Below are 57,093 nucleotides of genomic sequence, written 5' to 3'. Positions count from 1 at the left end.
CGCCGGCGGCTGGGCACCGGCCTCTTCCTGCTGTTGCTGCCGCTCCCCCTGGCGCTTGTGCATCCACCAGGCGCCGGCGGCGGACAGGGCGCCGAGCAGCAGAAAGGCAAAATGGGGCATGCCCGGCACCAGCCCCATGGCGATGAGAATGCCGGCGGCAATGGCCAGCGAGCGCGGGTTGTCAAAAAGCTGACCCAGCATGGCCTGGCCCATGTCTTCCCGGGTGTTTTGCCGCGTCACGATAATGGCGGCGGCGATGGACAGCAGCAGCGAGGGGATCTGCGCCACCAGGCCGTCCCCTATGGTGAGCAGGGTATAAACCCGGGCGGCGTCGCCGAAGCTCAGCCCATGCTGGGCCATGCCGATGAGAAAGCCGCCGAGAATGTTGATAAACAGGATCATGATGCCGGCGATGGCGTCGCCCTTGACAAACTTGGAGGCACCGTCCATGGAGCCGTAGAAGTCGGCTTCCTGAGTGACTTCGTCCCGGCGGGTGCGGGCCTCGTCCTGGTTGATAAGCCCCGCGTTAAGGTCGGCGTCGATGGCCATCTGCTTGCCGGGCATGGCGTCCAGGGTAAAGCGGGCGCTCACTTCGGAGATCCGGCCGGCCCCCTTGGTGACCACCACGAAGTTGATGATCATCAAGATCAGAAACACGATGAGACCGACCGCATAGTTGCCACCGATCACCACCGAGCCAAAAGCCTCGATCACGTTACCGGCGGCATTGCCCCCTTCGTGGCCTTCCAGCAGCACCACCCGGGTAGACGCCACGTTGAGCGCCAGCCTGAGCAGGGTGGCCACCAGCAGCACGGTGGGAAAGGCGGCAAAGTCGAGGGGGCGCTGGGTGTATACCGCCACCAGCAGCACCACCAGCGCCAGGGCAATATTGAAGGAGAACAGCACGTCCAGCATCAGGGGCGGAATGGGCAACACCACCATGGCCAGCGCCGCCAGCACCAGCAGCGGCGTACCCATGCCCTTGTTCACCCACCGGGACCACTGTTTTGCCTGTGAAAGCCTTGCCCTTAACTCCATGACACTCGCGGAAAATCAAAAATCATGGTCGGGGGAATGCAAGAAATGAGCCAATCATCCTGGAGAATGGGCCATGCTAATCCCTTAATATTTTTACACCCGGTACTCATCGGGGATGGGCAAGTCGTCCTTGAGCGGCAGCGGCTTGTTGCCCTGGCCCTTGCGCCAGGCGTTCAGCTGGAACACATAGGCCAGCACCTGGGCCACGGCCACGAACAGGCCGTCGGGAATTTCCCGATCCAGCCTGGTCGAGAAGTACACCGCCCGGGCCAGGGCCGGCGACGAGATCACCGGCACCTGGTATTCCCGGGCCACTTCCCGAATCTTGAGCGCGATTTCGTCCAGCCCCTTGGCCACCACCACGGGAGCGGCGCCGGGCTTGTCCTTGTCGTAACGCAGGGCCACCGAGAAGTGGGTCGGGTTCACCACCACCACGTCGGCGGTAGGTACTTCGGCCATCATGCGGCGGTTGGCCATTTCCTGCTGCAGCCGGCGAATACGGCTTTTCACCTCAGGCTTGCCCTCGGTATTCTTGTATTCGTCCTTGATTTCCTGCAGGGTCATCTTGAGCTGGCGAGTGTGGTTCCATACCTGAAAGGGCACGTCGATGGCCACAATGGGCAGCAGTGCCAGACACAGCCCCAGCCCCATCCACAGCAGCAGTTCCAGCGCGTCCTTCATCGCCAGGTTCAGGGTTTCGCCGCTCAGACGCAGAATGTGATCGAACTGCCCCCACAGCAGCCAGACCGCAATGGTGGCGATAAACACCACCTTGGCGATGGACTTCAGCAACTCCACCAGCGCCTGCACCCCGAACATGCGCTTGAGGCCGTTCATGGGACTGAGGCGACTGAATTTTGGCATCATCGCCTGGGTGCTGAAGTTAAAACCGCCCAACAGGCTGTTACCCACCAGGGCCGCCACCAGCACCACGGCAAACATGCCCAGCAGCGGCCACATCAGGCCGCCAATGGCCTCGGCCAGCGCCGGCATCATGGCGGCCGGGTCAAAAATGGCCGCCCGCTCCAGCCGGAAACTTTGCTCAAACACCCTGGACAGGGCCGCCCCCAGTGAATCGCCCAGCATCAGCAGGGCGGCGGCCGCGCTGAGCAGCACCGCCGCCGTGCCCAGCTCCTTGGAGCGGGGGATCTGGCCTTTTTCCCGCGCCTGCCGAAGTCGCTGCTCCGTGGGCTGTTCCGTTCTTTCCTGACCATCCGACTCTGCCATGTCAGCCTCCTTCGCAGGTCAGTCTCAGGCTGTCGCACATCACCTGTTGCAGGCGCAGCCACTGATTTTCAAAGTGATCCATAAAGCCGCCCAGGGTCAGCCACATGATGAACAGGCCACACACCATGCTGATGGCAAATCCCACGCTGAAGATGTTGAGCTGGGGCGCGGCCCGGGTCATGACGCCAAAACTGAAATTGATCAGCAGCATGGCCACAATGGCCGACAGTGACATGGCCACCGCCGCCTGAAACAGCAGGGTGAGCAGGCCGGCCAGGTGTTGCCAGTCGCCCACGGAAAAACCGCTGGCCGACACCGGCACCGAGCTGAAGCTGAGCACGATGGCCTCGATCATCACCAGGTGACCGTCGAGGCCGAGAAACAGCAGCGTGCCCAGCATCAGATACAACTGGCCCACCACGGGGGCCGACTGGCCGTTCAGCGGATCCACCATGGAGGCAAATCCCAGGCTGGTCTGCATGGCGATGATCTGGCCGGCGGTCACGAAGGTTTGCAGCAAAAACTGGGACAGCAGGCCAATCACGGCGCCTATCAGCACCTGCTGAAGGGTGATCAGAAAGCCCTGCACCGAAAACAGCTCCACCGCCGGCATGGCCGGCAGCACTGGCGCCACCGCAATGGTAATGGCCACCGCCAGCAGCAGCCGGGTGTAGACAGGCGTCAGCTGGGCGCCGAACATCACCATGGTCATCATCAGTCCGGCAATGCGAAACAGCGGCCAGAGGTAGGACGCCAGCCATTGCATCAGCTCGGCGGTGGTGTAGTTCACCCCTAGCCCACCACCTGGGGGATCTGGCTCGCCAGCTCGTGAAAATAGTCGATCAGCATGCCAAAGCCCCAGTGGGCCCCCACCGCCAGGGCCCCCAGGGTGACCAGCAGCCGGGGCAGAAAGCTCAGGGTCTGCTCGTTGATGGAAGTGGCGGCCTGAAAGATGGACACCAGCAGGCCCACCGCCAGGCTCGGAAAAATCACCGCCGACACCAGTACCGTGACCAGCCAGAGGGCGCTGCGGAACAGATCGACGAAGGTTTCCGGGCTCATTACGGGGCTCCCAGTCCAAAGCTGGTGGCGAGCGTGCCCATGATCAGGTTCCAGCCGTCCACCAGCACAAACAGCATCAGCTTGAACGGCAGCGAGATCAGCATGGGCGAGAGCATCATCATGCCCATGGCCATCAGAATGCTGGCCACCACCAGATCGATCACCAGAAACGGCAGAAACAGCATAAAGCCGATCTGAAAGGCGGTTTTGAGCTCACTGGTCACAAAGGCCGGGATCAGCACCCGCAGGGGCACCTCGGCCTCATTCTCTACCTGCACGTTGGCGATATTGAGAAAGGTATCCAGATCCTTGACCCGGGTCTGAGCCAGCATAAAGTCGCGAATGGGCAGCTCGGCCCGGGACAGGGCTTCCTTTGACCCTATGTCTTCCGCCAGATAGGGCTGCAGTGCCTCGGCGTTCACCCGGTCCAGCACCGGCGCCATGATAAAGAACGACAGAAACAGGCTGATGCCGATCAGCACCTGGTTGGACGGGCTCTGCTGCAGGCCGAGTGCCTGCCGCAAAATGGACAGCACCACGATAATGCGGGTAAAGGAGGTCATCATGATGACCACCGCCGGCAAAAACGACAGCGCCGTCATCAGCGCCAGCACCTGCAGGGTGAGGCTGTATTCCTGGCTGCCGTCCGGGTTGGTGGTGACGGTCACCGCCGACATGCCCTGCTGGGCCAGGGCCGGCATGGCCAGCAACAACAGCAGCGGCAGCAAGTAACTGATACGGCTCACCCGTTATCCCTTTTCATGTACATCTGCTCCCAAACCATCACTTGCTGAAATGGCACTTAAAGTTAAGTCTCTGTCATACCGGGCCTGACCCGGTATCTTTTGCACAAAGCTCCTGACTTTCGTCAGGATGACGGCTCAGTAAAGCTTCTGAGTAACGACTGGCTCTCGGGCACTTCCAGCGGCTGCTCCAGCTTGCCCAGACGGTTGATGTTCTGAGGAGTAATGCCGAGCAGCCACTGCTCCTCGCCCACCTGCACCACCACCAGCTTTTCCTTGTGGCCCAGGGCCAGGCTGGTGATCACCCGCAACTGACGATTGCCGCCCAGGGCCGGCAGTTTCAGCCGCCGCAGCCCCCAGCCCAGCGCCAGCAGCAGGCCGATCACCAAGGCCGACGACACGGCCCAGGACCCCCACTGGATCTCCGGTCCGCCCTGGGCACAAGCTGGTGCCGTCATCATTAAACAAAACAGGGTAGCTGGCACTTTAGTTGGCAGGGCCAGTGCAACAGGCCGTGAAGACCCGGCCGTGTGCGGGCTTGCGCCGGCCAAAGCGGCGCCTACGGCAGCACGCATTAAACGCCGACATGCATTAATGATGGGGCCTGCGCATCTCATTTCAGCTTTTTAATCCGTTCGGTCTGGCTGATCACGTCGGTCAGGCGAATACCGAACTTGTCGTTCACCACCACCACCTCGCCGTGGGCGATCAGGGTGCCGTTGACCATCACGTCCAGCGGCTCCCCCGCCAGCCGGTCCAGCTCCACCACGGATCCCTGGTTCAGCTGCAGCAGGTTGCGAATGCTGATCTGGCTCTTGCCCACTTCCATGGAAATGGTCACCGGAATATCCAGAATGGTGTCGAGCTTGCGCCGCTCCTCCTGGGTAATGGGCGCCTGGCCGTCGGCACTGAAATCGTCCAGTTCGGCGGGTTTCACCCCCCCTTCCTGCTCCGCCATGGCCTCGCCCCAGATATCATCCAGCTCGCTTTGATCGTTCTGCTCGCTCATTATGCGTCCTCAATGGTTCTTTCCAGTTCTTCCAGCTCGGCTTCGCCATCAATGCGCACGCCGCGGCGGGTCACTTCATGCAACTCGGTCTTGACGGTTTCCGGCCGCTTGATCTTTTCGGTAATGCGAATGGCCATTTTCTCCCCCGCGCGGCCCAGCTGGGCGCGAAAGGTGGGCAGCTCTTCCACCGACACCAGCAGGTGCTCGGGCATATCGACGGGAATAATATCACCGGCCTTCCAGTTCATGAGCTCGCCCAGGCTGACCTGCTTTTCCAGCAGCCGGGTGGTCATTTCCACTTCCACGTCGAGAATTTCATCGCGCAGGGCCTTGCCCCAGCGCAGATCATTTTCGCCCTTGTCGCTCTGCACACCGGCATCCAGCAGCTCGCGAATGGGCTCCAGCATGCCGTAGGGCAGGGTCACGTGAAAGTCGCCGCCGCCGCCGTCGAGATCGATGTGAAAGGAGCTCACCACCACCACCTCGGTGGGGCTCACTATGTTGGCCATGGTGGGGTTTACCTCGGAGTCGAGGTACTCGAATTCCACGTCCATCACCGGCGCCCAGGCTTCCTTGTAATCCTCAAACACCAGCTTCAGCAACAGCTGGATCACCCGGCGTTCGGTGGGGGTGAACTCCCGGCCCTCAATCTTGGCGTGACGGCCGTCGCCCCCAAAAAAGTTGTCCACCAGAATGAACACCAGCCGGGCCTCCATGGTCACCAGGCCAATGCCCTTGAGGGGGCGAAAGCGCACCATGTTGAGACTGGTGGGCAAAAACAGCGAGTGCACGTACTCGCCGTATTTGATGACCTGCACCCCGTTAATGGAGACCTCGGCGGTGCGGCGCATCATGTTGAACAGGCTGATGCGCATATGACGGGCAAAACGCTCGTTCACCATTTCCAGGGTCGGCATGCGACCCCGAACGATACGATCCTGCGAAGAGAAGTCAAAGGAGGCAATACCATCTTCGGTACCGGCATCCTCTTCTTCGATGTCGTCCACCCCGTGCAGCAGGGCATCGATTTCATCCTGGGATAACAGATCGCTCACGACTCACCTATTGCATCACTATGCTGGTAAACAACACTTTCTCGAACAACCGCTTTTCCAGCACCTCGGCAGAAGCATGATTCAGCTCGCTCAGGGCTTCTTCCCGCAAGGCCTGCTTGCTTGCCGCAGAGGAATAGTTATCGGCGCTCTGGCGGCTGAACACATCCAGCAACGTACTTTCAAGCAGGGGAAGGTGTTTCTGCGCAAGATTGGCGTTGGTATCCCCCCGCACCATCAGCTGGGCCTCTATCTGCACCAGCCGGTCCCGGCTACCTCCGGACACACTGAACACAAAAGGCTGAGACAGACTCACATATCTGGCCGAGCGTTCGGCCTCATTTTCTTCAACCGTCCCGGGCCCCGATGAGAAGGGCATCAAAAACCAGGCGATTCCGCCAGCACCGGCTACCAGCACTACCAGCAGTACAATCAGCACCGGTTTGCGCTTGTACCATGACACCTTGGGAATGGTAAGGTTATCCGCCATTGTTGTTTATTCCTTGTTGTTTCACCGCATTTAAGCAAAATAATCAATCAGGCCGCGGTCTTCCGAACGGGCAGAAAAACCGGATACCGGCTGCCAGCTTTCTTCTTCCGGCACGCCACTCGCGGCCGTTGTGCCGGCCCCTCTCTGCCCCGGCTCCCTGTTTTCGGCATTGCCGCCCTGCCCGGTAAAACCGCCCACCTGCCCCTGCCCCAGCTGTATGCCCTGCTGCCCCAGCATGTCTCTTAACCTGGGCATGGCCTGCTCCAGCATCTCCCGGGCCTGGGGGTGGTGAGCCAGAAACTGAATGCTGGCTTCCCCCTGCTCCACCCTGATGTGGATCCGTAAGCCCCCCAGCTCGGATGGGCTCAACTGAATATCAGCCTGCTGCATATTCTGATTAACCAGCACTTGCACCTGCTGAGCCATCTGGCGGGCGTTCTGCTCCGGCGCCCCCTGATGCAAAGACAGTGTCCGTTCCCCCGTCAGCGACTGCGCTCGCTCATTAAGCGGAATTCCCTGATCCCGCCCCTGCAACGGCAAGACACCCTCAGGCTGATTGGGCAGCGCCGAGTCATCCGCACTGTAAGAACCGTTTTCAACCGTTTTCAACAAGAATCCCGCCTCACCGGCCGCCTGCTCTGGCTGCAGCATGCTTGCCTGGTCACTGAGCCGACTGCCGGCTTCGCTGGTCGGATCGCTGTGAGTTGGTTCGCTGAATTTGGCTTCAGTGGCGGCCGGCTCGGGCTTGTTGCTTTGATGCAAGCCGGTTTGCCAGCGCTGACCATGCCTGATCTGGGCCAGCCAGTCAGGCTCAGCGTCATCCTGAAGCTTCGGCACAGCACTGTCTTGCTCCCCCTGACCATGAGCCGCATCGGGAAGCACAATTGCCAGCACCTCGGATGTTCTGGTCTCAGGGGCCGTCGTTACCACCAAAGGAGCCTCTTCCTGCTCATCCTCGTTCAAACGCAAGTCTTCCGCATCCTGCAATGGAGTCAGCTCTTTGAGCGGCAACTGCTTGCCCCCCTCCTCACTCTGCGGCAATGGCTCCCCATTTTCAGCATCAGCGTCTGTCGGCAAGGCCGGCGTCTCGGCCTGTTTCTCCGCTTTGCCTGATGAAGGGGCAGTCTTTGCCTGCTCGGTCTGCGCCATCACCTTGTCAAAGTCGGTGTCTGCACCGGCCTTGCCGGCTCGCCCGCTTCCACTTTCGTTTACAGCCGTCTTGGGGCCGGCCATTCCGGTCATCAATATGGTCATGCCTGCACCTTGTTCAAACTCGGACAAACAGGCCAGCTGTTCCGCGAACTGCACAGTGGCCGGACACCTTAAAATAAAGCAAGTTATGTACCAGTTTTATAGAACATCCATAAAGCACAAGCCCATCGAACTTCACGGAAACAACGGCAAACTACAGCGGCTTCTGGTGAAAACGGTAAATGGCGAGGTTGTCGAGCATCTTCTGCTCCTGACGGGCGGCTTCCTGCTGCTTGCGCTCGCTTTCTCGGGCCATCAGCTTTTCAATGGCCTGTTTGCGGGCACGCACCGCCAGCCAGGCGTCACGGCTATGGGCAAGCTGCTCCCGGGCCTGCTGCAGGCCCTGCTGCTGCTGTTGCCGGGCCATTTCCAGCTTGTCGATAAAGCCGCGAAAATGCCCGAACTGGTGGGCTTCCAGCCCGTTTTGGCCGCGCTGCTGAAAGGTCTGCACATACTGTCGCTGATACTGGCTCAGGGTCTGTTGCTGCTGCTCCATCTGCTGCAACTGCAGTTGCGCGCCACCAAGCTCCGCCGCCGCCTTGCGCTCTTCACCATCCAGCTGCTCCAGCAGCAGGGTCAGCGCCCTGCTCATCAGCCGGCCCTCATCAGCGGCATGGCCACCATATGCAGCTCGTTAAGGCAGGTTTCAAGATCAAACACCTCGGTCATGCCCTGGGTCAGAAAGCGCTCCAGCCGGGGGCGAATGGTAATGGCCATGTCCAGCCTAGGATCGGCGCCGCTCTTGTAGGCCCCCAGGTTGATCAGATCGTGATTCTGCTGATAGAGGGCATAGGCCTGCTTCAGTGCCCGGGCCTGTTGCTGGTGCTCGGGAGTGGTAACCGCCGTCATCACCCGGCTGATGGACTTCTCGATATCGATGGCCGGGTAGTGGCCGCTGTCGGCCAGCTGCCGCGACAGCACAATATGGCCGTCGAGAATGGCCCGGGCGGCATCGGCAATGGGATCCTGCAGATCATCACCCTCGGTGAGCACGGTAAAAAAGGCGGTAATGCTGCCCTGCCCGTCACCACCGTTGCCGGCCCGCTCCACCAGCGCCGGCAATTTGGCGAACACCGAAGGCGGATAGCCCTTGCTGGCCGGTGGCTCACCCACCGCCAGCGCGATTTCCCGCTGGGCCTGGGCATAGCGGGTGAGCGAGTCCATCAGCAGCAACACATTCAGCCCCTGATCCCGGTAATACTCCGCCAGGGTCAGGGCGGTTTCACAACCCTTCAGCCGCATCAGCGGAGAGGCGTCGGCGGGGGCCGCCACCACCACGGAGCGGGCCCGGCCCTGGTCGCCCAGGATCACGTCGATAAACTCCTTCACCTCCCGGCCGCGCTCGCCAATCAGCCCCACCACCACCACGTCGGCCCTGGCGCCCCGGGTCATCATGCCGAGCAGCACACTCTTGCCCACCCCCGAGCCGGCAAACAACCCCATGCGCTGGCCCTGGCCCACGGTCAGCACCGAATTGATGGCACGCACCCCCACGTCCATCGGCGTCTCGATGGGCCTGCGCGCCATGGGGTTAATGGGGCGGGACACGAAATCGGCGGTGGTGGCGGTGTTGATGGGGCCCAGGCCGTCCAGAGGCTGGCCAATGCCGTTGATCACCCGGCCCAGCAGTGCCATGCCCACGGGCACGCCGGCACCATTGCCCGCCGGCGTGACTCTGGCCCCGGGGATCACGCCTTTCAGGGACTCGCTCGGCATAAGGTAGAGCTTGTTGTCGGCAAAGCCGACCACTTCCGCGTCCATTTCCCCGAACTGGGTCTGCACCTTACACTGGCTGCCCACGGCGGCGGTGCAGCCCACCGCCTCCAGCGTGAGCCCCACCACCCGGGTGAGTTTGCCGCTGGCGGCCATGGACGGGGTCAGGCCGGCGGTCTGGTAAGCACAAAGACGCTCAGCCAGCGTCATGGAAACGGCTCCAGTTGGCCTTGATAAAATTGGCCATCAACTCATCGATACGGCCGGCCAGACTGACATCCAGCTGCGACATGGCAGTGGTGAGCCTGAGCTCGCCCCGTTCCAGCCCGGGCTCAACCACAAACTCCCAGCCCCGTTTGGCCCGGGCTTCGTCGTTATAGTGCTCGGCCAGCATCGCCATGTCGTCGGCATGCAGATAAAAGGTAAGCGGACCGTCATGGCGGGGCAGCGCCTGCAGCGCCTCCTGCACCGTGGCCAGCAACAGTTTGGGCGAGGCGCTGACCTCGGCCTTCAGCAGATTGCGGGCCAGCTCCATGGCCAGGGTGACCAGGCTTTGCTCCACGGTATGGTCCACTTGCGCCAGCGGCGCCTGCAGCCGCTCGACAAGGGCATTCAGTTGCTCCAGCCGCTGCCGGATCTGCTCACGGCCTTCCGCCAGCCCCTGCTCCAGCCCCTGCTGCAGGCCGGCCTCGTGGCCTTCCTGCATGCCCTGCAGCCGGCCCTGCTCGCGGCCTTCGGCCAGGCCCTGCTCCTTGCCCTCGGCATGGCCTTCCTCAAAGGCGGCCTGACGAATGGCTTCCAGCGCCTCGGCAGTAAGGGGCTCGGACGCGGCTTCCTCGCCGGGCTCGGCGGCTTCAGCCTCGGGTTCGTGCTCGGTACGCAGATGCAGCGCCACGCGTTCTTCCCGGGGCGCACGGGCCACTTCCATCTCGGGCCATTGCCAGGCATTCAGGCCCGCCGGTACCCTATCCTCGGGGTTGTAGCCTTTTTTAATGCTCACAGGTAGTCATCCCCGCCACCCTTGGCCAGCATCATCTCGCCGCTGTCGGCCAGGCGCCGGGCGGCCGCCAGAATATCCCGCTGGGCCCCTTCCACATCGCTGACCCGCACCGGGCCCATGGCCTCCAGGTCTTCCTGCAGCATTTCCGCCGCCCGCTTCGACATGTTGCGGAAAAATTTCTCCTTGAGCTGATCGTCGGCGCCCTTGAGTGCCCGCTGCAGCAGCTCCGGGTTAACCTCGCGCAGCAGCACCTGAATGCCCCGGTCGTCCACGTCGATCAGGTTTTCGAACACGAACATCAGATCCTGAATCTTCATGCTCATTTCTTCATCCTGGTCGCGAATGGACTCCATCAGCGCCCCTTCCACGGCGGTGTCGAGGTAGTTCATGATGTCGGCGGCGGTCTTCAGCCCCCCCATCTTGGCCGCCTTGGCGTTGCTCTTGCCGGCAAACTGCTTTTCCATGATGTCGTTCAGTTCCTGCAGCGCCGCCGGCTGCACTTCTTCCAGCTCGGCGATGCGCATGATCAGATCCAGCCGCATGGGCTCGGGAAACTGCTGCAATATGGCCGCCGCCTGATCGGCGTCGAGGTACGACAGCACTATGGTCTGAATTTGCGGGTGCTCGTTGTGAATAATGCCGGCCACCTGACGGGCATCCATCCACTTGAGCGAGTCGAGGCCACGAGAGCCGGCACCGGCCGAAATCTGGTTGACCAGCCGGCCCGCCTTGTCTTCCCCCAGGGCCGCCACCAGGGCATTGCGCACAAAGTCCTGGCTGCCCACGCCAATCTTGGTAAAGCGCTGAATATCCTCAATAAACAGCCGGTGCACGGCACTCACCCGATCCGGACCAAAGTCATTCATCGCGGCCATTTTCATGCCCAGGCGCTGCACCTGCTTGGGATCCAGATGGCGAAAGATCTGGGCGGCGTCCTCTTCCCGCAGGCTCAGCATCAGCAATGCGGCCTTTTCGGTGCCCGTCATGCGCGACAGCATCTCCCGCTGCGCGTCGGTAATCACCAGCTCCTGTTGATCACTCATCGCTTTGTACCCAGTCTTTAATCACCTGCGCCGCCAGATCCGGCTCGTTGGCCACCAGCGCCCGTACCGCCGACAGCAGATCTTCATCCTTGTTGAGGTTGGGCAGCCTGAGCTGTCCGTCCCGAATGCCAAACATGCCGTCTTCCAGCTCCGCCTGCTGGGCCAGCATGTCCAGCTCGTCACTGCCCGCCAGGGCGCTCTGACCATCGAGCCCCAGTTCGTCGGGCTTTTCATCGATGTTGAGCAGGCGTTTCATCATGGGACGCACCAGCGCCAGCAGTAGTACCACCAGCACCAGCACGGCGCCGAGAATGCGGGCCAGCCGCCAGAACCAGGCCTGCTCATAAAAGGGAATATCGGCCACGGTGTCGAGATCGGGGCGGTTGAATGACATGCTGACCACCTCGATGGCATCGCCCCGGCTCACATCAAAGCCCAGCCCGCCTTTGAGCAATCGCTCGATGCGGGCCAGCTCGGCGGCGTCGAGCGGCACCCGCTCCAGACTGCCGTCGGCCTGCGTCACCGTCTTGTAGTCCACCGCCACCGACACCGTGAGCCGGCGAATGTCGCCCACGGCGCTTTCGGTGTGGCTGATGGTGGTGTCGAGCTCAAAGTTGCGGGTAGCCTCGCGCCGGCTGCGCTCGGTCCCGGTTTTTTCCGAAGCCTCGCCGGCCTGCTCGGGAATATCGCTGTCCACCGGAGGCTGGTTGGTGAGCGCACCGGGAATACCGATGGCACCGCGACCGGAGGTGTTGTCTTCCATCACCATTTCCGAGCGGATTGCCGGCATGTCGGGGTTATAGGTTTTCACCGTTTGCTGACGACGGCGAAAATCGAGGCGCAGATCCACCTCGGCGGTGTAATTGCCCAGCCCCAGCACCGGGCTGAGAATGGCGTCAATCTTCTGGCGGTATTCCTCTTCCTGCTTTTGCTGCAGTTCAAACTCACGCCGGTTACGGGCGGCCAGGGGATCCTGAGAGCCGGAGTTGAGCAGGCGGCCGTTCTGATCGGTCACCGTTACCCGGCCCGGGGTGAGATCCGGCACCGCCGACGCCACCGTATCCACAATGGCATCCACTTCTTCCTGACGCAGGCTGGTGCCCCGGCGCAGGTTCAGCACCACGGTAGCGCTGGGCTTGCGCTTGTCGCGCACAAACACATTTTCCCGGGGAATGGCCAGCAGCACCTGAGCCCGGGACACACTGTTATATTGTTCAATCACCCGGGCCAGCTGGCGCTCCCGGCTGAGGTTAAGACGTTCGCGCTCCAGCCGCTGGCTGATGCCAAAGCCGGGATCGGACAGCAGAATGCTGTCGCCCTCGGGCGGCGCCTGGGTCAGGCCGGAACGACGCAGGCCGAGCTGAATGTCGGCATATTGATCGGCGCGCACCAGCACGCTGTTGCCGTCGATTTTGTATTCTATTTTCTGAGCATCGAGAAAGTCGAGGGTTTCAATCAGTTCCTGATTGTTGTATACCCCCAGCGGCCGCATTTCCGGCTCCTTGCCCCACAGCAGCACAAACACCGCCATGGCCAGACAAATGGCCAGGGCCAGCACAATCACTATCTGGCGCAGCACATCGGCATTGCCCAGCAGGGCAAAGGGCGTGCTCTTGCGCTCCTGCGCCTCCATGGCGGCGCCGCCGTTATTGGCAGGAAGCGTGCTCTTGTCGGTTTCCGCCAGCGGATTGTCAGCCACCCGTCAGCTCCTTACACCGGCATGTTCATGATGGTCTTGTAGGCATCCACCAGCTTGTTGCGTACCTGCACGGTGGCCTCAAAGGCGATGCTCGACTTCTGGGCCGAGATCATCACCTGCTCCAGGCCCACCGACTCGTCGCCCAGCTCAAAGCGGGTGCGCAGCTCGTTGGTGGTTTGCTGCAGACCATTGACCTTGTTTACGGCCTGGCCCAGCAATTCGGCAAAGTCCTGACGAGGGCCGGTGCCCTGCACCGGGGCCAGGTTTTGGGCCTCGCCCTGCATTGACTGCATCTCGGCCAGCAGCGCGGCGGCTTTAATCTCCATCAATTTGGCTCCTCAATCAGTAAACACTCATGCGAACACGCATCTTAATGCAAAGGCCGGGCCAGTTCATCTTTTCAGCGTCAGGCGGGTACCTTTATCCCCGCTTCGCGCATGCGCGCCAGCTTGTAACGCAGGGTGCGCGGACTGATGCCCAGCCGCTCCGCCACTTCACGCCGGCTGCCGCCGCTGTTGTGCAGCGCCTGCAGAATAATGCGGTGCTCCTGGTTTTCCAGCGCTTCTCCCAGCTCCGCAGCGGTGGCGGCCGGCACCGGCACGGAAACCGGGCTGCCGTCGTCCAGCAAAATGTCGCCGGCCGTTATCTCGGTGCCGGCGGCCAGGATCAGCGCCCGCTGCATCACGTTATCCAGCTCGCGCACATTGCCCGGCCAGTGCCAGCCCTGCAACCGGAATTCGGCCTCGGCAGACAACACCACACCATGCCGGCCCTGCGCCCGAGCGTGGCAGTTCAGCAGAAAGCGGGCCAGGGGCAGAATGTCGGCGGGGCGATCGGCCAGGGACGGCCACGCCAGCGGAAACACATTCAGCCGGTAGTAGAGATCTTCCCTGAAACTGCCTTCACTGACCGCCTGACGCAGATCCCGGTTGCTGGTGGCCAGCACCCGCACGTTCAGCCTCAGGGTTTTGCGTCCGCCCAGCCGCTCCACTTCCTGCTCCTGCAGCACCCGCAGCAGCTTGGCCTGAAGCGCCACGTCCATTTCGGTGATCTCGTCCAGCAACAGGGTACCTTCCTGGGCCAGCTCGAACTTGCCGGCACAGGCCTGCACCGCGCCGGTAAAGGCGCCCTTTTCATAGCCGAACAGGGTGGCTTCCAGCATGTTGTCGGGAATGGCCGCGCAGTTGATGGCCACAAAAGGTTTGTCGGCCCGGCTTGAACGGCGGTGAATGAAGCGCGCCAGCACTTCCTTGCCGGTGCCGCTGGGACCCGAGATCATCACGCTGGCATCGGTGGCCGCCACTCTGGCCGCCAGTTGCAGCAACTGGCGGCTGGCGGCGTCTTCGGCAATGGGATCTTCATGGCTGTGCAGCGCCGGACGCACATAACGGCGCACTCGCTCCAGCAGGGCATCGGGGGTAAAGGGCTTGGCCAGATAATCCACGGCACCGGCACGCATGGCGGCCACCGCCCCCGCCACCTGAGCGTGGGCGGTGATCACCAGCACCGGCAGCCCGGGCAGGCGCTCGCCTATCCAGCCGAGCAGCTCCAGGCCATTCATGCCGGCCATTTGCACGTCGGTGATCACCATACGCACCGGCGCCTGTTGCAGATAAATCATGGCGTCTTCGGCACTGACCACACAGGTGCACTCAAGGCCGGCCAGCTCCAGGGTATCCTGCAGCGCCTGCTGCAGACCGGTGTCGTCTTCCACAACCAGAATATCGGTGTTCATCATGCCTCCTTGTTGGCCGCCAGTGGCAACCACAGGCTGAAACAACTGCCTCGCCCCGGTGCCGAGCTGACCTCCACCCTGCCCTGATGGGCGCGCAACACCGAGGCCACCGCCGCCAGCCCAAGCCCCGAGCCCTGGCTGCGGGTGGTGAAAAAGGGCGTGAAGATCTGCTTTTGCAGAGCCTCATCCATGCCCTTGCCATTGTCGGCAAGGCGGATAAGAGCCCAGTCTCCTTCGCGCCCGGCAACCAGGGTCAACGCATCGGCACCGGCCTCGACGGCGTTTTCCAGCAGGTTGAGCACTATACCCTGCAGGCTGTTGCCGTTGCCCAGCACCTCGAGCCCGGGCTCCACCCGGCACTCAAGACTGGCCTTGCCTGCCAGCAGGGGCGCCGCCGCCTCGACGGCGGCATTCAGCAGGGTGTTCACACACAGCGGCTCGGCCAGGGCCGCCTGATCGGGCCGGGCATAGAGCAGAATGTCGCTTATTTGACGCTCAATATCGCCGAGCCTGTCCATCAGCCGCTGCTGAAAGCGCTGACGTTGTGAAAGATCCAGCCCGGGGCTGGCCAGATTGGCGCCGTACAGCATGGCCGCCGACAAGGGCGTGCGGATCTGATGCGCCAGGGTGGCCGCCATGCGCCCCAGGGCCGCCAGCCGCTCGGCGTGGCCCTGCTGCTCGGCCCAGGCCCGGGTGGGAGTAAAATCGGTCAGTTGCACCAGCTGACCGGGCAGGCCGGGCAGATGGGAAATGGCCAGCTGCACCCTGCGGCCGTCGTGCAGCGACACCTGCAGGCCATCATCGGGCCTGGGCGCAAAGGCCCGGGCGATCACGTCAAGCCAGGGAGTATTGAGCAAAGGCTCGCCCAGCAGCGCCCGGGCGGCGGCGTTGGCCCGGCTGACCACGCCCTGGCCATCCACCCACAGCAGGCCACCGGGCAGGGTGTGAAGCACCTCTTCAAGACGTGCCGGGCCCAGCAGGGCAAGCCAGGAGGCATGGGGGGCGGATTGAGTGGGTGTGAATGTGCTCATGGCAGCGATGATTCAAAATGCGTGCCACTCGCAAATTGTTCAATCGCGCCCGATGCCGTATTTTTTCATTTTCTCCACCAGAGTGGTGCGGCGCATGCCCAGATGCTCGGCGGCCCGGGCCACCACGCCGTCGTGGGCGTCCAGCGCCCTGCCAATCATCTCCACCTCGATATTGGCCAGCATTTCCTTGAGGTTAACGCCTTCGGCGGTGATGTCGGGAATGTGCAGTTCGCCATTGAGCACCGGTACTTCGTCTTCCGGTTCAAAGTCAAAGAAGGTGGTGCCTGCGTCGTCGAACTCAACGGGTTCGTCGGAAAAAATGGATGCCAGCGCCGCCTGCTCGTCCATGTCATCAAAGGACTCGGGCACATGGTCACCCCGGTATTTTTCCGGCAAATCGGCCGGCTGCACCTGCTGTCCGGGGCACAGGATCATCATGCGCTCCACCAGGTTCGACAGTTCGCGCACGTTACCGGGCCAGCGGTAGCCCTGCAGGGTTTGAATGGCCGCCGGCGAAAAGTCGAGATCCACCTTGTGCTCGTTGCGGTGGCGTGCCACCAGCTCCCTCAGCAGCAGGGCAATGTCGTCGCGGCGCTCGCGCAGCGGCGGGGCGGTAATGGGAAACACGTTCAGCCGGTAGTAGAGATCTTCGCGAAAACGCTGCTCCTGGATCATGGCTTCCAGATCCCGGTGGGTGGCGGCAATGATGCGCACATTGGCCTTGATGGGACGGGTGCCCCCCACCCGCTCAAAGCTGCGCTCCTGCAACACCCGCAGCAGCTTTACCTGCATGGGCAGGGGCATGTCGCCGATTTCATCCAGAAACAGAGTGCCGCCATCGGCCAGTTCAAAACGGCCCTTGCGCGCCGACACCGCGCCGGTAAAGGCGCCCTTTTCGTGACCGAACAGCTCGCTTTCCAGCAAATCCGCCGGAATGGCGCCGCAGTTAATGGGCACAAAGGGACCTTTCGCCTGCTGCGACAGCAAATGAATGGCGCGGGCGATCACTTCCTTGCCGGTGCCGGACTCCCCCAGCAGCAGCACATTAGCCTGCTTGTCGGCCACCTGCTGGATCAGCCCCTTAACCGACTGCATGGCCGTGCTTTCTCCCACCAGCAGCTCTTTCAGGCACTGCTCATGCTGCAGGCTTTGCGCCGCCGGGCGCCACTGCTCGGCCTGCCCCAGCAGGCGGGTAAGTTCGTCGTAGGTCAGTTCACTCAGGGTGCCCAGCAAATTGGGCGCCGAGCTGCGAAGGGGCTGCAGACTGATAAACACATGATGCGCAAACTGCTCTGGCAGTTCGTGCAAGGGTGCGTTAATGTCGCCCAGCAATACCGTTATGGTATGAGCCTGCTCCTGCAGCCAGGCCAGATCACTGGCACGGCTGCCACTGCGCCACTCGACCTGCATAAAAGAGAGAATAGCTTCCAGCCTTGTTCGACGTTCCTGGTCGTGATCCATGATCAGAATGCGGCCGCTAAAGCTCATAATGGAGAATTTCCTCGTTAGTCTTTTCAAGAGTAAGCGTCTCTCGCACATTCATTCCTGCAGAAACGAGAGCATTACACCATAGCAGTTTCAAACGAGCCTTTCATTTCAAGGCAAGACGACATTCTGACATGGGTGTCAAAAGTTGGCGAACGAAAAAGACGGATTCTCGGCGTGGAATTGATCAGAATCAATTAAAGAACAATCATTGAGCAATCAATGATTAAATGGCGAGCGGTTGTGGCATATTTCTGACGTTTGTAACTATTTTCGTGCTTTGAACGCGGCGGTGATAACGGGCGGCCTGCGGCCGCCCCATGGGCTCAGGCCGGTACTTCCTGCTGTTCGGCCGGAATGGCATCCCAGGCGGCTTTGATTTCCCGCAGCACACCAGCGGCGTTCTCCAGCCGGACTGCACTGTTTTCGCTGTTGGCCAGCATCAGCTCGCGGGCGGCAAAATCGTAGAGATTGTCGAGGTTGGCGGCAATGTCACCACCAGCTTCCACATCCAGCGCCGCCTGCAGCTCGGCCACAATGGCCAGGGCCGCGCCGATCAGCTCGCCCTTTTGAGCGGGCTGATTTTGCTCCATGGCGCTCCGAGCCCGGGCCAGCCGCTCCAGGGCACCGGCCAGCAGCATTTGCACCATTTTATAGGGGCTGGCCACGTCCTTCTGGCTGGTGACCGCCACCGATTTATAGGCTTTAAGTGAGCCACGCATCGCTTACTCCTGATGTTTGATTTTTTGATAGGCCCCCACCGAACGGCGGCCCTTTTGCATGCCAGCCAGTTGCTCGGCCAGCCGTTGACGAGTGTGTTCGGCCTGCTGTTTAAGCTGCTCGGAACGCGCCATTAATGCATTGACCTGCCCGGGGCTGAGCATTTCCTGCTCCAGCAGCAGCGCCAGCAGGCGTGCCCGCTCGGCCAGCAGTTCCTGCAGCTGTTCGCCATCCAGCTGCTCCGGCGCGCCAAAGCGAGCCAGCAGCCCGGCATCCAGGGTTTCCAGTTGTTCGGTAAGACTCATTTCTTGCTGCCATAAAAGTCGGGCATGTTTTCAAAGGCGCTGATCACCGAGCTGAGCTGCTGGTTCATTTGCGACACCACCATGTCCATGGCGGAAAACTGCTTGTACACCCGCGCCTCGTACTGCTCCATGTATTCGTCGAACGACGCCTTCTCTTTTTCCAGCTTTTTCATTTGCTGGCTGAGCGTTTCACCCTTTTGAGTGATGACCCCTTCCTTGCCCACAAAATCGTCGGCCAGGCCCTTTAACTGACCGGTAAGGCCCTTGTCGCCAGCAAGAAGCAGACCAACCTGTTCAAAGTTGTCATCCAGCTGTTGCTGCAACTGCTCGCTGTCCAGCTCCAGGCTGCCGTCCTTGTTGGTGGTAATGCCCAGATCCGCCAGGCTCTGCACCGGCGGTTGGGCGCCTGCCAGCGGGGCGCTCATCATGCGCCTTAACTGCGACATTAAATTGCGGGTGCTGGTGTCGCCATTCAGCGGCGACGCCTTACCGGCATCGGCGTCGTAACTGGTGAGCGAGCCCACCGTGCTGGCCACCTTGTTAAAGGCATCCACCAGGCTCTTGATGTTGGTTTCCACCGCCTTTTTGTCGTAACCAATGGTCAGCCGGGTGTCGGGCTTTTCGGTGGTATTGGCCTTGTCCAGGGTCAGGGTCACGCCGGCGATGGCGTCTTTTATTTCGTTGCTCTGGCTGGTAACCCGGGCGCCGTCTATGGTGAGCTCGGCGTTTTTGGCCGCCTGCACCTCGGTGAGCTTGCCGTCCGCATCCAGCAGTTGCGACAGGCCGCCCGGGGTGCCTTCGCTGACGGTGAGGCCAATCTGGTGGTCGGTGCCGGTTTTTTCGGAAAACAGCACCAGCCGCGAGCCGGCGTCATCGGTCACCACAGTGGCCTTTACGCCCTTGTTGTTCTCGGCGCTGTTGATAGCCTGGGCAATGCCGGACAGGGTGCTTTGGTCTTTTTCCACCGTCACGGCAAAGGACTGATCTCCCACGCTGATGTTGAGGCTGCCCTCGCCCAGCTTGGTGCTTTTGTCGATGGCCTGGCTGCCCGCCTTGTGGGCCTGTGCCAGTTGCTCCACCACCAGGGTATAGCTGCCGGCCACGGCATTTTTGCCGGCTTTGGCGGAAACAAAGCCGCTTTCACTGAAGCTGGTGGAGCGTTTCTGAAAGGCGTCGTTACCCTCCAGCTTGCCGAGGGCGGTTTTAAAGCCGTCGAGCGCGCCGGTAAGGGAGCCATAGGCCGAGAGCTTAACGTTAATGTCGGCCGCCCGCTTGTTAAGCAGTTGCTCCTTGGGGCCGCGCTCGGCGTTGACGGTGGCATCCACAAAGCTCTGAATGGGAAAACCCGAGCCCACCCCGGGCAGTTTGAGATCACCCATGTTGCGTCTCCTTTCTGGCGCGTGTCGTTATCGGCGCGCGTGTTTGTCAGGCTCGGGTGTCGATCAGCCCGCCGCTGGCCTCGGCCAGGCGGGTAATCACATCCAGCAGCTCTTCGCTGGGAATTTGCCGTATCACTTCGCCCTGATCGTCCAGCACGGTGACCACATTGCGGCCCGAGTCTTCATCCACCCGAAACTGCAGGCTGCGGTTAAAGCTGCCGATAAACTCCTGCATCTGCCCGGCCATATCTTTCAACTGCTCGGCAGAGAGATTGGCCTCACCGGCCTCGGCGCCGGCCTGCACCGCCTGCCTGGTTTGCGTGGCCTCGGCCTGGGCCGGGGTTAACGGGGCCGGCGCCTGGCGCGGCTGGGTACTTACCTCGGCGGCGGTTTGCTGCCGGTTGGTGGGGGCTGGAATGTCCATACCATGGCTCCTTGATAAGCGCGCTGGGCCGTGATGAGCCTTGAGCGCGGTAAGACCATAAAGCAAAACCCACATCATGACCATTTTGCTTTAGGGTCTGAATGAACGACAACAAACTGCACAAAAGGGGCGTTGCCGCCCCTTGTAAACATACGATAGTGCCTTGCTTCCTTAACCCAGCAGCGACAGCGCCGCCTGGGGCAGCTGCTTGGCTTGGGCCAGAATGGAGGTGCCGGCCTGCTGCAGGATCTGCTGCTTGGTCAGGTTGACGGTTTCCTGGGCAAAGTCCACATCCATAATGCGGCTCATACCGGCGGCGGCGTTTTCCTGAATGCTGGCCAGGTTGTTGATAGTGCTGTTCATGCGGTTCTGGAAGGCACCCAGGCTGGCGCGCTGATCGTCGATGGAGGCCAGGGCCTTGTCCAGAATTTCAACGGCCTCGTTGGCGCCTTCGGCGGTGCTGAGATCAATGCTGGCCACCGACTTGAAGGTGGTGCCTTCGGCCAAGGCCATGGTGCCAGAGTCCAAGTCGCTTTCGGTGGCCCCCACCGCCACACTGGCAATACCGTCATCCAGCTTGGCGTTGCTGAAATCAATTACAAAGTCGGATGCCGGACGTCCATTAGTGGTTTCTACAGTGCCAGATTTGGTTCCGTTACCTACAAAAGTCTGACCAGCTACTGTAATGCCATCGGTCGCTTCTGTGGCAGTTAGATCTACTTTAACCTCAAAGTTACTGCCATCGGCAGCACCGGTCAGCATAATCTTGCCATTATCGCTGGCGGTAGCGGTAATATCCTTACCGGCATCTTTCATCACGCTGTTAATAGCATCAGCTAGGTTAGCTGCAGAAGTTATTTTCTCATCAACCAGCACATCAGTGCCATCAATGGTCAATGTCATTGAGTCCCCAGCTTCCAATGCCTGGAAACCACTTAACTCCATGGTCGCCTGCCCCATGGTATCCAGGCCCTGAATGCCGTCAGTGGAGACTTCGGTGCCGGCTGTGGTGGCGCCCGTTGCGTAAGTGCTTCCATTCAGATCAAATGCATTACCTGCACCAGTGACATCGGTGACTGCTGCATTAACCTGGGAGCCATCTTCTTTTCCGATAAGAGAGAAACCTGCAGTGATATCTTCTGTGGTATTCGCTGTATCGTACTTGATGGTGTAGCCGGCTTTGTCTGCAGCTTCTTCAATTTGTTGTTTCCATGCCAGCTTTTCGTTAGCCGTTGCTACCGCTGCAGCTTTATCCAGGGTTAACGTATAGCCATCTATTTCCAGGTCGATATCGCCAGTAGCACCGCCTGCGGCAAAAGCACCCAAATCAACCGCCATTGATGCCTGGGTAGTACTAGCCGGAATACCATTGGTGGATTTTTCGGTCGTCGCAGAAATACCACCAGCAGCACCAACGTAGGCATTACCATTTACAACTGCCTGTGTATTCGATGAAGTTGAGGCAGAACTCACCTCAATCGATATTTGTGAACCATCCTCAGGCCCGGTAAAGGTAAATTCACCATCTTTTTCAGTGACACCATAACCTGCATTAGCTGTTGCGGTCTCAATGGCACTCTTAAAGGTGGCAGCATCATTTTCTGCATTGCCGGTACCAGTAAGGTTTACTGTTTGCTGTGAGCTTCCGGTACCAATTTTAAGGGTTAATGTATCACCTGAATTAACCTTGATATTATCCAGCTTCATGGTGGCCTGCACAGGCTCCGCAGAACCTTCACCGCCGCTGACCTTCACATCACTCAGGCCGGAAATGCTATTGATTTTTTCCTGCACATCCTTGGCGGACATGCCGGCATTCAGGGCAATGTTATGGGTCTTGTCGCCCACCTTCACCAGCACCTGGCCGGCGCCGCTTTCGGTGCCACCGGCCACCTTGGTGGTGAGATCAGCGGTTTTGTCAAAGCTCTGGAACTTGCGGCCAATGGCGGAAGCGGAAATATCCGACAGGCCCAGGCTCTGGGATTCGTTGGCGTTGGCGCCAATCTGGAACGACTTGGTGCCAAAGGCGCCGTTCAGCAGTTTCTGGCCACCAAAAGAGGTGGAGTCGGCGATACGGGTGAGTTCCGACTGCAGCTGGCCGATTTCCTTCTGAATGGAGGCGCGGTCTTCATCGGAGTTGGAGCCGTTGGCGGACTGCAGCGCCAGATCCCGCATGCGCTGCAGAATATTGGTGGATTCCTGCATGGCGCCTTCGGCGGTTTGCGCCATGGAGATGCCGTCGCTGGCGTTTTTCATCGCCACACCCAGACCTTTGATCTGGGAGTTCAGGCGGTTGGAGATTTGCAGGCCGGCGGCATCGTCCTTGGCGGAGTTGATGCGGCTGCCGGAAGACAACCGCTCCATGGAGGTGGCCAGGGCACTGCTGGATTTGTTGAGGTTGCGCTGGGCGGTGAGGGCCGAAACGTTGGAATTAACTGTAATCGCCATAATCGAATCTCCGTGATGAGTTCTGTTCCGGCGCTCTGCCGGCGTTGCTTGTTCAGGCTATCGGCGAAGGGTTAAGCTTCTTTAGTGCTTTTTTGCACTTTTTCTTTGCCTTTTCTTCGCATACTGCGCGCCTGCTGATCTGGCTATCGGCTTCATTTGGCAAAGCTTTAGGCATTTTGTGAGGATGGGAGGGAGGGGGGAACGGGAAGACGGGAAGACGGGAAGACGGGAAGACGGGAAGACGTAAGATGCCGGACAATACAGCTTATGTCTTCCGTTTCCTGCCGGCTGAAGCGGCGGTTACAGCAAGTCCAGGTTGCCGCTGTGCGGCAAAATGCGGGCAAGCTGCCCGCACTCCATATCCATTCCTCGCTTCCCCCCTCACGCCTTTCGTCTTCCGTCTCCCCGTTTCATACTCCATGCTGTTCCAGCAGTGCAATCAGCCCGTCTTCATCCATAATGGTCACACCCAGCTCCTGGGCCTTGGTGAGCTTGGAGCCGGCGGCTTCGCCGGCCACCAGCACGCTGGTCTTGGCGGAGACGGAGCCGGCCACCTTGGCGCCCAAGGCCTGCAGCGCGGCCTTGGCCTCGTTGCGCGGCATGCGGCTTAAGGTGCCGGTCAGCACAAAGGTCTGACCCGCCAGCGGCTGGGCATCGGCCCTGGGGGCTTCCATCGCCGGCCAGGTCAGGCCGCAGCCGCCTTCGTCACGGGGTTTGACCAGGGCATCCACCACTTCCCGGTTGTGGGGCTGGCGAAAGAAGTAGTAGATGTGCTTGGCCACGATCTCGCCCACATCAGGCACTTCAATCAGTTTTTCCACCTCGGCGTTCATTACCGCGTCCAGCTCCAGAAAATGCCGGGCCAGGTTGTTGGCGGTGGCCTCACCCACCTCGCGAATGCCCAAAGCATAGAGAAAACGGGGCAGCGTGGTGGTACGGGCCTTGTCCAAGGCCGCCAGCAGCTTGATGGCCGACTTCTCCCCCATGCGTTCCAGCCCCATCAAGGTGTTTTGGGAAAGATGAAACAAGTCTGCCGGGGTCTTGACCAGTTCCTGATCCACCAGCTGTTCCACCAGTTTGGTGCCCAGCCCTTCGATGTCCAGCGCCTTGCGCGAGGCGAAGTGGCGCAGCGCCTCCTTGCGCTGGGCGGCACAAATCAGCCCCCCGGTGCAGCGGGCCACGGCTTCGCCTTCAATGCGCTCTATGTCGGAATCACACACCGGACAGCGTTCGGGAAATACAATGGCTTGTGCAGACTCGGGGCGGCGTTCGGTGACTACGCCCACCACCTGGGGGATCACATCGCCGGCGCGACGAATGATCACAGTGTCGCCCACCATCACCCCCAACCGGGCAATTTCATCGGCGTTGTGCAGGGTGGCGTTGGATACGGTGACCCCGGCCACCGCCACCGGCCTGAGCTTGGCCACCGGGGTGATGGCGCCGGTGCGCCCCACCTGAAACTCCACGTTCAGCAGCTCGGTCAGCTCTTCCTGAGCAGGAAACTTGTGGGCGGTGGCCCAGCGCGGCGCCCGGGCCACAAAGCCCAGTTGTGCCTGCAGCGCCAGCTCATCCACCTTGTACACCACGCCGTCGATTTCGTAGGGCAACCGATCCCGGCGCGCCAGAATATCGTCGTGATAAGCCTGACAGCCTTCCCGTCCACTCACCCGTTTTACCTCCGGGCTCACCGGCAGGCCCCAGCTTTTGAGGGTTTGCAGCACATCAAAGTGGCGCTCGCCCAGGGGCTCGCCCTCTACAAAACCCACGCCGTAGCAGTAAAAGGCCAGAGGCCGGCTGGCGGTAATGCGGGAGTCGAGCTGGCGCAGGCTGCCGGCGGCGGCGTTGCGCGGGTTGGCGAACACCTTGCCGCCTTCGGCCCGGGCGCGCTCGTTCATGCGTTCAAAGCCGGATTTGGGCATATAGACCTCGCCACGCACTTCCAGCCGCGCGGGCCAGCCTTCGCCGCGCAGCATGAGCGGCACGGCACGAATGGTGCGCACGTTTTCGGTAATGCCCTCGCCGGTGCTGCCGTCGCCCCGGGTGGCGGCCTGCACCAGCCGGCCCTGCTCATACACCAGACTTACCGCCAGGCCGTCGAGCTTGGGCTCGCAGCAAAATGCCAGCGGCTCGGTGCGGCCCAGACGGTCGAGAATGCGCTTTTCAAAAGCGGCCAGCTCCTCTTCGCTGAACACGTTGTCCAGTGACAGCATGGGCAGGGCATGCTGCACCTCGGGAAACGCCGCAACCGGCGCGCCGCCTACCCTCTGGCTGGGAGAAGCCGCGTCCTGCCATTCGGGATGCTCGCTTTCAAGCGCCAGCAGCTCGCGCATGCAGCGGTCGTACTCCGCGTCGGGCACGGTGGGTGCGTCTTCCACGTAATATTGATGGTTCCAGGTGTTGAGTTGCTGGCGCAGGGCGAGCAGGCGGGCGTGGGCGTCGTTCATGAATGGGTTCCGCTTAAACAAAAAGTGCGGCCGGCGCCGCACTTTGACTTGCACATGTGTGGGGGTTACTCGGCCTGACTGTCGTAGTCGCGCAGCTGCTCACGACAGTGGGCCAGATAGTCGGGGCTGATGGGCGAACGCTCCACATCAAACAGCAGGGCGTCCAGCTCTTCCGCCAGGTTTTCGGCGGTCTGCACCATCAGGTTGAACTGGTTCTTGGCCATGCCCGGAGGCGGCAGCTGCATGAAAATGGACACACCCGGTGTGCTGAAGCTGCTCATGGCCTCGGGATTGAAGGTACCGGGCTTGACCATGTTGATCAGGCTGAACAGCACACTGCCCTGCCCGGCCGGCGTCTGGTGATGATGGAATATGTCCATCTCGCCAAAATGAAAGCCGTTGACGGTAAGTGCGCGCATCAGGGCGGCGCCCTCAATCTGCTGGTTGGGCCGGGCCATCAGGTTGATCACATACACATCCTGCCAGGTGCGCGGCACCTCGCGCAGGGCCGGCTCGGGCCTGGGTTGCGGTGCGGGCTCGGCCACCGGAGCGGCTTGGGCCACCACCTCGGGCTGGCTTTCCGGCGCGGGCGCCGCCGCGGGCTCCGGCTCGCGCTCCGCCGCCCCCCGGGGGCTGACAGGCTCAACATGGGCAAACGGGCGCTCCGGCTCGTCAAACAGCGGGTCAAACTCGTCTTCCGGCACCTGCTCCGTTGCCTGCACGGCCGGGGCCGGTCTGGCGGGCTGCGGCTTGAGTGCAGGGCGGGCAGGCTGAATTTCGTCTTCGTCGTCATCCAGGGCGGAAAAGCGGGGCTCGGCGCGCCGGCTGTCGGCCACGGGCTCGGCCGCCTTGCGGCCACTGACCACCCGCACCCGGCCAATGCCGTCCTGATCAAAATCGTTATTCGCGGCCGGCTCCGACGCCACCTTGCCCATGGGTTTGTTGCGCATGGAAGGCTGGCGCTCCTTCTTGCTGGTCCACAGTCCATGGATCAGCAGGGCGGCAATGGCCATGGCGCCCAGAATAATCAAGATAATTCGCAAGTCCTGCATTATCGTTTCTCTGTTTTGTTTGCCGGCCGAGCCGCTGGCACCGGCGCAATCCATAGGGGTTATCCCGAATACTGCGACAAGGGTATGTTTACCATTCGGGTTTGACAAGAGTCTGGCGGGCACTGGTGACACAAAATCATGCGCTTTGCCCGCTCAGGCCCCTTCTTGCCGGGCAAATGCCCTGCGACAGCCGGTTTCGCGCGACGGTAGCGGTCGGGCAAGGGCTTATTTAGAATGTGCGCTTCGTTTCAGGAAATGAGGGTGTCATGTCTGCCAGTTATCACAGCGCCAGCGGGCCGCAATATCTGATGAAGGGGTTGTCGCTTATCAGCGAGCGGGACTTGCGTCCCTTTGTGCTGGTGCCGCTGCTTATCAACCTGCTGCTGTTTGGGGGCGCCTTCTATTATCTGTTTACCCGGCTGGAGCTGCTGTTCGCCTGGCTGGCAGGGCAGACCCCAGACTACCTGCACTGGCTTGGCTACCTGCTGTGGCCGCTGGCGCTGGTGAGCATAGCGGTGGTGTTTTCGTTTGTGTTCACCGGCTTTGCCAACATGCTGGCGGCGCCCTTCAACGGCCTGCTGGCGGAGCGGGTCGAGCTCAAGCTCACCGGCACCCCGGTGCCCGACAGCGGCTGGCTGGATTTAATCAAGGATACCCCGCGCATGCTCGGCCGGGAGTGGCGCAAGCTGGCCTATTATCTGCCCCGGGCGCTGGGCTGCCTGCTGCTGTTTCTGGTGCCGGTGGTGGGTCAGACCCTGGCGCCCCTGGTGTGGTTTGCCTTCAGCGCCTGGATGATGGCCATTCAGTATTGCGATTACCCGTTCGACAACCACAAGATCGACTTCACCCTCATGCAGCGGGAGCTGGGCACCAAGCGCCGGCTGACCTGGGGCTTTGGCGCCAGCGTCACCCTCTGCTCCAGCCTGCCCTTTATCAACCTGCTGGTCATGCCGGTGGCCGTGTGCGGCGCCACCGCGCTGTGGGTGGATCACTTTTACCAGCTGCGCACCGGGCCCGTGTCCAGGTGAACAAAATTGGAGCCGGGGTAATAGCCCACCCCGCCCACCGCCAGCTTGCGGGCGGCCTGGCGCAGATGGGCCAGCTCAACACCGGGCATGCGCAAGTCAATGGCCTGCCCCTTCATGTGATAGCTTTTCTTGGCCACCCCCGAGCTGTTGCGGCGCAGCATGGCGTTGGTGGCCGGTGAGCGGTAACCGGAGATGATCTGAATTTCGCCCTGTTTGCCCAGACGGTGCTGCAGCAAAAACAGCTGATCAAACAGTTTCGGGTCGATGCGATACACCTCATTGCTGCGAAAATCGCGCATCACCCGGTTGAACGACGCCAGGCCCTCATCCAGATACTGGCCTTCCTCCCAGAAGCTGGCGCTGACCTTTTCACCGGTATGCAGGTTATGCAGGCTGAGCTTGCGCACCGGCGCCGACAAACTGGCCTCGGCCGGCTTCGGCATCAGGGCGGCGGCGCCCAGCCCTCCCAGTCCCAGCAGAAAACGACGACGACCCAGATGGCGTTTCAGCATACAACCTCCACGAAACGGTAAACCACTGAAAAGCCGGGTCACCGCGGAGTGATTCCGGCCTTGTTCAAAGCTAAAAGTGAGCGAAAGCTAACCCGGAACAAGCCGGTGGATCAACAACCATTGGTTATAAGGACCCGCTCGAGTATTAGCCTGTTTGTTCAGCTTTGCCGGTGCAGTGCTGCAAAGGGATCCGCCAGATCCTTGTCGAAGTCGTAGATATCGTCGCGAAACCGGGGCAGGCCATCGGCTCCCAGCCAGCCGCGCCAGTACACCATAAACACCGGCAGCGGCTCGCTCACCGGAAGCCACTTGGTGCGCTTGGCCGCCTTGAGTGCCGCCAGCCGCTCAGGACTCCAGGTAGTGCTCAGCAACCACAACGCCAGTTGCTCGGCATTGGCCACCCGCACGCAGCCGGAGCTGAGCGCCCGGCTGTCACGGGCAAACAGCCCCCGGGAGGGGGTGTCGTGCAGATAAATGGCGTCGTTGTTGGGCAGGTGGAACTTCCAGGCCCCCAGGGCGTTGTTGCTGCCGGGTTTTTGCCGCAGACGAAACGGAAAGCGGTTCTCCATGTAAAGCACGTATTGCCACTCTTCCGTGGGCACCACCCGGCCGGCACTGTCGATCACCTCAAAGCCCTCGCGGGCAATGTAACCCGGATCCCGGTACAGCCGGGGCACTATGTCCTTGGTCATAATGGAGCGGGGCACATTCCAGGGCGGGTTGACCACCACGTTGGTAATGGCGCTGTGCATAATGGGCGTGCGCCGGCTGTCGCGGCCCACGATCACCTCGCTCTCCAGCACCTGTACCCTGTCCTGATACAGCCGCAAACGGTATTCGGGAATGTTCACCAGCAGGTAGGACGCCGGCAGGCTGTCGCCGATCAGGGTGCGCAACATGCTGCGCATCAGCAACTGGGCCCGGCGCCGGGGCGGCAGATCGAGCCAGCCATAAGTGTGGGGGCCAACCACGCCGTCCACCGTCAGGCCATGACGATGCTGAAAGGCCGCCACCGCCGCAGCCAGGGTCTGGTCGAACAGGGCGGGATCGTCAGGCTCGGTGCCGGCGTCCATGTCGCCCAGCTGCTGCAGCCGCCGGCGCAAACTGACCACCGCCTCGCCACGCTGCCCCGGCCTGAGGGTGGCGCCGGCTATGGCGGGCCAGGGCGCGTCGGCCAGGGCCAGCAGCCGGGCCAGTTGCGCCTTGAGGGCGGGGTAATCGCCATAGCCGGGCATCAGCTCGCGCACCAGCGCCAGCCGGTCGTCGCCGCTCACGGCGGCGGCAAGCCGTGACCGCTCCTCGTCGGTGGAAACCAGCGACAATTTGCCGGTGTTCAGGTACTGGCGCTGTTCAAAGTCCAGGGTGGCCCACTGGCGCCAGAAGGCGGCCAGCCCCAGCCACAACTGATCGTCTGCCGCTTCGGAGGCGGTGTCGGCCGACACCGCCAGCTGCCAGCGCCGGGTCAGCTCCGGGTGCACGTCGGCCAGGGCCAGCTCCAGCCCCAGCTGGTGCAGTTGCAGGCGAGCCTGGGGAACTTGCTGCCAGCCGGCGGCCAGGGTGGCAAAGCTCAGCAGCCACAGGCCCCACAACCAGCTTATGACAAGGGTTCTTTTCATCAGCGCGGTTCCGAATATTCCGTTATGTATCATGACCGGACAAACCGGCCATGCTGTGATTTTTTTATGACTGTAAGACAAGGCCGCGTTCAAAAACACCGGTAATGGCGAAAAACAAACCGTGACCCGAGTCACAGGGTTTCAGGCGGCAATCAGGTAATGGGGTTTAAGGAATATGATTTTATCATTTAATAACATATTGTTATAACAAATCGTCACTTCTCATTCCCGCAGGAAGGATTAAGCTAACACTGTATTCCATCTTTCATGTTTATTTACATCAGGGACAGCCACAATGAGCAAGATTTTTGAAGACAACTCTCTCACCATTGGCCGCACACCTCTGGTCAAGCTGAACCGGGTCACCAAGGGCCGCGTGTTTGCCAAGGTGGAAAGCCGCAACCCCAGCTTCAGTGTCAAGTGCCGCATTGGCGCCAACATGATCTGGGATGCCGAAAAGCGTGGCGAGCTGGTGGCCGGCAAGGAGCTTATTGAGCCCACCAGCGGCAACACCGGCATTGCCCTGGCCTTTGTGGCGGCGTCCCGTGGCTATCCCATCACCCTGACCATGCCCAATACCATGAGCCTGGAACGTCGCCAGCTGCTCAAGGCCCTGGGCGCCAACCTGGTACTGACCGACGGCGCCAAGGGCATGAAGGGGGCCATTGAAAAGGCGATGGAACTGAAAGAAGCCGAGCCGGAAAAATACGTGCTGCTGCAGCAGTTCAACAACCCGGCCAACCCGGAGATCCACGAAAAGACCACCGGCCCCGAAATCTGGGAAGACACCGACGGCGAGGTGGACGTGTTTGTAGCCGGGGTGGGCACCGGCGGCACCCTGACCGGCGTGTCCCGCTACATCAAGCACACTCAGGGCAAGGCCATCACCACCGTGGCGGTGGAGCCGGTGGAGTCGCCGGTGATCAGCCAGGCCCTGGCCGGTGAGGAAATCAAGCCCGGCCCGCATAAAATTCAGGGCATTGGCGCCGGCTTTATTCCCGGCAACCTGGATCTGTCTCTGATCGACCGGGTGGAGCAGATCAGCAGCGAGGAAGCCATCGACATGGCCCGTCGCCTGATGAAGGACGAAGGCATTCTGGCCGGCATCAGCTCCGGCGCCGCCGTGGTGGCCGCCAACCGCATTGCCGCGCTGCCCGAGTTTGCCGACAAGAACATTGTCGTGATCCTGCCGAGCTCCGGTGAACGTTACCTGAGTACCGCCCTGTTCCAGGGCATCTTTACCGAGCAGGAGCTGCAACAGTAATCCGCAGCCACCAAAAGGCGCCGCAAGGCGCCTTTTTTGATGGTGATATCCCCCGCGCCATGGCTGTTTACCTGCTTTCACGCCGTGCTATCATCATCAACTGAATCCTTCAGGAGCTGAGACGATGGGTCTGTTCGATAAACTGAAAAAAATGGTGTCAGACGATACCAATGAAGCCAACCTCATAGAAGTGTTCGCGCCCCTGTCCGGTGAAATCGTGCCCCTTGAAGAAGTACCGGACGTGGTGTTTGCCGAAAAAATCGTGGGCGACGGCATCGCCATCAAGCCCAGCGGCAATAAAATGGTGGCTCCCTGCGACGGCACCATCGGCAAGATTTTTGAAACCAACCACGCCTTTTCCATTGAATCCGACTCCGGCCTGGAGCTGTTCGTGCATTTCGGCATCGACACCGTCGAGCTCAAGGGCGAAGGCTTTACCCGCGTGGCCCAGGAAGGCCAGCAGGTGAAAAAGGGCGATACCGTGCTGGAATTCGATCTGGCCCTGCTGGAGCAAAAGGCCAAGTCCACTCTTACTCCCATCGTCATTTCCAATATGGACGAGGTCAAGGAGCTCATCCGGCAAAGCGGCATCGTCACCGCCGCCGACGACGTGATCCTGCGGGTGAAGAAGTAACCACCATGTTCACCTGGCTGAAAAATCTGTTTGCTTCCTCCGCCCCCGCCGGCACCCGCTTTGAGCCGGTGGAATACAAGGGCTTTTACATCATTCCCGAGCCGGGGGCCGAGGGCGGCCAGTTCCGGCTGCAGGGGCGCATCGTGCACCACCGGCAGGACGCGCCACGGGAATACCGGCTGATCCGCGCCGATCTGCTGCCCACGGCCGAGCAGGCCGCCGAGCTGATGGTCAGCAAAGCCAGGCGGCTGATCGATGAAAACGGTGAGCGCCTGTTTGACTGACTGGCCCGGCTTTCGCCGGTGTCTGCTTCACCTTGGCGAACGCCGCCTGCTGGTGCTGGCCGGCAGCGCAGACTGGACCCAGGCCCGGGCACAGCGGCTGCTGGCCGGTGATCCGGCCTCAACCACCCTCTGGCTGGGCGATGCCCCGGCCGATGTCAGCCACTGCCCCATGGGCAAATATCACACCGCACTGGGGCGGGAATACCGCAATCTGGTGTTTAACGCCTACAGCGGCCTGCACCCCGATGCCCTGGGCGCCGCCGGGGGGGCCCTGGCCGCCGGCGGTGTGCTGCTGCTGCTGTGCCCGCCCCTGGAGCACTGGCCCACCTTTGCGGATCCGGATCTGCGCCGTTACGTGGCCCTGCCGGAGCAGGCCGAGGGGCTGACCAGCCCGTTTGTTGCGCGGCTCGTGTCGCTGCTGCGCACCGATCCTCACGTCCTGCTCTGGCAGCAGGGCGAGACATTTTTACCGCCGCCGGTGCCGTCCGGCCCACCGTGGCGGCTGCGCGCCGACGCCCGCGGGTGTCTGAACGGCCAGCAGCGCCATGCCCTGGCCCGGTTGCTGCACAGCGCCCGTACTCACCGCCCTCTGGTGCTGACCGCCGACCGGGGCCGGGGCAAGTCCAGCCTGCTGGGGCTGACGGCGGAGCGGCTGCTGGGCGCCGGCAAACGGGTACTGCTCACCGCCCCCAGCCCGGGAGCCGCCGCTCAGGTCCAGGCCCGCTGCAACCGCCCCCTGCCCTTTGTCGCACCCGATGCCCTGCTGGCACAGCGTCCTCGGGCCGATGTGCTGCTGGTGGATGAAGCCGCCGCCATTCCGGTGCCCATGCTGCTGACCCTGGCCCGCCGCTACTGCTGTCTGTTCGCCAGCACCGAGCACGGTTATGAGGGCACCGGCCTGGGCTTTGCCCTCAAGTTTCAGCCGGCGCTGGCGGCGCTTTATCCCGGTTTTTTCAAGGTGCACATCGACACCCCGGCCCGCTGGAGCCCCGACGATCCGCTTGAACCCCTGCTGTTCCGGCTGCTGGCCCTCAATGCCGATGCTCCCACGCCGCCTGCCACCGGCACGCTGCGCATGGCCTGGGTTGAGCGTGCCCGTCTGCTGGCGGACGACGTTTTGCTGCAACAGGTGTTCGGCCTGCTTACCCTGGCCCATTACCAGACCCGCCCCGGCGATCTGCGCCAGTTGCTGGACGCCCCCGGGGTGTCACTGGCGCTGGCATGGCGCCGGGACGTGCCGGTGGCGGCGGCCCTGCTGCTGCGGGAAGGCGAGCTGGACGCTGTCCTGGCCGAGCACATATGGCGGGGCCAGCGCCGCCCCCGCGGGCATTTGCTGCCCCAGTCGCTGGCCTTTCATGGTGGCCTGGGCGAGGCCTGCGGGCTGGGTTATCAGCGCATCATGCGCATTGTGGTGCATCCGGCCTGCCAGCAGGCGGGCATTGGCTCGCAACTGCTGGGCTGGCTCAAGCAAGAGCTCAGCACCGACTTTCTTGGCACCAGCTTTGGCGCCAGCGCCGAGCTGCTGGCCTTCTGGCATGGCAACGGTTTTCGGCTGGTGCGCATGGGGCAGGCCGCCGATGCCGTCAGCGGCCTGCCTGCGGCCATGATGCTGTGGCCGGCCAGCGACCGGGCCAGGGCCCTGCTGCCCCTGTGGCAAAGGCTGTTCAGCGCCGACCTGGCTTCGGAAGGGCGCCCCGCCCCCAACGGCCTGCCCCTGCCTGCGCCGCTGGTTGATGACGGGCGGGACCGGCAACGGGCCCGCGACTTTGCCTGTTACCACCGGGATCTGTATGCCGACCGGCCGGCCTTGCGCCGTTTTGTGGAACGCCATCCGCCGCAGCGGCCTCTCACCGGGCAGCAACAGACGCTGGTGCAGGCGGCGCTGGTGCAAGGGGCGGAGCCGGCGCAACTGGCCAGGGAGCTCGGCTATGCCGGGCAGAAAAGCGTGGTCTCGGCGCTGCGCCAGGCCGTGGCCTGTTACTTTTAATTTCAACTGAAACATTAACTCATTATGCTATTGACCTGAATGGGGCTAATCTTCAACTGACGGTTTTCACCCACCTGCTTTTTACTCGGGAGCGGCATAGATGGAACTACTTACCTCACTGTTAACTTCAATCAACGGCGTTGTCTGGGGCGTGCCCATGCTGGTGGGCATTCTCGGCCTGGGCCTGTACCTGCAACTGGGTCTGGGACTGATGCCCATTCGCAAGCTGGGCACCGGTTTTAAACTGCTGTTCAGCAAAACCGAAGCCGGCGCCGGCGAAATTTCTCCCTTCAACGCCCTGATGACGGCCCTGTCGGCCACCATTGGTACCGGTAACATTGCCGGTGTGGCTACCGCCATCTTCTTCGGTGGCCCGGGCGCCCTGTTCTGGATGTGGATGACCGCCCTGGTGGGCATGGCCACCAAATACGCCGAAGCGGTATGCGCGGTGAAATACCGGGAAACCGACAAACTGGGCAACCATGTAGGTGGCCCCATGTACTACATTCGCAACGGCCTCGGCTCAAAGTGGGCCTGGCTGGGGGTGGCCTTTGCCATTTTCGGCGGTTTTGCCGGCTTTGGCATTGGCAATACCGTGCAGGCCAACTCGGTGGCCGACGCCCTCGACTCTTCCTTTGGCATTTCCCACATCACCACCGGCGTGGTGCTGATGGTGCTGGTGGGGCTGGTGCTGATCGGAGGCATTCGCTGGATCTCGGAAGTAGCGGGCAAACTGGTGCCACTGATGACGGTCTCCTACTTCGCCGCCGGTATCGCGGTGCTGGCCGTTAACCTGGACGCCGTGCCCGCCGCCGTTGCCCTGATCATTGAGCATGCCTTTACCCCCATCGCCGCTCAGGGCGGCTTTGCCGGCGCCGCCGTGTGGGCCGCCATTCGCTTTGGGGTGGCCCGAGGCGTGTTTTCCAACGAAGCGGGCCTGGGCAGCGCGCCCATCGCCCACGCCGCCGCCAAAACCGACAACCCGGTGCGCCAGGGCCTGATTGCCATGCTCGGCACCTTTATCGATACCATTATCGTCTGCTCCATTACCGGCCTGGCCATTATCGTGACCGGCAGCTGGACCAGCGGTGAAGCCGGCGCCTCGCTCACCACCCTGGCCTTCTCCCTGGCCATTCCCGGCGGGGAATACATTGTTTCGGTGGCGCTGGCGATTTTTGCCTTTACCACCATTCTGGGCTGGAGCTTCTACGGCGAGAAGTGTGTGCAGTTCCTGTTCGGGGTCAAGGCCATTGTGCCCTTTCGCATTGCCTGGGTGCTGGCCCTGCCCATTGGCGCCACCCAGTCGCTGGAGTTTATCTGGCTGCTGGCCGACACCCTGAATGCGATGATGGCCATCCCCAACCTGATCGCCCTGGCGCTGCTGAGCCCGGTGGTGTTCCGCCTGACCAGGGAGTACTTTTCCCGGCAGAAAACAGACTGATTGCTCAGGCACGTATTCAGCCGAAGGGCACCGATGAACGGTGCCCTTTTTTATTGCCGGAGTCCCGGTACCTTCACGGAAAAAACACCCGTCATGTCCGCGAAGACGGAGACGTAATTAGAAGTGTGAGAGAGGCAAAGAGAATGCCGGCAATCCTCTTTGTTCGTTAGTGCAGGCTGTTATACTGGCACCAGCTTGTATTCAGGACGCCTTTTAATGCATTCACATCCTCATTATTCCCAAAGCGCCATCGATAAACTCGTTCGCGGCTACCCGCTGCTGAACCCGCTGATGGCATTGAAACCGGTCACCTGGTTCAACCCGGAGCGTCAGCCGCTGGAGCGGGCACTGGCGGGGGTCGGCCTGACCGCCGACGATGTGGCCGACGCCGCCGAACGGCTGGGTCGCTTCGCCGCCTGGTTTCGGGCCGTGTTTCCCGATACCCGCGCGCTTGACGGCATTATTGAGTCCCCGCTGCAGGCCATTCCCGCCATGCAGCAAGCGCTGGATCGGCGCCATGGCCAGCCCCTGGCCGGCACCCTGCTGCTGAAACGGGACGATCTGCTGCCGGTGTCCGGCTCCATCAAGGCCCGGGGCGGCATTTACGAGGTGCTGCACCATGCCGAAAAACTGGCGCTCAAGGCCGGACTGCTGCACCTGAACGACGACTACGCCCGGCTCGACAGCGACGCATTTCGCGATTTCTTTGGCCGTTACTCGGTGGCCGTGGGCTCCACCGGCAACCTGGGCCTGTCCATCGGCATTATCAGCGCCAGACTGGGCTTTAAGGTCAGCGTGCACATGTCGGCGGATGCCCGGGAGTGGAAAAAGGCGCTGCTGCGCCGCCACGGTGTGAAGGTGGTGGAGTACCAGAGCGATTACTCGGTGGCGGTGGCCGAAGGCCGGGCCGAGGCCCTGAGCGATCCTTACTGCCATTTTGTGGATGACGAAAACTCGGTGCAGCTGTTTCTCGGTTACGCCGTGGCCGGCCAGCGGCTGAAAGCCCAGCTGGAGCAGCAGGGCATTCGCGTGGACCGGGAACATCCGCTGTTCGTTTACCTGCCCTGCGGGGTGGGAGGCGGTCCCGGCGGCGTGGCCTTTGGCCTGAAACTGGCCTTTGGCGATGCGGTGCACTGCGTGTTTGCCGAGCCCACCCACTCCCCCTGCATGCTGCTGGGCGTCTACACCGGCCTGCACGACGCCATTGCGGTGCAGGACCTGGGCATTGACAACCGCACCGCCGCCGACGGCCTGGCGGTGGGCCGGCCTTCCGGTTTTGTGGGCCGGGTGATGGCGCCGCTGCTGGACGGCTTTTACACCCTGCCCGATGAACAGATGCTGAGCCTGCTCGGCCTGCTGGCGCAAGAGGAAGGCATTCGTCTCGAGCCCTCGGCCCTGGCCGGCATGCCCGGCCCGTGGCGGGTGGAAAGCGAAGACCAGGGCTACCGGGAGCGCATGGGACTGACCCCGGCGCGGCTGGCCCGGGCCCACCACCTGGTGTGGTCCACCGGCGGCGGCATGGTCCCCGAAGAGGAAATGGCGAAATATTTAGAAGCGGGCACCACCAGGGAATGATGTTGCCGTCATACCGGCCCTCGAGCCGGTATCTTTTAACAAGCCTCTGAGCCGCCTGCAATGGACTCCGGGGCAAGCCCGGAGCGACGACTCCCCGGCTTCAGCAACCTCCCTGACGCCTCAGAACCAGCCGTCATTCAGCTCGTCCTTGCAGCGCCAGTACTGCTCGGCATAGCGTCTGGCGCGGCTTTCCACCTTGCGTGACACCCCCAGCAGCCAGCGTTTTTTCAGGTGGCTGCCGCGGCGGTAACCGGTCCAGCCTTCGTGGTAATTGAGATACTGGCCGTAGGCGTCCCATTTCGAGATGCCGTTCAGCCGGCTGGTCTTGCTCATGTACCAGCCCATAAAATCGATGGCGTCGTCAAAGTCGTCCCGGTCGGCCCAGCCGCTGCCGGTCTCGCGCCGGTAATCGGCCCAGGTTTCGTCCTTGGCCTGGGCGTAGCCGTAGGCGCTCGATGCCCGGCCATAGGGAATAAACAGAAACCAGCGCATGGGCGGCCGGGCGTCGTGCCGAAAACTGCTCTCCTGAAACATCATGGCCATGGTCACGTGCACCGGCGCGCCCCATTTTTTCCGGGTGTCTTCGGCAGCCTCGTGCCAGTCGGGATATTGCTCAAAAATGGCACAGAGGTTGTCGGGGTTCCTGGGCGGCTTGGTGGCACAGCCGGCCAGTGTCGCCACCAGGGCAAGGGCGGCAAAATGAAAGGGTTTTGGCATGAGAACATCCTGTTTCAAACAGGTTTCAAATAGTGCCTTTACCGCTCGGACTTTTCCACTCATCCCTTGGCCAAAAGTTATTTAATCACTCCTGATGCATAACTATCTTTTGTCAGGCTTTCGGTCAGGCAGTAGAATGCGGAACGGCTATGATTCTGGCACTCGATCCACGCAACAAGGGACTCCTGATGCGCTTTTACTTTCCCATCGTCATCATCGACGAAGACTTTCGCTCCGAAAACACCAGTGGCTCCGGCATTCGCGAGCTGGCCTCGGCCATTGAAAAGGCCGGCATGGACGTGGTGGGCTACACCAGTTACGGTGATCTGACCTCATTTGCCCAGCAGCAAAGCCGGGCCGCCGGCTTTGTGTTGTCCATCGACGACGAGGAGCTGGCCGGCAGCCGGGAAGAAGCGCATTCGGTGCTGGAGCAGTTGCGCGGCTTTGTGGAACAAATTCGCCACCGCAACCCGGACATTCCTATTTACCTTTATGGTGAAACCCGCACCGCCCGCCACATTCCCAACGCCATTCTGCGGGAGCTGCACGGCTTTATTCACATGCACGAAGACACCCCCGACTTCGTGGCCCGGCACATCATTCGCGAGGCCAAAAGCTACCTCGACTCGCTGGCGCCGCCGTTCTTTCGCGCCCTCACCCACTATGCCCAGGACGGCTCCTACTCCTGGCACTGCCCGGGGCATTCCGGCGGCGTGGCCTTTCTGAAATCGCCGGTGGGTCGCATGTTCCACCAGTTCTTTGGCGAAAACATGCTGCGCGCCGACGTGTGCAACTCGGTGGACGAGCTGGGCCAGTTGCTGGATCACACCGGCCCGGTGGCCGCCTCCGAGCGCAATGCCGCCCGCATTTTCAACGCCGATCACCTGTTTTTTGTGACCAACGGCACCTCCACCTCCAACAAGATCGTGTGGAACTCCACCGTGGCGCCGGGCGACATTGTGGTAGTGGACCGCAACTGCCACAAGTCGATTCTGCACGCCATCATGATGACCGGCGCCGTGCCTGTGTTCCTGATGCCGACCCGCAACCACTACGGCATTATCGGCCCGATCCCGCGCAGCGAGTTCGAGCCCGCCCGCATTCGCCAGAAGATGGAAGCCAACCCCTTCTGCCGGGAAATTCTGGCGAAAAACCCGAACATCAAGCCCCGGGTGCTCACCATTACCCAGTCCACCTACGACGGCATCCTCTACAACGTCGAGGAGATCAAGGGCCTGCTCGACGGCGAAATTGAAACCCTGCACTTCGACGAAGCCTGGCTGCCCCACGCCGCCTTTCACGACTTCTACGGCGACTATCACGCCATTGGCGAGGGCCGGCCCCGCTGTGAGGACTCCATGGTGTTTGCCACCCAGTCCACCCACAAGCTGCTGGCAGGCCTGTCCCAGGCGTCGCAGATCCTGGTGCAGGACGGTGAAAAGACCCGGCTCGACCGCCATGTGTTCAACGAAGCCTACCTGATGCACACCTCCACCAGCCCGCAATACGCCATTATCGCTTCATGCGACGTGGCCGCGGCCATGATGGAAGAGCCGGGCGGCACCGCCCTGGTGGAAGAATCCCTGGCTGAGGCGCTGGAGTTCCGCCGCGCCATGCGCAAGGTGGACGACGAATACGGCATCGACTGGTGGTTCAAGGTGTGGGGGCCGGACGATCTGACCGATCACGGCCTGGATGAGCGGGACGCCTGGATGCTGCGCTCGGAAGACAGCTGGCACGGCTTTGGCGACATCGAGCCCGGCTTTAACCTGCTGGATCCGATCAAGGCCACCATTCTTACCCCCGGCCTCAACATGAAGGGCCAGTTTGCCGAGTCGGGCATTCCGGCGGTGGTGGTGACCAAATACCTGGCCGAGCACGGCATCGTGATCGAGAAAACCGGGCTCTATTCCTTCTTTATCATGTTTACCATCGGCATCACCAAGGGCCGCTGGAACACCATGGTGACCGAGCTGCAGCAGTTCAAGGACGATTACGACAACAACGTGCCGCTGTGGAAGATTTTGCCGGAGTTTGTGCAAAGCCAACCCCAGTACGAGCGGGTGGGCCTGCGGGATCTGTGCGATCAGATCCACGCCGTGTACAAGGAAAACGACGTGGCCCGGCTGACCACGGAAATGTACCTGTCGGATCTGGTGCCGGCCATGAAACCGGCAGACGCCTTTGCCAGAATGGCCCACAAGGACATTGAGCGGGTACCGCTGGACGAGCTGGCCGGCCGCACCACGGCGGTGATGGTGGCCCCCTACCCGCCCGGTATTCCGCTGCTGATCCCCGGTGAAGTGTTCAACGACACCATCATCAGCTACCTGCGCTTTGCCCGGGCGTTCAACCAGCGCTTCCCCGGCTTTGAAACCTACATTCACGGCCTGGTGGCGGAAGAACAGCAGAGCGAAACCCGCTACTTTGTGGACTGCGTGGCGCAATAAAGCAACAGGGCCGGCAAACGCCGGCCCTTGTTCATTTCAGCTGCCGCTGATTTATATCAGATGTAATTAAACAGGCTCATGCCCTGCAGTTTGCCAAACATGGTCTGGCTGGCCTGCAGTGCCACCATGCTCTGGCCCAGCTCACCGGTGGCCTTGGCATAATCGAGATCTTCCATACCGCTGCGCACCTTTTCCAGGGTCAGGGCCATGTCTTCATGTCCGTTTCTCTGGTTTTCCAGCCGCAGCAGCCGGTTGCCGGTATCGGCACGCACTCGGGTAAAGTGGGCTGAAGTTGCATCCAGCTCGTCCAGCACTTCATTGAGCTCGCTCTGGCCACTGGCGGAGTTGTTGTCTTGTTCCAGCCAGTTCAGGGCACGATTCAAACTGTCAAATACACTCAGTTGATCCTGGCCGGTACCCTTTTGTACGTCAGAAGACAGTGTAATGGTATCGCCTGGTTTGGCTTCACCTTTAATAGTGATATTTAATCCCAACGCATCTATTTTACTTCCCGGCGTATAAGGAGCAGGTGGAACCTGAGGGGCCGGTGGGAGCGGAGATGCTGGAAAATCATTACCATTACCGTCACTGATTCTAAATGCTATCCCACCGGGATTATTGGAATCATCTTCAAACACAATAGTGTAATTTGGGGCATCATTAAAACTTGCTCTGTTATCAGGATCAATCGACGCCTTTTCGACCCTCAGACTGTCTGCTCGAATTTGCTCTTTCAGATCATAAGATGCCAGAAAGTCTCCTCTGGGATTGGGAATTTGACCAAACACCAGACGCCCGTCGTGACTGGTGGCCACTCGCACCGAGGCCCCAATCTGCATTTCACGCTGGCCACCATCGCCTCCATAACTCACCTGCCCGTCTGGCTGCATGACAAAGGGCGCCTTGTCGCTCTGAAAGCCACCAAAAATATACTGCCCGAACTCATCCTGGCTGTTGGCCAGGTTCAACAACTCACCCATATTGTTTTTCAGTTGCATCGCCAGGGCATCGCGCTCGGCCTGGGTGTTGGCACCGTTGTTGGCCTTCAACAAGAGTTCGCGACTTTGCTGCAGCAGGGTTTCCCCCGTGGTCAGGGCTGACTCTTCCCGGCGCAGGCGATTTTCAGCCAGATCGATATTGCGGCCATACTGCTCGATGTTTTTCAGCTCTTGCCGGTAATTGACAATGCCGTTCATGGCCACGGGATCATCCGCCGCCGTCTGTACACGAATACCGGAAGACAGTTTGTCCAGCTGCTCACTGATTTGAGCCGTTTTGCCGGTAATGTTATTAAGTTGAGTTTGATAAAACCCGGAACTGGAAATGCGCATCATGGCTCCTTAACGGATCTGCAACAGGGTATTCATGGCTTCACTGGCCACCGTCACCACACGGGCCGACGCCATGTAGGCCTGCTGAAAACGCAGCAGGTTGCTTGCTTCTTCATCCAGGTTGACTCCTGTTATTGACTGCTCACGATCAAGCGACTGACTGTAAACCGCCGCCGCGGTTTCGGCACGAATCCGCTGGTTATAGGTTTGCGTACCCACACTCACCACCGACTGATTAAGCCCCTGAGCCAGGCTAGTGTTTCCCCTGTCCAGCCATTTGCCGGATTTGATATTGGCCAGGGCCACCGCATTAGTATTGTTGCCGGTACCGGCGGCATGCTCTATTTCAAAGCGATCATAAGCTTTGGGCAAGCCGTTCACTTTCACACTGAGCCCTTCCACCGTGATCACCGGGTTACTGGCATCAAAAGCGGCTGTCACACTTTGTGGATCACCACTCGCATTCACAAAGTCGACAGTGTAGTTACCGGCATCATCAAAACTGACCGTCCAGGGGGATCCCTTCTGTGGTATGCGAGTCTGGTCAGCTATGGTGATCTCCAGAGAGACGGCGCCACTGTTATCACTGCCCGGGCTGACGTGCACCGAGCCGGAGGCCGCAATCTGCCGGCCATCGGTCAGGTTTACACCCAGCTCGCCGGCACCACTGCGGGTGGGCCGCAATTGCATGATGTCGCCGGCCGTCAGTGAGCCGGCCGGATTTTCCGTCAGCTTCAGGCTGATGCCATGGTTGCTGTCCAGGCTGGTATTGAGCTCATCAATACCGGCATAGCTTTCCACTTTGCCGGTATTCAGGTTGGTCAGCTCGTAACCGCTGCCGGTGTATTTAAGGCTGAACTCATCACCGCTCAATTTGCCCACATCTGTGATGCTGACCTCGCCACCGACATTGCTGTTGGTGCCAAGAAAGCGGTTGCTGCGGGCCTGCGGGCTGTTGATGTCGTTAAAAAAGTTCTGCCCTGGCTGACCATCCAGATCCACTCCCTGAGACTGTACCCGATTGAACACATCGGCAATGGCTACTGCCACCTTGCCAATTTCACTCAGGCTTCGGGGCAGCACCTGGTTCCGGTATTTCAATACGGCTCCCAGCTCACCACCCAGATCGTTGCCGTTCACGCTTGTAGCCAGGGCTGGATTATCGGGGTTAACCAGATACAGCTCTCGTTCCCGTGGATCTGCTTGTCCCGGGCGGCTTTGCAGCTGGTAGGCACGATTACCGCTGACCAGCGGCTCACGGCCGCCCAGCAGCACAGATACCATGCCGGTTTTCTCATCTTTCAGCGTGGTTATCTTGACCTCTGATGACAGTTGATGGATGAGCTTGTCGCGCTGGTCCAGCAGATCATTGGGAATACCGGTTTGCCCTGCCTGCTGAATTTCCTGATTAAGCCTGGCCAGGGCCGATGTCATCTTGTTAATCGAGTTACTTCTGGTGTCAATTTCACTGCTGGCCGTGGCCATTTCCTGAGAGAAAAAGTCGTGTAAACGATTGTACTGACCAGCCAGATCTTCCGCTCTCGACAAGGCAATATCCCGGTTTCCCAGATCCCCCGGGTTATCGACAATGGCATTGAGCGCTCCATACAATTCGTCCATTCCCCCGGTAATGGCCTTGCTCAGGTTGGTCAGGCCCTGATCAAGATGGGATAAACGCTGGTGAAGGGCGCTGGCACCGGCCTGCTCGGTATTATTGACCAGCAGATCCTTGAAAGCATATTCCTGGTAAAGACGGGTAACACTGGACACCTGGGCGCCGGTGCCAATGTACATGCCTCCTTCGCGCATGGCATGAGCGGTGCCCTGCTCAACCCGCTGGCGGTGGTAGCCTTCGGTGTTCACGTTGGCAATGTTGTGGCCGGTGGTGGCCAGCTGGGCCTGAGCCGCCAGCAGCCCGCTTACCCCGGTTTGGTACATATCAACAGCCATGGTGTGTCCTTATGCTTGTGAGGCCAGCCGGTTGACGGTGTCGAGCACCGCCGCAAGCTTGCTGGCATAGTTCGGGTCGGTGGCATAGCCCGCCTGTTGCAGGGCCTGAAAATACTGCCGGGGGGAGCCGGTTTGCTGCAAGGCGTCACCGTAACGGGGGTTGTCGTTCAGAAACTGCACATAATCGTTAAAGCTGTCGTTAAAGGAGGCATAGGTTCTGAACGGTGCCTTTACCTGCACGGCAATGCCCTGCTCGTATTCCAGGGTACTGACCCAGGTTTTCTGCGCTTTCCAGCTTTTATCGGCCTTGATGCCAAAAAGATTATGGCTGGACTCGCCATTTTTTCTGCCGATGATTTTTTTGCCCCAGCCGGTTTCCAGCGCCGCCTGAGCCAGCATGGCTTTGGGGTCCAGCCCCAGCCGCTCGCTTGCGGCGGTGGCCGCGGGCAGCAACCGGCGCACGAACTCTTCCGGTGAGTCAAAGGTCTGCCCGGCGGCCAGGGTCACGGCATGATCCTGTGTATTTTGCGCCGCCTTCAGCGGCGGTCCGGCTTTTGCTCCCGGCTCGGCCGCGCTGGTATTTTCCTCGGGCGGACGCACCACCTTGCCCTGAATGCGGCGTACATTCTCGAGGGGGAAGTGGCGAGCTTCCGGAGCCGCAGCGGCGTCTTCACCGCCGCCCAGCTGGCGCACAATCAAGTCCGCCAGCCCCAGGCTGCCCTGCCGGCTGAGCTCGCTGCTCATCTGCTGATCGTGCATATCCTGATAAAACTGGGTGTAGCGACTGTTCATGGGGCTGTCGGCTTCAAACACCTTGTTGGCATCGCGCATCGACTTGAACAGCTGCTGGGTGAACAGGCTTTCAAACTGGCGAGCGGCCGCATCCAGCGCCTCGCCCCTGTCTCTGGCAAAGCCCTGCTGGCGCAGCCTGTCCAGCCCCTGAATATCGTTGGCCAGCAGGCTGTTCTGAACATTATCGATATTTTTCATGCGCTGCCTCCGCCCACTCCGGTTAAAGACGTTAAATAATCACCAGTTCACCCTGAATGGCGCCCGCCTGACGCAGGGCCTCGAGAATGGCCACCAGATCGCCGGGAGCCACGCCCACCTGGTTCACCGCCCGCACCAGATCGTCCAGGGTGGTGCCGGTGTCCAGCTTGAACATGCGACCGTCCTGCTGCTGTACATTGATGGTGGAGTTGGGCACCACCACGGTATCGCCTCCGGCCAGGGCATTGGGCTGGGATACCTGAGGGTTTTCATTGATGGTGATGATGAGCCCGCCATGAGTAATGGCCGCCGGCTTGAGCCGCACCTGCTGGCCAATCACCACGGTGCCGGTGCGGGAGTTGATGATGATCTTGGCCGCTTCGTCGGCCACGTCCACGGTCAGGTTTTCCAGGGTCGACAGAAAACTGACGCGCTGGCCGGTATCCCGGGGCGCATACACGGTCACCGAGGTGGCATCCAGCGCCTGGGCACTGTCGGGGCCAATCAGCTCGTTAATCGCCTCCGCCATGCGTTTGGCGGTGGTAAAGTCGGGCCGGTGCAGGTTAAAGGTGATGGTATCGCCCCGGGCGAAGGAGCTGGGCACTTCCCGCTCCACCATGGCGCCACCGGGAATGCGGCCCACGGTGGGCGTGTTGATCATGATGGAGGAGCCGTCGGTCCCCTCGGCGCCCAGCCCGCCCACCACCAGGCTGCCCTGGGCCAGGGCGTATACCCGGCCGTCCACCCCTTTCAGAAAGGTCTGCAGCAGGGTGCCGCCGCGCAGGCTCTTGGCCTCGCCAATGGCCGACACGGTAATGTCGATGGTCTGGCCCGGCTTGGCAAAGGGCGGCAGCTCGGCATGCACCGCCACCGGTGCCACGTCGTTCATCTTGGGGCGCAGGTTTTCCGGCACGGTAATGCCGAAATTGGTGAGCATGGTGCGAAAGGTCTGCTGGGCAAAGGCGTTATTGCGCTCGCCGGTGCCGGGCAGGCCCACCACCAGGCCATAACCCACCAGCTGGTTGGCGCGCACCCCGGCCACCGAGCTGATGTCCTTGATCCGCGCCGCCTGAGCCGGCAGTGCCAGCAGGCCGGCAAGCAACACACCGAAAATGAGCTTCATGCCGTTACTCCTAGAAGGGGAACCAGGGACTGTTGAAGAACTTGGCCAGCCAGCCGCGGGACTGGGTGTTGGCGAAGTCGCCGGTGCCGCCGTAGTAGATGCGGGCGTTGGCCACCCGGGTGGACTCCACCCGGTTGTCGGCACTGATGTCCTGGGGGCGGATCATGCCGCTGATGCGCACATATTCCTCACCGGTGTTGAGCATCAGCCACTTCTCCCCCTGCACCATGAGGTTGCCGTTGGGCAGTACCCGCGCCACGCTCACGGTAATGCTGCCCTGCAGGCTGTTGCTCTGGTTGGTGTTAGCCTGGCCGTCAAACTCGTTGTTGCTCGACATGCTGGCGGTCACCGGATAGCCGGCCACATTGATGGCCTGACCACCTATGTTGAGGGGATTGATGTTCAGGCTGCCGTCCTTGGCCTGCTGGGTGGTGGCCCGCTTCTGGGCCCGGGTCGACTCGGCCAGATCCACGGTAATGATGTCTCCGACACGATGCGCCTTGATGTCGGAATACAGGCTGTTGGCGTAGTTGTCCTGAAAAATGGCGCCGTTGGGCTCCAGCTGCTCGTGCCCTGGGCCGGGCATGACAGGCGCGTAGGCCGGATCGTCCGGCTTGGGGGTATAGGGCGTGGCGGTGCAGGCCGCCAGCAGGGCGGCCGCGCTCAGGATCAGGGCGAGTCGCATGGCGGCCTCCGGTTACAGTTGCTGGTTCACATAGGCCAGCATGTCGTCCACGGCGGAGATCACCTTGGAGTTCATCTCATACACCCGCTGGGCCTGGATCAGGTTGACCAGCTCTTCGGTCACGTTGACGTTGGAGGTTTCCAGCATGCCCTGCTTGAGGGTGCCAAAACCGTCGGCGCCGGCAATGCCCTGCAACGGCGCACCGCTGGACTGGGTGGCCAGGTAGAGGTTTTCCCCCTTGGGCTGCAGACCGGCGGGGTTGGCAAAGTCGGTCACGATAATCTGACCGATCACCTGGGAGTCGGCCTGGCCGGCCAGTTGCACCGATACCTCACCGTTGGTGCCCACGCTGATACTCTGGGCATTTTCCGGGATCTGCATTTCCGGCAGCAACGGATAGCCGTTGCCGGGGGTGACGATAATGCCTTCCTCGTTGAGGGCGAACTGGCCGTTGCGGGTATAGCCGGTGGTGCCATCGGGCAGCAGCACCTCAAAAAAGCCGCGGCCGTCGATCATTACATCCAGGGCGTTGTCGGTGGTCTGCACGCTCCCTTGAGTAAAGGTCTTCTGGGTGGCCACCACCTTGCTGCCGGCGCCCAGCATCAGGCCGGACGGCAGATTGCTGTCGGCGGTGGCACGGCCGCCGGGCTGATGAATGTTCTGGTAGAGCAGGTCTTCAAAAATGGCCCGGCCCTTTTTAAAGCCCACGGTACTGGCGTTGGCCAGGTTGTTGGAAGTGACCGAGATGTTGGTCTGCTGGGCATCGAGCCCGGTTTTGCTGATCCACAATGCGGGGTTCATTCTGCTCTCCTTTAGCCGATGCGCAGCAACTGGGCATGGGCCTTGTCGTTCTCTTCGGCGTGATTCATCATCTTCAGCTGGGTCTCAAAGCGCCGTTGCAGGTCGATAAGGTGGGTCATTTCACTAATGGGATTGACGTTGCTGCCTTCCAGGGCGCCGGCAATCAGCTGCACCTGGGCCGAGGCCGGCTCGGCTTCGCCGTCCTTGCGGCGAAACAGGCCATCCGCCCCCTTTTCGATCTGATCATGGGCCGGCAATACCGTCTTGATGCGTTGCAGCTCGGCGCCGCCATCGGCGGGCTCGCCTTCCAGCCGGGCAAAGAGGGTGCCGTCCTTGTTGATTTCCAGTTTTTCCAGCGGCAGCGGCAGCGCAATGGGATTGCCGCCGTCGTCCAGCACATTGAGCCCGGTGCTGGTCTGCAGCAGGCCTTCCACCGACACCTGCAGGTTGCCAAAACGGGTGTAGGCCTCACTGCCGTCCGCCGCTTCCACCGCCAGCCAGCCGTCACCGGCCACGGCCACGTCAAGTTCCCGACCCGTGGTCTGAATGGGACCGGCGGCAAAATTTTGCCCCGGGCGCTCGGTCATGGCAAACACCCGGGACGGCAGCCCTTCACCAAAGGCCTGCATGGCCCGGGCCTGCTCCAGATCGGCACGAAAGCCGGTGGTGTTGGCGTTGGCCAGGTTGTTGGCGCGCAGGGCCACGCTGTGCATGTTTTCCTTGGCGCCCGACATGGCGATATAAAGCAGGTGATCCATTTCAGCTCCGCAGTTGGCCGAGTGGGTAATGGCGGAAATAATGCAAAATCAGTGCCATTGATATGTTGTGAGGGGCAGGGAGAGAAGCGTGAGGGGATGCAGGCCGCCTCACTTCATCACGCCCTCCCCCTCACGATTAGAACTACCGGATTTGCAGTATGGTCTGCTGCAGGGTGCTGTTCACTTCCAGCGCCCGGGAGTTGGCCTGAAAGTTGCGCTGAGCGGTGATCAAGTCCACCAGCTCACTGGTCAGGTTGGTATTGGACTGCTCCAGCGTAGCCGACAATATTCGGCCATTGGGACCTTCATTGGGCTTTCCTCCAACCGGTTCGCCCGACTCCTGAGTAGGAATCCAGCCTGTGCCACCAACCGAGCGCAGGCCTTGTTCATTAGGCACCCGGGCCACCGCCACACGCCCCAGATACTCCTTGCTGGCATTGCTGTAACTGGCCACCACCAGGCCGTCTTCGTTGATATCCAGGGAAGTCAGGTAACCAACCGTGTTGCCGTCCTGCTCCATTGCCAGCACTTCAAAGGGGCTGGCGTATTGGGTGAGCTCATCAAACGCAAGCGTAAACTGTTGGGAAGGATCGGCGCCGTCAGCCGGTATACCGGCATTTTCCAGGGTTTCTGTCTGCAGCGGATCCACACTGAAGGTAGGGTTCCCTCCCTTGTTATCAAAGGTCACCACAAATCCTTCAACCTGATGATCCAGTCGCTTGGAGGAGTCCAGCGGATTAGGATAAGTCACTGTGGTGTCAACACCACCACCGGGCACACTGATGGGCTTGCCATCCACGGTCAGGGTCGCATTCCAGCTGTTTTCGGGCATGCTTCGCTTGGTCAGATACATGGTGGCCTGACGCGGTTGTCCCAGGGAGTCGTAAATGGTGATGGTGGTACTGTTGCTGTAGGTCTTGCTATCGGTAATGTCGAGTACCGCATCACTCCCCATAACACTGCTGTTATTGGCCAGACCGAGCTCAGCCAGCAAACTGGCCGGTGAGGGAGTACCGGTAGTGTCCGCCGACAACGACAGGCTGGATTCACTGCCCTGACTCTGGGACGTGATTGAAAGCTGTCCGTTGGCGTCCAGTGCCACGGCCACTTTTTTTTCGTAAGGGGCAAGGGCACTGTTAATTTTGCTTTCAATATCTTTTAACATGCCATCCAGACCATTGGCATTACTCTGGTAATTCTTATCCAGAGTTACTGCCACATTGGGCGTGCCATCAACGCTGATATTAAAGGTCAGGTTGTTGGTACTGTAATCCCTGGTGCCATTATCGATCCACTGGCTATTTGCCCCACTGCCCAGCTCTGTGGGCAAACTCACATCAATGTAAGCTCCCTCTCCCTTGGTTCGTGAAGCAATCTGCAGCTTGCCATTGGCATCGGTCGCTAACGCCACCTGCCCGGCCTGAGGTGCGGTGTTTTTCAACGCCAGGTTGATGGCGCTTTCTACCTGCGACAGGGTGCTATAGGTGCCTTCCGGCAGGGTGATGGTGGTTCTCGAAGGCTGACTTTCTCCCTGCCAGGGACGATAGCTGGCGGCGGTTACCTCTAACGTCACTCCCCCGGTATTAATGGTAAGCGGAAAAACGGGAGCATCATTCAGGGTAACACTGGCTGAACTCTGGCGGCTGGGCGGCAATACCTGAGTTCCGGCCAGAATGGCAGAGGTACCGGACGCGGTAAGGTATTTGCTGCCCTTGTCCAGGTTCAGGCTGGTGGTAATGTTACGGGTGGCTTCCGGCGCACCTGCCGCCTGAGGAATCCGCAGCGGCGTGGTTTCTCCCAGCCCCAGGTTACTGACTCCCCCGGTCTGTGCGTCCACGTTATATACCCGCAGATACTGACCTTGGGAGTTGGTCACATAGTTCTGATTATTAAGTTTAAAAGCACCCGCGCGGGTTAATGTGTATTGGCTGCTGTTGAGTTCGTCCCCCACCACAAAAAAACCCTGGCCACTGATACGCATATCGAGGGGGTTATTGGTATAAAGCGACGCACCTTCATGAAACTGCTGGCTCACCGCTGCCGTTTGCACGCCATTACCGGTTTGGGTTCTGGCATTGGCAAAAATCGAGTTGGAATAAACATCGGCAAACTCGGCCCGGGATTCCTTGAAACCGTAGGTATTGACGTTAGCGATATTATTGGCTGTTACATCCAGGTCTTTCTGGGCAGCATTAATGCCACTGAGAGCAATATTAAACGACATAATTCATTCTCCTCACGCAGACGTTCCGCCGGCTATTTCAAGAACCTTGTCAAGCGGCACACCGCCCATACCTACAACATTAACCAGGTTGGGGCTGGTGCCACTGCCCAGGGTTACGCTGCTGACCTTGCCAAAAACCAACGCATTCAGCTCGGTACCGGCGCCATTGACCAGTCCGTTTACCTTAAATTTGTAATTTCCCAGCGTAAGTGCTTCACCGTTATTATTCAGCCCGTCCCAGGTAAAGGGAACGTTGCCTTTATGTGGCCCTGTCAGGTTCAGCGTACGCACCGTCTGCCCCTTTTCATTTTCTACGGTAATGGTCAGGTTACCGACCCCGGAACCCGTTACAATTACCCCATCAACCGGTGCCTTGCCATCCCAGTGTCCGGTATTGACCGGCAACAGCACCCGCTGCCCCACCAGACTGGACGCCTGCAAGGCCTGGCTGGAAGTCATGACCGAATTAAGACTTTCTACCTGCTTGGTCATGGAAGCAATGCCTTCAGAGGTAGAAAAGGCGGTCATCTGACTGATCATGTCGGCGTTGTCCGCCGGCTTGAACGGATCCTGATAAGCCAGTTGTTGAGTCAGCAGCTGAAAGAAGTCTTCCTGTTTCAGCTGCTGATCCTTGGGTGTTCCCAGGTCAACCGGCTCGGTTTCCCGCAGTCCGTTAATATATCCGGATATATTCATTTATCACCCCTTGCCCAGCCGCAGGGTCTGCTGCAGCATCTGCTTGGCGGCGTCGGCCACCTGCACATTGGTCTGGTAGTTACGCGAGGCACTCAACATGTCGGTCATCTCTTCCACCACGTTGACATTGGGCTTGTAGATAAAGCCCTCGGCGTCGGCCAGGGGATGATCCGGATTGAACTCCTTTTGCAGCGGCTTGTCGGTTTCCACTATGCCCATGATTTTGACGCCGACACTTTCCTGACGATGTGACAGTGCCTTGTCGAGATCGGCGGCAAACACCGGCTTGCGAGCCCGGTAGGTCTGATCGATGCTGGAGCTCACGCTGTCGGCGTTGGCCAGGTTACTGGCGGTGGTGTTCAGGCGGACCGACTGGGCGCTCATGGCGCTGCCGGAAATATCGAATACCTTAAAAAGGCTCACATTGAGTCTCCTTTGATCGCTTTCAGCAGGCCGGAAATCTTGCTGTTGAGAAACTCCAGCGAGGCCTGGTATTGCAGGGCGTTTTCCATGTAACTGGTGCGCTCGGCCTGCACGTCTACCGTATTGCCGTCGCCGGTATCGGGCTGAGTAGGCACCCGGTACTGCACAGCGCCGGGCGGCGCCAGTTCAACGGCAAAATGGCGGCTGTTGGTGCGGTTGAGGGAAAACCCCTGAGCGCCCTGGGCCTGGCTGAGGGCGGCCTGAAAGTCCATGTCTTTGGCCTTGTAGCCCGGCGTGTCGGCATTGGCCAGGTTGCCGGCCAGCAGCTCGGCCCGTTCGGAACGAGCCACCAGCGCATGCTGGTGAATGCCAAACGCCTTGTCGAAAGAAATCGTCACCGCCACCTCCTGCTTTGTCGTGACCCGGTAATGGTCCCTAATAAAGCAAAAGGTGTGCCAGATTTATTTGAGACGGTAGATGATGCCGGGAGTACAACGGATCATGTCAAACCGATCCGACAGACCGGTGAGGGATTCCGACGCCCCCAGCAGCAGGTAGCCACCGGGGTTAAGTGCGCCGGCAAACTGGTTGAGGATCTTGGACTTGTTCTCGGGAGAGAAATAAATCAGCACGTTACGGCAGAAAATAATGTCGAACTTGCCCAGTGAGGCATAGCTGTCAAGCAGGTTGTAGGGCCGAAAGCTGACCATGTTTCTGATGCTTGCCTGCAACTGCATGCGGCCGTTATCCAGCGGCGTAAAAAAACGGCTGCGCCGCTCCGGCGACAGGCCGCGGGCCAGCGACAGGCTGTCGTAAATGCCGGTTTTGCACTGCTCCAGCATGGTGGCGGAAATATCGGTGGCAAGAATTTGCAGCCCCGGCAAACTGCCTGGCCGCCGGGCCGAATATTCCTGGGCGGTCATGGCAATAGAGTAAGGCTCCTGCCCCGAGGAGCAGGCCGCCGACCAGATGCGCAAAGACTTGCCGGGCCTGGCCAGCTCGGGAAACAACCGCTCGCTGAGCTGAACAAAGGGGTAGCTATCCCGAAACCACAGGGTTTCGTTGGTGGTCATGGCGTCGATCACCGCGGTTTTCAGCTCCCGCTCGCGCAGTTGCATGGAGCGCTCCAGCAACTGCCCCATGGACTCGATACCAAAACGCGCCATGAGAGGCGCCAGACGACTCTTTACCAGATACTGCTTGCTGTCACCCAGCACGATGCCGGTGTTGCTTTCCAGAAACCGGCAAAACGCCGAGTACTGCTCGTCGGTGAAATTTTTCATCCGTGTACGTTACACCTTGCTCAGAGCGCGTTGTTAACGGCCGAGGCCAGCTCATCGGGCTGGAACTTGGCAATAAAGTTGTCGGCCCCGACCTTTTCAACCAGGGCCTTGTTAAACACGCCGCTCAGGGAAGTGTGCAGGATCACGTGCAGATCTTTCAGTGCCGGATTATTGCGGATTTCGGCGGTCAGGGTATAGCCGTCCATCTCCGGCATTTCCACATCGGAAATCACCAGCGACAACTGGTCGTGAATGGGGCCCTGCCCGGCCAGCTCCACCAGCTTGTTCAGGGCCTGGCGACCATTTTCGGTGACAATGCACTCCAGCCCCAGGGATTCCACCGCCTTTTGCACCTGACGGCGGGCTACCGAGGAGTCGTCGGCAATCAGCACGGGTTTGTGCCGCCCTCCCTGATGCAGGGACTGCTCGATGATGTCCGCGTTCACTTCGGTGCTGGCCGGGGAAATTTCATCGAGGATTTTTTCAACGTCGAGAATTTCCACCAGCTCGCCGTCAATTTCGGTGACGGCGGTCATGTAGTTGAAACGCCCGGCCCCCTTGGGCGGCGGCAGAATGGACTCCCAGTTCACGTTGATAATGCGCTCTACCGAGTGCACCAGAAAGCCCTGCACCGAACGGTTGTACTCGGAGATGATTACAAAGCTGTTGTCGGTCTGCTCGATGGGCCGGCCCCCCATGGCCTTGCTCAGATCGATAATGGAGATGGTCTGGCCACGAATATTGGCCACGCCGCGAATCACCGGATGACGCTGGGGCAGGCTGCTCAGCCGGGGGCATTGCAGCACTTCCTTGACCTTGAAGACGTTGATGCCAAATCTTTGGCGGCCATTGAGCCTGAACAGCAGCAATTCCAGCCGGTTCTGGCCCACCAGCTGGGTTCTCTGGTTTACCGAGTCAAGTACTCCCGCCATTATTCCGCCTCCAGAACGATTCATAACGCCACGCCAAGGTGCATGGCATATTTTATGCATAATTAGTAATCTGCCGTCACCTAGCTTAACACCGGCAAGGTGTCAGCGCTACTTGAGCCCGGCACAGTCAAGATCCGCGATGAAGGCGTTATCGGCGATGGAGTGAAGATGCTTAACGGTTTTTTTTCCCGGCACAGAGGTCGTTTTCCCTTTGCAGCCCGGCTGAGTCTGATGCTGCTGACCACCATACCGCTGGTGGCCTGGGGTGGTGTGCACGAACAGGTTCGCCAGTACACCGAAGACTATGTGCGTGATTTTGTGGCCGCCGGCCCTCGGGACCAGGTTGAAGTGGAAGCCGCCAGCATAGACACCCGCCTGCAACTGACCGAATGCCCGGGCCTGCTTACCGCCGACATTCGCGGAGCCGGCGAGGTCCGGCGCAACACCCACGTTTTTGTGCAGTGCCACGAAGAGCCGGGCTGGAGCCTGTTTGTGCCGGTGCGGGTGCGCATTCTCAAACCGGTGGTGACCGCTGCAGTTCCCATCGCCCGCAATACCCTGCTGCAGCCCGGACAGTTGCAGATAAGCTACCAGGACGAGGTGCTGCTGCGCGGCGATGTATTTGACGACATTCAAGCGTTGCTAGGCACCCGCAGCAAACGGGATCTGCGCCCGGGCCGGCCGGTGCTGGCCAGCCAGCTGTGTGTGGTGTGCAAGGGCGACAGGGTCACCATAGTGGCCGAAACCGGCGGGCTGTCGATACGCACCGACGGCATCGCCGAGGAAGACGGCAGCTTTAATGAGTCCATTCGCATTCGCAACAGCCGTTCCGGACGCCAGATCCAGGGGCGGATCAGCGAGGCAGGGGTGGTGAGAGTCGGACTGTAAATTCTGCTAAAGTTGCTTACAGGCCGGCCGATAACCAGGCTGACAGCAGCGAATCAGGATTGAATCTTATGGCCATCGACAAGCTCCCCCCCGGATTTCATAACGGCCCGTCGGTCAGCAACAGGTACCCGCAAAAAAGCGGTACCGCCAGCACCGGCACAGACCATCGTGCCCAGACCATGGCTGGCCGCGACGAAGTGACCCTGACCCCGGAAGCAAAACAGCTCGGCCGCGTGCAGCAAAGCCTGCAGGCCGGTGCCGGCGCCGATAACAGCGCGCGGCTGGAAGCCCTGAAAAAGGCGGTTAACGACGGCAGCTACAAGGTGAACGCCGACAGGCTGGCCGGAAACATCATCAATCTGGAGCAAGACATAGAGTCCCTGTATTAATGAGTCTTGATACGCTGCTGCAACAACAACAGGAACAACTCGAGCGGCTGCTTGAGCTGACCGAACGGGAGCTTCAGCTTATCGTTCGGCGCAAGGCGCTGGAGCTGCCCCCCCTCACCGAGCAAAAGCAACAACTGCTGCTCGATATTCAGGCCACCGACGCCAGTCTGTGCGCTCACCCCGAGGTGGAACAACTGAAAACCACCCATCAATCCCGGGTCGATGCCCTGCGCGCCCTCATGGCACGGTGCCGGGAACGCAACCAGGTGGCCGAGCAGGTACTGGAGCAGTCCCTGGCCGGCACCCGCCAGCTGGCCAATATTTTAAGCCGGTTGCACGAGCGCCAGAGCATGACCTACGATCAGAAAGGCCACACCCGGGGCATCAACAAGGGGGCCGGCTTCAAGGTGTGAGCCGCCGCCGCTGTCTTATAATCCATCCCGGCGCAGTTTCTGATACAGCGCCAGATCCAGTTCCAGTTCGGTCACGTACATGTCGCCGTCGGGATAGCTGTTCACCACCCGAGCTCCGCGCACCACCCCCCGGCTGGCACTACTCACGGTGCCGTCCTGCAGAATATGACTGTCGAGCTGACTGGAGCTCGATACCCGCACTCCGCTCAGCTGCTCACTCAGCTCCCGGTAGGCGTCCAGACGCGAGGCACGCATGGCATGCAGCAGTTTCTGCTGGTAGTCCGCCGGGCGCTGCAGGCTGATGGGAGCATAACCCACCGCATAAAGATGATTCCGGGCCGGACTACCGGCGCTTCCCTGGCCGGCACAGCCGGCCAGGGTGACCAGTGCCAGCAGGGCAATCAGCTTATTTTTCATAGCGTTTCCTGATGTAGTCGGGGATCTCGGGACCGCGCGTATTCAGCATGGCCGCCACCAGATAATCGGGCACAAACTGCTGGGCGCTGCTGACAATGCCGTGATCCGCCATGGAGATCAGCCGGGCATTGATCAGTTTGCCGCCCTGGGTGTCGCTGATGGTGCCGTGCAACAGATACTGGGCATTGATGCGCCCGCTCAGCTGGCGGTAGTCCCGGCTGGTGCTCACATCCCCCTCGGGCGTAATGCGAATAAAGGGCAGCGCCTTGAAGTCCACCACCTTCAGCCCGTACTGATTGAGCTGAAACATCATGGTTTCCGACAGCAGCCGGCTGAACTCGTCCTGGCTGGTGTAGTCCTCCTGGCTGACAAAACCACTCACGGCGATGCCTGCCTGCCGGTTCATATTGTGGGCCGAGGCCACCAGCCGGTGCGCCAGGGCCGACATGTGCCGCTGCAACTGGGTCTGGCCCCCCACCAGCGAGGGCCCGGCCTCGGGCAGATGGGCACTGCGGGTGCCGGCACTCATGCGCATGGGCACACCGTCCTGACTGTGCCGGGGCGAACGGGCCGGCGCCGGCTGCTCCCCCAGGGCCTGGTGACTGACGTAGTGAGCCGCATGATCATGAGGCAGGTAATGGTTTTGACCGTCGAACCGGGGCTGACCGGTGCAGGCGGACAATCCCAGCACGGCAAGCAGGATAAGGGCTCTTGTCATTCACAGGCTCCCGAAGCAAAAGAAACTGAGTGTATATCGGCCAGTGGAGCGTCAACTTTACGCTTTCAGGCCAGGTTGCGGCCATGTGCCCGGCAAGGTTTTTGCATAAACCTTGCCATATTCTCACTGGGACCGCGACTTTTTAAGGGCGGCTCACCGTTTGACAGGATGCATCCGTGCTCAGAAAAAACCTTGCTTCACTGTTGCTGTTGTTTCCGTTGCTCGCCCGGGCCGACTGGTATCAGGCCGAAGGCTCGGCGCCGCTCAGTCTGGGAGTTGACACCGCCCGCCAGCAGGCACTGGAGCAGGCCCTGAGCGATGCGCTGCTGCAGTCGGGCGCCTCTCTCAGCACGGTGCAGTCGGCCACCAACGGCGCCTTTGCCGGCCAGCAACTGGATATTTCCGCCCAGGGCGAGCTGATGGACTACCTGATCCTGAACGAGCACCGGGAGCAGGGCCGGCTGTGGCTGACGGTACGGGCCGACATCTGGCCCGGCGAGCGCCGCCAGGAGCAGTGCGCCGGTCGTTATCGCCCGGGCATGACCCTGACGCCCATCACCCTGCTGCATCCGCAGCAGGGCGCCACCGGGCAGATCTATGAACTGGGCACGGCACTGGCCCAGCGGCTGGCCAGCCGGCTGGAGCCCAGCGTCAATATTACGTCGACCCTTGCCCTTGGCCTGGATACCGACCCGGCCCTGCCCCGCACGGCCGGCCTGCGCCGGGGCAGCGATGTGCTCGCCGGCACACAGCAGTCCCGGCTGTTACTGAGCGGCGTGATTGAAGACATCAGCATCGAGGACGGACACTGGACCCAGTGGACCTTTTCCGACATTCCCCGGGCCTTTCGCATGCGCATCACCCTGGAAGACAGCCTGACCGGCGACGTGCTGCTGCAACGCCGCTATCAGACCCGCGCCAGCTGGGACTATAAAAAGCACGACAGGGTCAATGTGCATGAACAGGCATTCTGGCAGTCCGGTTACGGTCTGGCGGTGGAGCAGTTGCTGGCGAGCATCAGCCAGGACGTGATCAAGGCCCAGGCCTGTCTCAAGGCGGTGGGCAACATAGTGCAACAGTCGGAGGAAGGCATACTGATGGATCTGGGCCGGCGCGAGGGCATTCAGGTGGGAGACAGATTCACCCTCACTCACCGCCGTCAGCTGACGCCGGGCTATTACAGCGAAACGGCATCACAGGCCGCCTTTGTG

At 60.8% G+C, this 57,093-nt stretch carries 56 protein-coding genes (2 of these 56 cut by a window edge); 12 read left to right on the top strand and 44 right to left on the bottom strand.

The window, feature by feature from the left end; translation table 11 throughout:
* From flhA to zipA, 26 genes are all read right to left on the bottom strand, one after another.
* A protein-coding gene (gene flhA, locus PU634_RS03180) for a flagellar biosynthesis protein FlhA (protein WP_306762626.1) crosses the window boundary here: on the bottom strand, positions 1 to 1,038 show its 5' end (the start). The gene continues 1,062 nt to the left of window position 1, outside the view; the window shows 1,038 of its 2,100 coding nt (coding positions 1-1,038); the start codon lies at positions 1,036 to 1,038; its stop codon lies beyond the left edge, outside the window.
* A gap of 93 nt (positions 1,039 to 1,131) precedes the next feature.
* Positions 1,132 to 2,265 (bottom strand): flagellar biosynthesis protein FlhB, encoded by a 1,134-nt coding sequence (gene flhB, locus PU634_RS03175; protein ID WP_306762625.1) that lies wholly within the window; start codon positions 2,263 to 2,265, stop codon positions 1,132 to 1,134.
* 1 nt (position 2,266) lies between these two features.
* On the bottom strand, positions 2,267 to 3,055 hold the full coding sequence (gene fliR, locus PU634_RS03170) for a flagellar biosynthetic protein FliR (RefSeq protein WP_306762624.1): 789 nt from the start codon (positions 3,053 to 3,055) through the stop codon (positions 2,267 to 2,269).
* A 2-nt stretch (positions 3,056 to 3,057) separates the two neighbouring features.
* A complete protein-coding gene (gene fliQ, locus PU634_RS03165; protein WP_306762623.1) occupies positions 3,058 to 3,327 on the bottom strand; it encodes a flagellar biosynthesis protein FliQ in 270 nt (89 codons plus the stop codon).
* Complete coding sequence (gene fliP / locus PU634_RS03160) at positions 3,327 to 4,028, bottom strand: flagellar type III secretion system pore protein FliP (protein ID WP_306763652.1); 702 nt, start codon at positions 4,026 to 4,028, stop codon at positions 3,327 to 3,329. Before fliP ends, fliQ begins: the two co-directional genes overlap by 1 nt.
* A gap of 167 nt (positions 4,029 to 4,195) precedes the next feature.
* Positions 4,196 to 4,471, bottom strand: a complete 276-nt coding sequence (gene fliO / locus PU634_RS03155; RefSeq protein WP_306762622.1) for a flagellar biosynthetic protein FliO — start codon at positions 4,469 to 4,471, stop codon at positions 4,196 to 4,198.
* 212 nt (positions 4,472 to 4,683) lie between these two features.
* Entirely contained in the window at positions 4,684 to 5,079 is a 396-nt protein-coding gene (fliN, locus tag PU634_RS03150) for a flagellar motor switch protein FliN (RefSeq protein ID WP_371319620.1), read from the bottom strand.
* Complete coding sequence (gene fliM, locus PU634_RS03145) at positions 5,079 to 6,134, bottom strand: flagellar motor switch protein FliM (RefSeq protein WP_306762621.1); 1,056 nt, start codon at positions 6,132 to 6,134, stop codon at positions 5,079 to 5,081. Before fliM ends, fliN begins: the two co-directional genes overlap by 1 nt.
* A gap of 7 nt (positions 6,135 to 6,141) precedes the next feature.
* Entirely contained in the window at positions 6,142 to 6,621 is a 480-nt protein-coding gene (locus tag PU634_RS03140) for a flagellar basal body-associated FliL family protein (protein ID WP_306762620.1), read from the bottom strand.
* A gap of 30 nt (positions 6,622 to 6,651) precedes the next feature.
* Positions 6,652 to 7,875 (bottom strand): flagellar hook-length control protein FliK, encoded by a 1,224-nt coding sequence (locus PU634_RS03135; protein WP_306762619.1) that lies wholly within the window; start codon positions 7,873 to 7,875, stop codon positions 6,652 to 6,654.
* Positions 7,876 to 8,026: 151 nt separating this feature from the next.
* Positions 8,027 to 8,464 (bottom strand): flagellar export protein FliJ, encoded by a 438-nt coding sequence (gene fliJ / locus PU634_RS03130; protein ID WP_306762618.1) that lies wholly within the window; start codon positions 8,462 to 8,464, stop codon positions 8,027 to 8,029.
* Positions 8,464 to 9,795, bottom strand: a complete 1,332-nt coding sequence (gene fliI / locus PU634_RS03125) for a flagellar protein export ATPase FliI (protein ID WP_306762617.1) — start codon at positions 9,793 to 9,795, stop codon at positions 8,464 to 8,466. The genes fliJ and fliI overlap by 1 nt, the downstream gene beginning before the upstream one ends.
* Positions 9,782 to 10,585 (bottom strand): flagellar assembly protein FliH, encoded by an 804-nt coding sequence (gene fliH, locus PU634_RS03120; protein ID WP_306762616.1) that lies wholly within the window; start codon positions 10,583 to 10,585, stop codon positions 9,782 to 9,784. Before fliH ends, fliI begins: the two co-directional genes overlap by 14 nt.
* Complete coding sequence (gene fliG, locus PU634_RS03115; protein WP_306762615.1) at positions 10,582 to 11,628, bottom strand: flagellar motor switch protein FliG; 1,047 nt, start codon at positions 11,626 to 11,628, stop codon at positions 10,582 to 10,584. Before fliG ends, fliH begins: the two co-directional genes overlap by 4 nt.
* Positions 11,621 to 13,327, bottom strand: a complete 1,707-nt coding sequence (gene fliF, locus PU634_RS03110; RefSeq protein ID WP_306762614.1) for a flagellar basal-body MS-ring/collar protein FliF — start codon at positions 13,325 to 13,327, stop codon at positions 11,621 to 11,623. Before fliF ends, fliG begins: the two co-directional genes overlap by 8 nt.
* An 11-nt stretch (positions 13,328 to 13,338) precedes the next feature.
* A complete protein-coding gene (fliE, locus tag PU634_RS03105) occupies positions 13,339 to 13,653 on the bottom strand; it encodes a flagellar hook-basal body complex protein FliE (RefSeq protein ID WP_306762613.1) in 315 nt (104 codons plus the stop codon).
* Positions 13,654 to 13,733: 80 nt separating this feature from the next.
* Positions 13,734 to 15,065, bottom strand: coding sequence for a sigma-54-dependent transcriptional regulator (locus PU634_RS03100; RefSeq protein ID WP_371319619.1), 1,332 nt, complete (start codon positions 15,063 to 15,065; stop codon positions 13,734 to 13,736).
* Positions 15,062 to 16,102 (bottom strand): sensor histidine kinase, encoded by a 1,041-nt coding sequence (locus PU634_RS03095; RefSeq protein ID WP_371319633.1) that lies wholly within the window; start codon positions 16,100 to 16,102, stop codon positions 15,062 to 15,064. The genes PU634_RS03100 and PU634_RS03095 overlap by 4 nt, the downstream gene beginning before the upstream one ends.
* Before the next feature lie 30 nt (positions 16,103 to 16,132).
* Entirely contained in the window at positions 16,133 to 17,581 is a 1,449-nt protein-coding gene (locus tag PU634_RS03090) for a sigma-54 dependent transcriptional regulator (protein ID WP_306762610.1), read from the bottom strand.
* 323 nt (positions 17,582 to 17,904) lie between these two features.
* The gene (gene fliS / locus PU634_RS03085; RefSeq protein WP_306762609.1) at positions 17,905 to 18,300 is read right to left on the bottom strand and encodes a flagellar export chaperone FliS; all 396 of its coding nucleotides are present in this window, start codon (positions 18,298 to 18,300) and stop codon (positions 17,905 to 17,907) included.
* Between the two features lie 3 nt (positions 18,301 to 18,303).
* Positions 18,304 to 18,603, bottom strand: coding sequence for a hypothetical protein (locus PU634_RS03080; protein WP_306762608.1), 300 nt, complete (start codon positions 18,601 to 18,603; stop codon positions 18,304 to 18,306).
* Positions 18,600 to 19,982 (bottom strand): flagellar filament capping protein FliD, encoded by a 1,383-nt coding sequence (fliD, locus tag PU634_RS03075; protein ID WP_306762607.1) that lies wholly within the window; start codon positions 19,980 to 19,982, stop codon positions 18,600 to 18,602. Before fliD ends, PU634_RS03080 begins: the two co-directional genes overlap by 4 nt.
* Before the next feature lie 46 nt (positions 19,983 to 20,028).
* A complete protein-coding gene (locus PU634_RS03070) occupies positions 20,029 to 20,406 on the bottom strand; it encodes a flagellar protein FlaG (RefSeq protein WP_306762606.1) in 378 nt (125 codons plus the stop codon).
* A 171-nt stretch (positions 20,407 to 20,577) separates the two neighbouring features.
* Entirely contained in the window at positions 20,578 to 22,854 is a 2,277-nt protein-coding gene (locus PU634_RS17220) for a flagellin N-terminal helical domain-containing protein (RefSeq protein WP_371319618.1), read from the bottom strand.
* A 410-nt stretch (positions 22,855 to 23,264) separates the two neighbouring features.
* On the bottom strand, positions 23,265 to 25,301 hold the full coding sequence (gene ligA / locus PU634_RS03055) for an NAD-dependent DNA ligase LigA (RefSeq protein WP_306762605.1): 2,037 nt from the start codon (positions 25,299 to 25,301) through the stop codon (positions 23,265 to 23,267).
* Positions 25,302 to 25,366: 65 nt separating this feature from the next.
* Positions 25,367 to 26,353 (bottom strand): cell division protein ZipA, encoded by a 987-nt coding sequence (gene zipA, locus PU634_RS03050; protein ID WP_306762604.1) that lies wholly within the window; start codon positions 26,351 to 26,353, stop codon positions 25,367 to 25,369.
* 266 nt (positions 26,354 to 26,619) lie between these two features.
* On the opposite strand from zipA, the gene cysZ reads away from it, so the two are divergent.
* A complete protein-coding gene (cysZ, locus tag PU634_RS03045) occupies positions 26,620 to 27,381 on the top strand; it encodes a sulfate transporter CysZ (RefSeq protein WP_306762603.1) in 762 nt (253 codons plus the stop codon).
* On the opposite strand, the gene mepK is transcribed toward cysZ, so the two are convergent.
* A complete protein-coding gene (gene mepK / locus PU634_RS03040) occupies positions 27,348 to 27,893 on the bottom strand; it encodes a peptidoglycan L,D-endopeptidase MepK (protein WP_306762602.1) in 546 nt (181 codons plus the stop codon). The two genes, cysZ and mepK, sit on opposite strands and share 34 nt — an antisense overlap.
* Positions 27,894 to 28,051: 158 nt before the next feature.
* Positions 28,052 to 29,509, bottom strand: coding sequence for a L,D-transpeptidase family protein (locus tag PU634_RS03035; protein WP_306762601.1), 1,458 nt, complete (start codon positions 29,507 to 29,509; stop codon positions 28,052 to 28,054).
* Positions 29,510 to 29,804: 295 nt separating this feature from the next.
* Here PU634_RS03035 and cysK point away from each other — a divergent pair, with 295 nt between their 5' ends.
* From cysK to dsdA, 6 genes are all read left to right on the top strand, one after another.
* Positions 29,805 to 30,773, top strand: coding sequence for a cysteine synthase A (cysK, locus tag PU634_RS03030; RefSeq protein WP_306762600.1), 969 nt, complete (start codon positions 29,805 to 29,807; stop codon positions 30,771 to 30,773).
* Between the two features lie 124 nt (positions 30,774 to 30,897).
* A complete protein-coding gene (gene crr / locus PU634_RS03025; RefSeq protein ID WP_306762599.1) occupies positions 30,898 to 31,407 on the top strand; it encodes a PTS glucose transporter subunit IIA in 510 nt (169 codons plus the stop codon).
* Positions 31,408 to 31,412: 5 nt separating this feature from the next.
* Positions 31,413 to 31,691, top strand: coding sequence for an HlyU family transcriptional regulator (locus PU634_RS03020; RefSeq protein ID WP_306762598.1), 279 nt, complete (start codon positions 31,413 to 31,415; stop codon positions 31,689 to 31,691).
* Positions 31,684 to 33,678, top strand: coding sequence for a tRNA(Met) cytidine acetyltransferase TmcA (locus PU634_RS03015; RefSeq protein ID WP_306762597.1), 1,995 nt, complete (start codon positions 31,684 to 31,686; stop codon positions 33,676 to 33,678). Before PU634_RS03020 ends, PU634_RS03015 begins: the two co-directional genes overlap by 8 nt.
* Before the next feature lie 100 nt (positions 33,679 to 33,778).
* Positions 33,779 to 35,119, top strand: a complete 1,341-nt coding sequence (locus tag PU634_RS03010; protein WP_306762596.1) for an alanine/glycine:cation symporter family protein — start codon at positions 33,779 to 33,781, stop codon at positions 35,117 to 35,119.
* Positions 35,120 to 35,335: 216 nt separating this feature from the next.
* Positions 35,336 to 36,694, top strand: a complete 1,359-nt coding sequence (gene dsdA / locus PU634_RS03005; RefSeq protein WP_306762595.1) for a D-serine ammonia-lyase — start codon at positions 35,336 to 35,338, stop codon at positions 36,692 to 36,694.
* Positions 36,695 to 36,814: 120 nt separating this feature from the next.
* On the opposite strand, the gene PU634_RS03000 is transcribed toward dsdA, so the two are convergent.
* Positions 36,815 to 37,411 carry a transglycosylase SLT domain-containing protein gene (locus PU634_RS03000; RefSeq protein WP_306762594.1) on the bottom strand — a complete coding sequence of 199 codons (597 nt, stop codon included), beginning with the start codon at positions 37,409 to 37,411 and terminating at the stop codon, positions 36,815 to 36,817.
* A gap of 149 nt (positions 37,412 to 37,560) precedes the next feature.
* Between PU634_RS03000 and PU634_RS02995 the strand changes: the two genes are divergently transcribed.
* On the top strand, positions 37,561 to 39,861 hold the full coding sequence (locus PU634_RS02995; RefSeq protein ID WP_306762593.1) for an arginine/lysine/ornithine decarboxylase: 2,301 nt from the start codon (positions 37,561 to 37,563) through the stop codon (positions 39,859 to 39,861).
* Positions 39,862 to 39,917: 56 nt separating this feature from the next.
* Here PU634_RS02995 and flgL read toward each other — a convergent pair whose 3' ends face one another.
* From flgL to PU634_RS02930, 13 genes are all read right to left on the bottom strand, one after another.
* A complete protein-coding gene (flgL, locus tag PU634_RS02990; protein ID WP_306762592.1) occupies positions 39,918 to 41,192 on the bottom strand; it encodes a flagellar hook-associated protein FlgL in 1,275 nt (424 codons plus the stop codon).
* Between the two features lie 9 nt (positions 41,193 to 41,201).
* On the bottom strand, positions 41,202 to 43,142 hold the full coding sequence (gene flgK, locus PU634_RS02985) for a flagellar hook-associated protein FlgK (RefSeq protein WP_306762591.1): 1,941 nt from the start codon (positions 43,140 to 43,142) through the stop codon (positions 41,202 to 41,204).
* A gap of 9 nt (positions 43,143 to 43,151) precedes the next feature.
* The gene (flgJ, locus tag PU634_RS02980; RefSeq protein ID WP_306762590.1) at positions 43,152 to 44,132 is read right to left on the bottom strand and encodes a flagellar assembly peptidoglycan hydrolase FlgJ; all 981 of its coding nucleotides are present in this window, start codon (positions 44,130 to 44,132) and stop codon (positions 43,152 to 43,154) included.
* 31 nt (positions 44,133 to 44,163) lie between these two features.
* Positions 44,164 to 45,255: a flagellar basal body P-ring protein FlgI gene (locus PU634_RS02975; RefSeq protein ID WP_306762589.1), complete on the bottom strand. Its 1,092-nt coding sequence runs from the start codon at positions 45,253 to 45,255 to the stop codon at positions 44,164 to 44,166.
* A 10-nt stretch (positions 45,256 to 45,265) separates the two neighbouring features.
* Complete coding sequence (flgH, locus tag PU634_RS02970) at positions 45,266 to 45,940, bottom strand: flagellar basal body L-ring protein FlgH (protein ID WP_306762588.1); 675 nt, start codon at positions 45,938 to 45,940, stop codon at positions 45,266 to 45,268.
* Positions 45,941 to 45,952: 12 nt separating this feature from the next.
* Positions 45,953 to 46,741: a flagellar basal-body rod protein FlgG gene (flgG, locus tag PU634_RS02965; RefSeq protein ID WP_306762587.1), complete on the bottom strand. Its 789-nt coding sequence runs from the start codon at positions 46,739 to 46,741 to the stop codon at positions 45,953 to 45,955.
* Positions 46,742 to 46,752: 11 nt separating this feature from the next.
* The gene (locus PU634_RS02960; RefSeq protein WP_306762586.1) at positions 46,753 to 47,499 is read right to left on the bottom strand and encodes a flagellar basal body rod protein FlgF; all 747 of its coding nucleotides are present in this window, start codon (positions 47,497 to 47,499) and stop codon (positions 46,753 to 46,755) included.
* A gap of 142 nt (positions 47,500 to 47,641) precedes the next feature.
* The gene (locus PU634_RS02955; protein ID WP_306762585.1) at positions 47,642 to 49,723 is read right to left on the bottom strand and encodes a flagellar hook-basal body complex protein; all 2,082 of its coding nucleotides are present in this window, start codon (positions 49,721 to 49,723) and stop codon (positions 47,642 to 47,644) included.
* 12 nt (positions 49,724 to 49,735) lie between these two features.
* Positions 49,736 to 50,419 (bottom strand): flagellar hook assembly protein FlgD, encoded by a 684-nt coding sequence (locus tag PU634_RS02950; protein ID WP_306762584.1) that lies wholly within the window; start codon positions 50,417 to 50,419, stop codon positions 49,736 to 49,738.
* A 3-nt stretch (positions 50,420 to 50,422) separates the two neighbouring features.
* Entirely contained in the window at positions 50,423 to 50,842 is a 420-nt protein-coding gene (flgC, locus tag PU634_RS02945) for a flagellar basal body rod protein FlgC (protein WP_306762583.1), read from the bottom strand.
* Positions 50,839 to 51,240 carry a flagellar basal body rod protein FlgB gene (flgB, locus tag PU634_RS02940; RefSeq protein WP_306762582.1) on the bottom strand — a complete coding sequence of 134 codons (402 nt, stop codon included), beginning with the start codon at positions 51,238 to 51,240 and terminating at the stop codon, positions 50,839 to 50,841. Before flgB ends, flgC begins: the two co-directional genes overlap by 4 nt.
* Positions 51,241 to 51,303: 63 nt before the next feature.
* Positions 51,304 to 52,125, bottom strand: coding sequence for a CheR family methyltransferase (locus PU634_RS02935; protein ID WP_306762581.1), 822 nt, complete (start codon positions 52,123 to 52,125; stop codon positions 51,304 to 51,306).
* Positions 52,126 to 52,145: 20 nt separating this feature from the next.
* Positions 52,146 to 53,057, bottom strand: a complete 912-nt coding sequence (locus tag PU634_RS02930; RefSeq protein WP_306762580.1) for a chemotaxis protein CheV — start codon at positions 53,055 to 53,057, stop codon at positions 52,146 to 52,148.
* Between the two features lie 168 nt (positions 53,058 to 53,225).
* On the opposite strand from PU634_RS02930, the gene flgA reads away from it, so the two are divergent.
* From flgA to flgN, 3 genes are all read left to right on the top strand, one after another.
* Entirely contained in the window at positions 53,226 to 53,945 is a 720-nt protein-coding gene (gene flgA / locus PU634_RS02925) for a flagellar basal body P-ring formation chaperone FlgA (protein ID WP_306762579.1), read from the top strand.
* Between the two features lie 68 nt (positions 53,946 to 54,013).
* The gene (gene flgM / locus PU634_RS02920; RefSeq protein WP_306762578.1) at positions 54,014 to 54,334 is read left to right on the top strand and encodes a flagellar biosynthesis anti-sigma factor FlgM; all 321 of its coding nucleotides are present in this window, start codon (positions 54,014 to 54,016) and stop codon (positions 54,332 to 54,334) included.
* Positions 54,334 to 54,747 carry a flagellar export chaperone FlgN gene (gene flgN / locus PU634_RS02915; protein ID WP_306762577.1) on the top strand — a complete coding sequence of 138 codons (414 nt, stop codon included), beginning with the start codon at positions 54,334 to 54,336 and terminating at the stop codon, positions 54,745 to 54,747. Before flgM ends, flgN begins: the two co-directional genes overlap by 1 nt.
* Before the next feature lie 15 nt (positions 54,748 to 54,762).
* Here flgN and PU634_RS02910 read toward each other — a convergent pair whose 3' ends face one another.
* Both PU634_RS02910 and PU634_RS02905 read right to left on the bottom strand, forming a co-directional pair.
* A complete protein-coding gene (locus tag PU634_RS02910; RefSeq protein ID WP_306762576.1) occupies positions 54,763 to 55,164 on the bottom strand; it encodes an LPP20 family lipoprotein in 402 nt (133 codons plus the stop codon).
* On the bottom strand, positions 55,154 to 55,882 hold the full coding sequence (locus PU634_RS02905; RefSeq protein WP_306762575.1) for a FlgO family outer membrane protein: 729 nt from the start codon (positions 55,880 to 55,882) through the stop codon (positions 55,154 to 55,156). Before PU634_RS02905 ends, PU634_RS02910 begins: the two co-directional genes overlap by 11 nt.
* 176 nt (positions 55,883 to 56,058) lie before the next feature.
* Between PU634_RS02905 and PU634_RS02900 the strand changes: the two genes are divergently transcribed.
* A protein-coding gene (locus PU634_RS02900) for a flagellar assembly protein T N-terminal domain-containing protein (protein ID WP_306762574.1) crosses the window boundary here: on the top strand, positions 56,059 to 57,093 show its 5' portion. Its footprint extends 99 nt past the window's final position; the window shows 1,035 of its 1,134 coding nt (coding positions 1-1,035); it begins with the start codon at positions 56,059 to 56,061; its stop codon lies beyond the right edge, outside the window.

The organism is Oceanimonas pelagia, from assembly GCF_030849025.1.
Lineage (GTDB): Bacteria > Pseudomonadota > Gammaproteobacteria > Enterobacterales > Aeromonadaceae > Oceanimonas > Oceanimonas pelagia.
Note: the sequence above shows the minus strand (reverse complement) of the source record. Positions and strands in the feature narration are given on the sequence as shown.

Coding starts and splice junctions, on each gene's coding strand:
- flhB (WP_306762625.1), bottom strand. CDS start 2,265: ATGGCAGAGTCGGATGGTCAGGAAAGAACGGAACAGCCCACGGAGCAG.
- fliQ (WP_306762623.1), bottom strand. CDS start 3,327: ATGAGCCCGGAAACCTTCGTCGATCTGTTCCGCAGCGCCCTCTGGCTG.
- fliP (WP_306763652.1), bottom strand. CDS start 4,028: ATGCCGGCCCTGGCCCAGCAGGGCATGTCGGCGGTGACCGTCACCACC.
- fliN (WP_371319620.1), bottom strand. CDS start 5,079: ATGAGCGAGCAGAACGATCAAAGCGAGCTGGATGATATCTGGGGCGAG.
- PU634_RS03140 (WP_306762620.1), bottom strand. CDS start 6,621: ATGGCGGATAACCTTACCATTCCCAAGGTGTCATGGTACAAGCGCAAA.
- PU634_RS03135 (WP_306762619.1), bottom strand. CDS start 7,875: ATGACCATATTGATGACCGGAATGGCCGGCCCCAAGACGGCTGTAAAC.
- fliJ (WP_306762618.1), bottom strand. CDS start 8,464: ATGAGCAGGGCGCTGACCCTGCTGCTGGAGCAGCTGGATGGTGAAGAG.
- fliI (WP_306762617.1), bottom strand. CDS start 9,795: ATGACGCTGGCTGAGCGTCTTTGTGCTTACCAGACCGCCGGCCTGACC.
- fliG (WP_306762615.1), bottom strand. CDS start 11,628: ATGAGTGATCAACAGGAGCTGGTGATTACCGACGCGCAGCGGGAGATG.
- fliE (WP_306762613.1), bottom strand. CDS start 13,653: ATGGAGATTAAAGCCGCCGCGCTGCTGGCCGAGATGCAGTCAATGCAG.
- PU634_RS03100 (WP_371319619.1), bottom strand. CDS start 15,065: ATGATGAACACCGATATTCTGGTTGTGGAAGACGACACCGGTCTGCAG.
- PU634_RS03090 (WP_306762610.1), bottom strand. CDS start 17,581: ATGAGCTTTAGCGGCCGCATTCTGATCATGGATCACGACCAGGAACGT.
- fliS (WP_306762609.1), bottom strand. CDS start 18,300: ATGCGTGGCTCACTTAAAGCCTATAAATCGGTGGCGGTCACCAGCCAG.
- PU634_RS03080 (WP_306762608.1), bottom strand. CDS start 18,603: ATGAGTCTTACCGAACAACTGGAAACCCTGGATGCCGGGCTGCTGGCT.
- fliD (WP_306762607.1), bottom strand. CDS start 19,982: ATGGGTGATCTCAAACTGCCCGGGGTGGGCTCGGGTTTTCCCATTCAG.
- PU634_RS03070 (WP_306762606.1), bottom strand. CDS start 20,406: ATGGACATTCCAGCCCCCACCAACCGGCAGCAAACCGCCGCCGAGGTA.
- PU634_RS17220 (WP_371319618.1), bottom strand. CDS start 22,854: ATGGCGATTACAGTTAATTCCAACGTTTCGGCCCTCACCGCCCAGCGC.
- ligA (WP_306762605.1), bottom strand. CDS start 25,301: ATGAACGACGCCCACGCCCGCCTGCTCGCCCTGCGCCAGCAACTCAAC.
- zipA (WP_306762604.1), bottom strand. CDS start 26,353: ATGCAGGACTTGCGAATTATCTTGATTATTCTGGGCGCCATGGCCATT.
- cysZ (WP_306762603.1), top strand. CDS start 26,620: ATGTCTGCCAGTTATCACAGCGCCAGCGGGCCGCAATATCTGATGAAG.
- mepK (WP_306762602.1), bottom strand. CDS start 27,893: ATGCTGAAACGCCATCTGGGTCGTCGTCGTTTTCTGCTGGGACTGGGA.
- PU634_RS03035 (WP_306762601.1), bottom strand. CDS start 29,509: ATGAAAAGAACCCTTGTCATAAGCTGGTTGTGGGGCCTGTGGCTGCTG.
- cysK (WP_306762600.1), top strand. CDS start 29,805: ATGAGCAAGATTTTTGAAGACAACTCTCTCACCATTGGCCGCACACCT.
- crr (WP_306762599.1), top strand. CDS start 30,898: ATGGGTCTGTTCGATAAACTGAAAAAAATGGTGTCAGACGATACCAAT.
- PU634_RS03020 (WP_306762598.1), top strand. CDS start 31,413: ATGTTCACCTGGCTGAAAAATCTGTTTGCTTCCTCCGCCCCCGCCGGC.
- PU634_RS03010 (WP_306762596.1), top strand. CDS start 33,779: ATGGAACTACTTACCTCACTGTTAACTTCAATCAACGGCGTTGTCTGG.
- dsdA (WP_306762595.1), top strand. CDS start 35,336: ATGCATTCACATCCTCATTATTCCCAAAGCGCCATCGATAAACTCGTT.
- PU634_RS03000 (WP_306762594.1), bottom strand. CDS start 37,411: ATGCCAAAACCCTTTCATTTTGCCGCCCTTGCCCTGGTGGCGACACTG.
- PU634_RS02995 (WP_306762593.1), top strand. CDS start 37,561: ATGATTCTGGCACTCGATCCACGCAACAAGGGACTCCTGATGCGCTTT.
- flgL (WP_306762592.1), bottom strand. CDS start 41,192: ATGCGCATTTCCAGTTCCGGGTTTTATCAAACTCAACTTAATAACATT.
- flgK (WP_306762591.1), bottom strand. CDS start 43,142: ATGGCTGTTGATATGTACCAAACCGGGGTAAGCGGGCTGCTGGCGGCT.
- flgJ (WP_306762590.1), bottom strand. CDS start 44,132: ATGAAAAATATCGATAATGTTCAGAACAGCCTGCTGGCCAACGATATT.
- PU634_RS02975 (WP_306762589.1), bottom strand. CDS start 45,255: ATGAAGCTCATTTTCGGTGTGTTGCTTGCCGGCCTGCTGGCACTGCCG.
- flgH (WP_306762588.1), bottom strand. CDS start 45,940: ATGCGACTCGCCCTGATCCTGAGCGCGGCCGCCCTGCTGGCGGCCTGC.
- flgG (WP_306762587.1), bottom strand. CDS start 46,741: ATGAACCCCGCATTGTGGATCAGCAAAACCGGGCTCGATGCCCAGCAG.
- PU634_RS02960 (WP_306762586.1), bottom strand. CDS start 47,499: ATGGATCACCTGCTTTATATCGCCATGTCGGGCGCCAAGGAAAACATG.
- PU634_RS02955 (WP_306762585.1), bottom strand. CDS start 49,723: ATGTCGTTTAATATTGCTCTCAGTGGCATTAATGCTGCCCAGAAAGAC.
- PU634_RS02950 (WP_306762584.1), bottom strand. CDS start 50,419: ATGAATATATCCGGATATATTAACGGACTGCGGGAAACCGAGCCGGTT.
- PU634_RS02935 (WP_306762581.1), bottom strand. CDS start 52,125: ATGAAAAATTTCACCGACGAGCAGTACTCGGCGTTTTGCCGGTTTCTG.
- PU634_RS02930 (WP_306762580.1), bottom strand. CDS start 53,057: ATGGCGGGAGTACTTGACTCGGTAAACCAGAGAACCCAGCTGGTGGGC.
- flgA (WP_306762579.1), top strand. CDS start 53,226: ATGCTTAACGGTTTTTTTTCCCGGCACAGAGGTCGTTTTCCCTTTGCA.
- flgM (WP_306762578.1), top strand. CDS start 54,014: ATGGCCATCGACAAGCTCCCCCCCGGATTTCATAACGGCCCGTCGGTC.
- flgN (WP_306762577.1), top strand. CDS start 54,334: ATGAGTCTTGATACGCTGCTGCAACAACAACAGGAACAACTCGAGCGG.
- PU634_RS02910 (WP_306762576.1), bottom strand. CDS start 55,164: ATGAAAAATAAGCTGATTGCCCTGCTGGCACTGGTCACCCTGGCCGGC.
- PU634_RS02905 (WP_306762575.1), bottom strand. CDS start 55,882: ATGACAAGAGCCCTTATCCTGCTTGCCGTGCTGGGATTGTCCGCCTGC.